Below are 50505 nucleotides of genomic sequence, written 5' to 3'. Positions count from 1 at the left end.
CCCGGCTTCCCTTGAAGGCGGTGGTATTCACGTTGGCGATGTTGTTGCCGACGGTGTCGATCCGATACTGGTTGGCATTCAGGCCCGAAAGGCCGGTATACATTGCACTGGTCAATCCCATTGCCCGTCTCCTTTTCTTCTGATCCGGCTCGGCTCTTGCGGCCGAGACAGCCTGTCATGTCGATTACTTGCATCGGCCGTTGCCGTTCGCACAATCGGCCGGACGAAACCCTTGAATCATGCCGCAGCCTCTGATTTTTCTTCCTGCGAGGCCGACTCCGAATCCTCCTCCGTTTCCAGATCCGATCGCGGCTCCGTGACCTCGGTCAAGCTGGTGATGGGCAATCTCAATCCGTTGTCGAGCCGCAGCAGTATCTCGCCTCTGCTGGTGAACTCGATGCCGGTCACAAGACCTTTGAGTTCATACTCGTTTCCGTTCGAATCGGTGACGATGCCCTTGATCTGCTTGCCGATCAGTCCGGAAGCAGAGGCGACTCTCTGCTGATCGGTAAGTTGTTCGAGCCGCTCGGTGAGGCGGGTGTTCATCTCCAGTTCCCGGATGGTGGCCATCTGGGAGATCATTTCCTGGTTGGTCATGGGCTCGAAGGGATCCTGAAGCTGAAGCTGTTTAATCAGGATCTTCATGAAATCCTGGCCGCTGATGCCGGACACATCCCGCTGGGTTGTCGTCTGCGCGGTCGAACCGTCCGTGTACCGTGTTGCTGTTATCTGCATCTTGTTGTCCTCTCAGCCGTCCCGGCGCAGCCGGGACAGGCGGATGGATCCGCCCCGTCCTCCGACGGGGCGGATCTGCACGCGCCTTGTCACACAACCAGGTCGACGCCCGTCTCCGCCAGACGATCGACCCGATCCTGCTCCTCCCCGGATGAAGCGTTCTCCTGGGAGAACGCGAAAGCTTCGTTCGACCATTCTGATTCCGAAGGAGTCTGACTTCCGCCGCCTTCGTGCCCCTGCCATGCGGGCTCATGGGAAGACTGGCCATCCGAGTGTTCCTGTTGCTGGAACGGCCGGTCCTGATGGGCTTCACCAGGATTGGCCTGGGGAACCCGCAGTTCGACCTGGATCTGGTTGAGTTTGAAGCCGTGTTGCTCGAGGGAACTCCGCAGCTCGTTGATGCGGCTCTGGAGGGCATCTCGTCCCAAGAGGGAGTCGGCCTGCAGTCGCAGTGTCAGTTCATCGCCGTGCGTGCGGACGTCGACCCTGAGCCGGCCGAGTTCCGGGGGCTCGAGCTTGAGGACCATAGACGAATGCCTCGCGCCGATATTCGCCCGGACGACGTCGGCGAGCTCGGTCATTGCCCGGGCCTCCTTCAGACTGATGCCCTGGCCGCCCAAATCGCGCCCGAACGAGGCGGGGGCAGGTTGAAGATCAGGCGAGACGATCCGTCCGCGTACACGTCCGGCAAGTTCCAGCAGACCCCTGAACTCGTCATTGGTGTCGGTTTGATGGGCGGAACCGTCCGCGTTCCTGGCCGCATCGCCGGAAGACGCTTGTGAGGCCGCATCATGTTCCGGTGAGCGGTTTTCGTCCTGCCCGAGCAACTGCTTGTTTGTGGAGCTACCGTTTTCCAAGCTGCCGAGCAGCGGCGGTTTCGTCATCGGGTTGGGAGGCGTCTCGCCGGTCGGCCGGGCCGCGACCGTTGGTTCTGAACAACTGGCAGGCTGTTTATTCATCGCCCTGCGATCCCGGGTCTCGATCGCCTGTTCCAGATGGGCGGCGACGCCTCGAAGGAACTGCCAGACGGAGATTGACAGTTCCTGTGCCGGTTGGACGTTCGCGCCGGAAGCAGGCTGCGGAGCCTGCTCGCCGGAAGAGGTTCCGGTTGTCTCGCGGGTTGCCGAGACTTCAGTCGCCTGCGGAGGAGCCCACCCGCCAGGGGCGGCGTCGCCCGCCTGAGCCGTCGCCGGGATATCCGGGATGACTGCCGCAACCGGATCGGCAACCGCCCAGATTACAAGCTGGGGCGAGGTTTGCGTCGTCGGCGAGTCGTCTACCCGGTTCTCTGCCGGGGCGGTGTCCATCGGGAACTCGGTTGCCCCGGGTGTTGGTTTCCACAGCAGGTTTTGCGCAGCTTTTGTCTGCTCCGAGCTCTTTTGGGAGGGCGCCGGCTTCAGCTCAGGCGGGACTTGCGGGACCGGATCGGCGGCGCTCGGCTCCGTTGCGTGTTCGACAACGAGGGGTTCGTTTGCCCGAGGGGATTCCTCGGCAGGGGCGGGTTGCGGAGACTCAGCCTGAGCGGGCTCGATCGGCGTTCCCTTCACCGGCGATTCGGGTTTTGCGGTCTGCTGGTTCTTCTTGGGTTCCTGAGGTCCTTCCGCGCCCTTGCTTTTCGACCGGCCGGAGGTCACGGCCTGGGGATCGCGCGTAGCTGCCGCTTTGTCTTTGTCGGCGGCGCGATGCTGTTGCTCGCGCACGGTCCGGTCGACGCGCGAGCCGACCGAGCGGCGGGCCGAATCGAAGACAACCGCAAACACGTCATCGAGCTGCTCGGGCTTATCGCGGACGGTCTGCGCTGAGTGTGCAACAGTCCGGACTTCCGCCCATTCCACGGTGGGCATGTCATCCTCCGTCGGATGCGGGCTTGCCGGAATCATCCCCACCGGCCGCCGTTGAGCTTCCATATTTGCCAATCTGGTTCAGGATCCTCCCGATCCAGGCCTTATCCTCTTCCGTCTTACAGGCGTTGATAATTCCTTTGACGCGGTTCTCATCCATTTTCATCAGAAGCTGAACCGCGTCGGGTTCCTTGATCTGATTCTTGAGCAACTGCAGCGCGAGTTTAGGTTCCGTCTTGGACAAGAGGTTGAGCTGGCGATCGAATCCCGCCTGCTCGCCCTCCTTCTCGAAGACCTGTTTCTGCTGCTTCAGTTCGTTTTCTTTGCGCTCGAGCTTCTCGAGCAGTTGACGGGTCTCGAGTTGGATGCGCTTGTCGAGCAGATCCCGGTCCCGCAGATCGCGTGCCCGGCGTCTCTCCTGAAGGGCGAGGAGTTCCTTGGTCTGCTGCTGCCGGGCGATCTCGTCGCCGGAGGCTTGGGGGCTCTCATCACGCGGCGTCGGCGTGCCGGCGGCAGCGGCCGGCTGCGACGCAGGGAATTCGCCTCTCAGTACGACGGCGATCTGCCTGGCTCGCTCGGCGTCGAGGCGCCCGCTGGCGAACAGGTAGCCGACGAAACCCGCCACGGCGAAGAGGTTGATCAGCGCCAGCAAGGCCAGAAGATGGTAGAAACGCTTCAACATGGTTCAGATCGATCCTCGTTGAGGCTACGTGCGGACGGCGGCGGTCAGGTCCGCAGCAGTTCGGCATCGGCGTCGCGGCCGAACACGTATCGAACGGCGGCCAACTCGTCGCCTTCCTTCACTTCGAGAACACCTTGCTCGCGGAGGTGCCGTTGCCATTGACGCTCCTTCAGTTTTTCCAGAATCTTCCTCTGCTTGACCGCCTCGGCCAGAACCACGCGTTCCTGTGCCAGCCGGGCCTCCAGGAAGCGCAAGCGGGCGTCGGCTTCCAAGACGCCCTTATGAAGGTGGCTCAGCCAATGGCGGTGCCTCATGACCTGTTGAATATCGATTGCCCCGCCGGTCTGGCTGTGGCGGATGGCGTCGACCTCGTCCTCGATCTGTCGTTGGAGGACCAGACGATGGTCTCGCGTCTGGCGGATCTGGCGTAACCGTTCGGCCACGATGCGTTTCTGCTCATCCTCGCGCTGGCGGCGGATCTTGAGCATGGTCGCGAACCGGAATTTGAATCGTCTGGGCATGTTCTACTCTCTTGCGTTATGCCGCCGTGACCGTTCGGGCACGGCCGCCCTCCCTTGACAGTCTGCGGGTGGTTTCCTCGATCTGCTGAGCCAAGGCGAGCAACTGCTGGCGTGCCTCGGCGAAACTGACCCGCTGGGCCACCCCCTGCTGCAAGAAAGCCAGGACGGCGGGACGGGTCTGGATCACGGCGTCGTATTCGGCGTTCGCGCCGGCGGCGTATGCCCCGATATTCACCAGGTCCTCGATCTCGTTCCAGATCGCGACGGCCTTCATGACGGTTCTGGCCGCGGCCAGATGCTGCGGATCGACGATGGAACTCATCACTCTGCTGATGCTCTCGGAGACGCTGACGGCGGGGTAATGGGACTTGTTGGCCAATGCCCGCGAGAGCCAGACATGGCCGTCGAGAATGCCCCGGACGGCGTCGCCGACCGGATCATTGATGTCATCCGCCTCGACCAGGACGGTATAGAAGCCGGTAATGCTGCCGTTCTCCGTCTGGCCGGCGCGCTCGAGCAACTGCGGGAGCAGCGCGAACGCGCTGGGTGTATATCCCTTGGTCGCGGGCGGTTCTCCGGCGGCCAGGCCGATCTGTCGCTGAGCCATGGCGATGCGGGTGATTGAATCCATGAGCAAGAGTACGTTCTTGCCGCGATCGCGGAAGTACTCGGCAACCGCCGTGGCGACGAATCCCGCGCGTACGCGCAGGACGGGCGACTCGTCGGAGGTGCTGAGTACCAGTACGGTTTTGCGGCGTCCTTCCGGCCCGAGGTCATTCTGCAGGAACTCATTGACCTCGCGGCCGCGTTCTCCGATGAGCGCCAGGACGGTCACATCGGCATCGGTGTAACGGGCGATCATGCCCAACAATACGCTCTTGCCGACGCCGGTTCCGGAGAAGAGTCCAAGACGTTGCCCCCGACCGGCGGTCAAGAGGGCGTCGATTGAGCGGATGCCGGTGGACAACGGATGGGAGATCCGAGGGCGCTCGAGGGCGCGGGGAGCGGGGCGATAGACCGGGTAACAGGTATCGCAATAGAGCGGCGGGCCGTTGTCGATGACACGGCCCAGGCCGTCCATCACGCGTCCGATCATCTCGTCGCAGAGGGGGACTTTCGCCTCGCCGGGCCAGGCGGTCACGTTGTCGCCTCTGGCCACGCCGAGCGTGTCCTGCAGGGGCATGACGATGGTGTGGTCGTTTCTGAAGCCGACGACCTGGGCCTCGATGCGGGTACCGTTCTGCCGTTCGATCGTGCACATCGCTCCGATCGGCGCGGGGAGGCCCGAGACCGTGATGGTCAGACCGGTGACGTCCACGACCCGCCCGACGAGGGACGGAGTGACCATGGAGTCGACCATCTCGATCTCTTTTGCGAACGCGTTCATGCGTTTTCCGGACCCTCCCGGGTCATATTTTCCGCGGCATGCTGAATCGACGGTGTTCCGCGGACCCCCAGTTCCGCGGCGATGCGGTCAAGCTGCGTCTCGATGCGGGCATCGACCGCGCCGCTGCCCCATTGAACCCAGCAACCGCCGGGCGAGATTTCGGGGGCTTCAACGATTTTCACGAGCTTGCAGGAGGCCTGCCGATCGGCCAGGGACTCCGCGAACACACGAACCGCCTGGGCATCGGCCGGGTTGATCTTGATGGTCACGTCGGACCGTTCTCCGGCGAGACGAATGGCCTCCTCGAGGTTCTCGACCACCACGCGGCGATCGTTTTCGCTGACGTGGCGAACGATCCGGCGCGCGACGGCCATGGCCAGATCGACGAGATCCTGGCGGGCGGCGGCCTGCCAGGCGGCCCGGCGTTCCTCGATATCCGCGATGATCTTCTCGCAAGAGGACAGGAGGCTCTTGTGGGTCGCGGCGAACTGGGCTTTGGCTTCAGCAAAGGCTTGGGCATGGCCTTTTTCTCGCCCCTCTTCGAGGCCTTTCGCGAAGCCGGCCTGATAACCGGCCTCGTAACCCGCCCGGCGGATGGCGTCCTCCTGGGCCTTGGCCTGTCTGACGATTCGGGCGGCGTCGGCCTGGGCCTGGATGAGGGCGGCCTTGACTTCACCCATCATGTCGCTGAGGTGAAACGGCTTGAGTACCGCGCCCTGGAAGGGAAGTGCCTCTGCCGCCTTAATAACCGTTGATCTGCGGGCCATGCCGCGACCTCCTCAACGCGCCTCTCACACCACCACGTCGGACTCGCCGCCGCGACCGGAGATGATGATTTCCCCGGCATCTTCCAGACGTCTGACGACGTCGACGATGCGTTGCTGAGCGGCTTCGACGTCGCTCAATCGGACGGGGCCCATGTATTCCATGTCTTCCTTGATCAACTGGGCCGCTCGTTCGGACATATTGCTGAAGATCTTCTCCTTCATCTCGTCGCTGGCCGTCTTGAGTGCCAGGGCCAGCTCGTCGTTGTCGATTTCCTTGAGCAGGGCCTGAATCCCCTTGTCATTGACGAGCAGGATGTCCTCGAACACGAACATGAGCCGCCGGATCTGTTCAACGAGTTCGGGGTCCTCGGCCTCAAGGGTTTCGAGGATGCCTTTTTCAGTCGCCCGATCCGACAGGTTGAGCATTTCGGCCACGGCCTCGACGCCGCCGACCTTCTGGAACTGCTGGGTCATGACGCCCGACAACCGCTGTTCGAGTCCTTTTTCGACCTCGCGAATGACCTCGGGGTTGGTTTGTTCCATGTTGGCCACGCGGGTGACGACCTCAATCTGCTTGGCGGGCGGGAGTCCGGACAGAATCTCGCTGCCCTTGCTGCTGGGCAGGTGGGCAAGGATCAGGGCGATGGTCTGAGGATGCTCATCCTGCATGAAGGTCAGGAGGTGCTCACTCTCGGCCTTCTGGAGGAAGCTGAAGGGCTGCTGATGCACCTGATGCTCGATCTGCTGCATGACACGGGCGGCCTCTTCCTTGGACAAGGCCCGCTCGAGGAGGGCGCGGGCATAAGACAAGCCGCCCTCGTTGGCATACTGTCTGGCCAGAGCGACGTTATAGAACTCTTCAACGATGGCCTTCTGTTGTTCGGGCGGGACGACTCCGAGAGAAGCGACCTCGCGGGTCACGTCCTCGACGATTTCGCGATCCATGCGTCGCAAGAGGCTTCCCGCCGCCTCCGGTCCGATGGCCAGAAGGAAGGCGGCAACCTTTCGGATGCCGGTGAATCCCTTCTCGGCGCCCTGTTCGTTCTCCTTGTTCTTACCCTTCTTCGCCACGGTTACGCGTTCGCCTCCTCAATCCAGCGCTGGAGGATACTTGCGGAGGACACGGGGTCTCCCTTGATCAGTTCGCCCACCTGTTCAACGATCTGCCGGGCACGTAGGGTTTCTTCGTCGACCTCTTTTCCGACCAAGAGCGGCTCGGTTTCCTTTGCCTCGCTAACCGGCACCTCTTCTTCGACCTCGGCCACGGGCAGTTTTCCTTTCCTTCCGGCCTTTGGGGAGTCCTCGCCCGGCAGCACAGGTGCTTCACCCACTTTGCGGACCATCATCAACATCATCAGCAGCCCGAGGACGGCCAGCACGGCCATTCCGGCCTTGTCCCAATGCGTTGAGACCATGCTCATGACGCCCTCGCCGGCTCCGGACGAACCGAGGTGAGCCAACGCCAGGGCCCCGGCATCCGGAAACCAATCGACGGTAACGCGTTCCTCGGCATCGGGCGGAATCGCCAGGGCGGTCATCACCGACTTCTTGATTTTCTCGCGCAGGCTGGTGCTTGCCGTGTCCAACTCCTGGTCGGACGTCTCCTTGGGAAGATTGAAAACGTTGAGCAGATAGCTCTTGGGGATGGTAACGGACGCCGAGATGCTTTTGATGGTATCTCGAGGCCGCTTGGTCTGGGTGACCGTTTTGTCGGCCTCGGACTTATAAGTCATATCGCTGGTTGTCTTCTCATGGTTGTTGACGGGTGCGCCACCGGCGACGGAGACGGTGGTATTCGGAACCACACCCGGCTCACCCGCCATGGTTGAGGTCGTGTCGGTCTCCGACGTCGTGGACTCGGTCGCAATGACCGGCTTGCCGTAGACCTCCTTGATCTCCTGTCGCGACTCGGGTTCGAGCTCGCAATAGACCTTCACAGACACGGGGATATCGCTGAGCAGTTCGCGAATCTTGTTAGCAAAGTACTCCTCCTTCGCCTTCCGCCGATCGATGTCATCGGCATCCATTCCGTCCTCGGGTCTTGGCACGCCGGCTGCGCGGCCGGTGGTGGCGTCGGCCACGGTGACGTTGTATATGCTGAGGTTGGACACGGCCGAGCTGACGAAGCCGGCGATCGCCCGGACGAGTTCCTTGTCCAGAGTCGCGCCGTCGGCCAACTTGACGGACACGCTGGCGGTTGGTTGGGCGTTGGGTTGTCCGACATGGCGTCTGGTGGCCGTCTCGACGAACACGCGGGCATCGCGGATGCCGTTGAATTCCCTGAGCACGCGGGCCAGCTCGTTACAGCGGGCCACGTTCCAGCGCCGGTCCTGCTCCTGCATGGGCAGCCAGGGATTGCTGGCCTCGCCGATCAGCTTGGCGAATCCGAGGCTGATGTCATCGGGGAGCAGCTTCTGCTGGGTAAGCTGGGCCAGGAGCCTGGGGCGTTGATCGATGGGCACGCGGACAACGTCGCCGGCCAGTTCGTATTTGACGCCGGCGGCATCGAGGAACTGCTGGATACGAGCGGACGCCTCCGGGGTCAGGGGCTGATCGAGGAGGATCACCATCGCCGGTTCGGCCGCCCAACGAACGAGGGCCAAGACAGCCACTGCGATCAGGATGACCGATAAGACGATCGCCAGCTTCTGTGAGGTCGTCAGTCCCTGAAGATGGACCTTGGTCTGGAGCGCGATCTTTCTAAGGAATTCCATTCCTGTCAGCCTCCCTCATTGCGGCCGGGCCCCGAGGCCTCCTTGCCGTTCCGGCCCGCAACAACCGATTTCGACCGGCGCGGCGGGGATCACTCACCCCGCGTTACACGCGCATCTGCTGGATCTCGCGATATGCGTCGATCAACTTGTTTCGCATCTCCATGAGCATGCTGAAAGCCACCTCGGACTTTCGCACGGCACTGAACACGGCGGCCAGGTTGTCGGTCTGGCCGGTCATGATTTTCTCGACGCCCTCGTTGGCCTCTTGCTGAAGGCGGTTGACTTGTTCGAGGCTATTGAGCAGGACCTCGCGGAACGAGGGCCCGCCGGTCTCGCGGCCCGCACCGGTTGAGAGCGTCCTGCCAAGGGGGCCGGGCGGTTGACCCGCGCCAATTCCATGGATACTGAGTGGGTCGGGCATGTGTCTGCCTTTCTACCGAAACGGCGACCTGTGCTGTCGCATCCTCTCATGCGAGAATCCGCAAGCTGGCGGATATCATGTTTTTTGTGGCCTCCATGGCGGTGATGTTGGCTTCATACGCGCGAGTGGCCAGAATCGCATTGACCATCTCGGTGGGTAGATCGACGTTGGGATACTCGACGTAGCCCTGGTACGGCCCGGACTTGATCGCGTGCGGGTGTTCGGGCTCATAGACGCGCTGTCCCACCGTCGGATCCTCGACGATTTTGCTGACATGCACTCCAGGCCGGCCGGCGCCATCACCGGTCTGAAAAACCGCGATTCGCCGCTTGTAGGGGCCCGGCCGGCCGTCGGCGCGTTGTGTCGCCTGGGCGTTGGCGATGTTGCCGTGGATCGTATCCATTCGGATCCTCTGGGCGACCAACGCCGACGTGCTGACATCGAGCGAGCCAAACATTCCATCACCTCATCTTCCGCCGTTGTGGCGATGCACACCGGCCTTCGTGCCGGAGGCGCCTGCCGCGCGCCGGGCCTGGATCATGCCACTGTTCCCCGGATCGCGGTCATGAGTTGATCAAACCGGCCCTTGAGCCGATCCGAGGCAATCTGGTGCATGAGCGTGTTCTCGGCCAACATCGCCATCTGCCTCTCGATCCTCATGTTCGTTCGGTCATGAAAGAGGACGTTCTCCGCCGGTTCCTCGGTCGGAGTCACCACCAGGCAACCTGAGGCGTCTTCCCGGAACTCGCGGGCTCCTCGGAGGCTCAGGGGGCCTCGCTCACTGGGCCGCCTGGCAATCGCCTCTTTCAGGGCGTTCTGAAAGGCCCGCACGTTGAGCTGCCGGGCCTTGTACCCGGGGGTGTCGATGTTGGCGATGTTCTCGGTCAACATCCGGTGTCTGGCATGGGTATAGGCCAGCACCTTCTCAAGCACCGGGACTGTCCCGCTATTGACCGCACCGTGAAAGAGCATCACGTCTTCCTGTCCAGAGCGCGGAATCGGGCGCGTCGGCGCGAACTTGCCGCGCTGCGGGGTATTGAATCAGCAAAATCGATACCAGACGGGTCAAGGCGGTTTGCGAATGTGAAAACAGGCAATTTGGCGGCTCTGAAGCGCAATTTCTGCGCCTGACGCGCGGTTCTTGCCGCCTTGCCGTGCAGTTGTTTTCGCGATCGCATCACGTCTGGACCTCGGTCTTTCCTCACTTGGATCCGACGAGCATTGCACCGCTGCTCTGGGCCGCCAGCAGAGATCGTCTGGCCTCGTCCTGTTCCCGCCACTGTTTGAGTTTGAGGGTCAGCGTTCGCACGCCGATTCCGAGGGCCTCGGCGGTCCTGGCCCGATGGCCGGCGCATTCCCGCAAGGTTTTCTCGATCAACAGCCGCTCCATGTCCTCAATGATGTGGCCGTGGCGAAGTTTTTCGGGGAACGACTCGGCGCGCTGAATTCCGTTGAGCCACGGAACGATGATCTGCTCGGTGAGCACTCCGTCGAGTACCAGCACCGATGCCCGCTCGCACAGGTTTTCGAGTTCTCGAACGTTACCCGGCCAGTCATAATCGGTCAGGAGGCGCATCGCCCCGTCGGATACCCGCAACACCGGGTGCCCCGCCCGGGAAGCGGCCCGCGTGAGAAAGTAATTGACCAGCATGGGAATGTCGTCACGTCGTTCGCGCAGCGGCGGAATCGTCAGCGGAAGGACGCTGAGGCGGAAGTAAAGGTCCTCGCGGAAGCGTTTCCGGGCCACCCAATCGGGAAGATTGCGATTGGTTGTGGCGATCACGCGAACATCCACGGTTCGGGTGGTGCTGCTGCCGACGCGCTCGAACTGTCGTTCCTGGAGCACGCGGAGCAGCTTGGCTTGGAGGGGAAGGGGAATCTCGCTGACCTCATCAAGGAGCAGCGTGCCGCCATCGGCCAGTTCAAATCGTCCCTTGCGGGCCCGGTCGGCGCCGGTGAAGGCCCCCCGTTCGTGTCCGAACAATTCGCTTTCCAGCAGGTTGCTTGACAAGGCCGCGCAATTCAGGCACAGCATGGGGCGGCCGGCCCGTCCGGAGGCGCCGTGCAATCGCCGGGCGACCAGTTCCTTGCCGGTTCCCGATTCGCCCTGGATAAGCACGGTGTTGTTGCTCGGTGCGATCCGGGCGATGGTTTCGCGTACCACCCGCATTGCCGGCGAGTCGCCAATCATTTCCCGGGTTTCGCCGTCAGTCATGGACCGCTTGAGGGCTTCGTTTTCGGATCGCAGGCGTGCATGCTGAATGGCGCGGTCCACCAGAAGCGAAAGCTGCTCGGCCTCGAAAGGCTTCTGGATGTAATCCAGGGCTCCCAGTTTCATCGCCTCGACGGCGGACTCGATCGTGCCGAAGGCGGTCATGACGATGACCGAGGCGTCGCATTCGGCGGCCCGCATCTCGCGGAGGAGCGTCACGCCGTCCATGCCCGGCATTTTGAGGTCGGTAATGACGCAATCGAACGACCCGCTTTTGATTGCTTCCAGGGCCTCGATCGGATCGCCGAAGGTTGTCACGACATGGTCGTCCCGCGACAACGTTTCGGCGATCGACTCTCGCAATACTTCCTTGTCGTCCACAACGCAGACTCGACCCATTAGAGAACCTCCTCGCGGGGTTGACCGAAAGCGAACTCTTCCGGGAGGGGCGACTCCTCGTATCGCACTGGAATGAGGAGGGTGAACACGGCTCCGCCTTCGGGCCGGTTGGCGGCCCGGACGCTGCCTCCCAGGGTCTCGGCGATCTGATGCACGATAGCCAGTCCCAGGCCCGTTCCGTTGTGCTTGGTGGTGAAAAACGGATTGAAGATTCGATCCATGAGCTCCGGGGGGATGCCGGGGCCATTGTCTTCGATTCGAACGGCGAGACGATCGGTCGTGTTGCGATCCGCGCGCACCCGGACGTGCGGTTCTCGGGCGGGGAGGCCGGCCGACGCCTCGGCGGCGTTGATCAAGAGGTTTGTCAAGGCCCGCTGGAGCAATGCGGCGTCGGTGACCAGTTCAAAGCCGTCGACTTCGTCGTCCACCTCGAAAGCTATTGCCGCCTCCCGCATCCGGCTGGCGGCCAGTTCGACGGCCTGCCGCACCACGATTCCGAGTCTGACCGGAGCGGGGTTGGGGGTCGTCGGCCGGCCGAAATGGAGAATATCCGAAACGATCTCCTCCAAGGCGCCGACGCACTTACTGATCTTTTCGACGGTGCGCAGCTCCGCAGGCCGGTCCCGGAGATCGCGGCACAGCAGCGAGGCATACAAGCGGATGCCGCTGAGAGGATTGCGGATTTCGTGGGCAACGCCGGCGGCCATCTCGCCGAGCGCGGCAAGCCGCTCACGGCGGCGCAACTCGGCGTTCTTACGGGCCAGTTCCCGGCGCAGGTGACGCACCTCCTGCCCGAGCTTGTCGTGCGCCCGCTTGAGCTGGTCGGTCACGTCGTTGTAGGCGGCGATGATGGCGGCCAGCTCTTTTTCGCGGTCCGTGATCTGTGGCGTTACGACACTCATTGGTCCGTCCACTCCACTTGCGAGACTTGCGGCCCTTCCTGGCTGGCGGCGTAGGCCGCTCCCGCCATTCGCGTGGCTTTCAGGCGACCGAGGTCGGATGCGGTCTCCCGGCGTCGGCCGGCGAGGATCTCGGCGTCGGCCTTGTCGCCCTGCAGGATGCCGGCCAGAGCGGCGTTGAGCTCTGAGATCATCTCATCGGCCCGCCGGGCGTCGTCATCGGCCATACGTGAGCGGACCTCGGTCCAACATTGCTGATAAGGCCGCATCCGGTTGGCCAGCGCTGCCAGCCGGTCGATGATCTGCCGGCGCCGGCCGAGCACTTCGAGAAGCATCTCCGCCTGATCCGAAGCGATCAGCATTCGCTGACGGTCGGCCAACCCCTTGAGTTGCCGACAGAGCGCGCACTGCTCGGTCAGGATTTCGAGCACGTCGTCCCGCTCATCGCTTTTCGCCTCGGGTGTTGAGCCGGTCACGTTCATCGACGTTTCCTTTCCGGGAAGGTTTCCCGTCATTCGCATCACGGAGTCCCCGCGAGGACGACCGAAAAGGTCGGCGTTTTCTCAAGCCAGTCGAGGTATGCCGTCCAGTATTCGCGGTCCTCATCCGGGGAGTACTTGGTGAACGCCTCATCTGAGATACCCTTGAGCGCCCAGCGGGCCCGTTGCAGCGTCATTCTCGCCTTGTCGATCTTTCCCAACCGGATGTAGCAGTTGATCATCTGGATATAGGCGGACATGGCCAACGGATCGTCCTGATACAACCACGCCGCGCGGTCATACAATTCGAGGGACTCGACAAAGGGCCTCAGGTCCGACGGATCGGAGACGCGGGCAAGATCGTGAACCACATCGGCCCTGTAGAAGTGGCTCAGTTTGACGTAGGCCCGGTCGAGCAGGCCGACCGTCGAGGCATCGCGGGCGCGGAATCGCTCAATCAGGCCGTCGTAGAGCCGGCGTGCCTTGTTGAGCCGCTCGACGTACGTGGCCCGCAGGCGGTCCTTGTGCGGCGCGTTTCTGGGATCGCCGTAGTCGTCGTAGAGCCGGTCGGCGCTGATGCGATGGGACTCGGCGAGCATGAACATCGCCCGGCCGCTCCGGGGATCATTCGGGTAGCGATCGAGGGCCTCCTGGAAGCGAGCGATAGCCTCCTCGTACTTTCCGGCGCGGATGTAGAGATCGCCCAGGCGGAACAGGGCCTCACGATACTCGCGGGCCTCGGGCATCACCGAGCGGAGGGATTCCTCGGACTTGTGGCCCACGAGTCTCAAGAGGGCCTGCTCGGCTTTCTCGAGGTCCCCCTTTTCGATGAAGCAATCCGCCAAGGGGACGAGTGAAGAGACCGCGGCAGGCGTTCCAGAGTATTTGACCATATTTTCCTGGTATCGGGCAATAGCCCGGTCGTAGTCGCCGACGGACTGGTACATCTGCCCAAGCCGCCGCAGGGCCTCCGGCACCCGTGGGTTGGTGGGTCGGTCGGTGACGAAGCGGTCCAGGACCTCCGCGGCCTGGCGAGGGTCGCCGGCCCGGTCGAGGGCCTCGGCGGCGCGCCAGATCGCATGGGACGACCGAACCTCATTGAGCGAGGCGAGTCGGGCAAGCCTGAGATACTCGCGGGCAGCCTCTTGGAGGTATTCGCGGGCCCTGGCGACGCGGCCGGCGGCGGTGGCGGAAGCCTCTTCCTCGACCAGCAGAGATTCTCCGAGTTTCATGGCCAGGTCGGCCAGCCATTCCGCGTAGCCGGCCTGTCGTTCGGTATCCGCGGGGGGCACGAGCCGGGCCGCCTGGCGGAGATAAAGCATGGCCTCGGCCGGGCGCCCGCGGGACAGGAGGTTCTGATACCAGCCGGTGGCCGATTCGCGTATCTGTTGGATATTGACGAGCGATCCGTAGGGGCTGTCCATGGTCTTCTGAACCGCGTCGGAATACGATTCGATAGACTCATCGAATCGTTCGAGGGCAGCCAGCGTTTCGGCGCGGCCGAGGATGGCCGCCGTGCGATACGGACCCGGCGGAGCCTTGTCGAGCACGTCTTCGTAAAACGAGAGCGCAAACTCGGGCGACTCCTGTTCCTGGAGGATTCTGCCAAGCAACCAGCCGGCGCAGATATAAGTGGGATCGGAAGCGGCCAGGCGGTTGCGAACCGAGCGGAGCAGCCGCTCTGCGTCATCCTTGCGGCCGAGGTGATACCATGAGAGGGCCTGAAGATAGTCGAATTGACCGGCAAACACCGAGTCGCGGAACCGAGCGACATGGTCCGAGAGGAAGCGCTCGGCAGCCGCGTGGTTTCCTTCGCGTCCGAAGAGCTCGACCTTTTGAAGCGCCGCCCAGAATTGAAGTTCCTGACTCACTCCATCGCCGACCATGAACTGGTCGAACAGGTCATGCAATTCCTGGGCGCTCATGCCCTGGGTGGCTCGGCGGATCTCGATAATGCGTTTGCGGATCTCCCAAGCGTCGGGGACGCCTTTCTCGACTGCTTGCTGGTACTCGGCCAAGGCGGCGGCCGGCTTCTGGAGCCACTCGAGGGCCATGGCGCGCATTCGATGCGTCGGTCCGTCGAACGATTCTCCCTCGCCGAGGGACATGTTTGTATTGATGATGATCCGCTCGCAATTGCCCGTACCGTGAACGGCATTGCCCTGTTCGTGGAGAAAGATGATCCTGGCAAGCTCGGCGTATAACCGGCGTCTCTCGGCGGCCGTGCGGTCGGGAGCAGCCAGCAGCTCAGAGGCATACCGGCTGGCCTCGGGATAGAGGCCTGAGTCGGCCAAAGCTCTCACATCGCTCAGCAGTTGTTCGAAGGTAGGAGGAACCGGTCCGGGACGGAGGCGCCAGACTCCGACCGCCAACAGCGCGAGCGACACGATCAGCAACGGAACCTGCCATCGCGTCGCCAACTGCTTCGCCAGGCTGCTGTGCCGAATGACTTCGCTCATCCTGAGCCTTCCAACCAACAGGGGTCTTCCTGACCGCCCCTTTCAACGACCGATGCTCGGGTCAAGATTGAGACCTGAGATCGAGTTTGATCTTAGTCGGCAGTTCTGGGGCGTTTAGAACAGCGGCGAACCGGCTGGTGAAGACATTTTTTGCCGATCCGCGCGCAAGATCAGCGAGGGTCGAACCGCGTTAGCAGCCTTACCGGACGATGACATCCCACGTGGCAGTATTGACAACACAGACGCGCAAGGTGGCTGGGAAGGAAGAAAGATTTTGCCGAGATCATCAACAAAATGTCCGATAACTTGCGCTGCTCAGTCCGGTGAACTATTCGGCGGCAACGGAACTCGGATTGATCGAAGGCGGAGCGCCTTTTTGCGGGCCACCACCCAAGCGCTCTGCGATCCAAAAACATGCGCGCAAGCCGCACACATATCTGGCCATAGGGTTCTAAGGCGGAGCGCCTTTTTGCGGGCCACCACCCAAGCGCTCTGCGATCCACAAACATGCGCGCAAGTCGCACACATATCTGGCCGTGAGGTTCTAAAAGGGACATGTGCTTTTCAGCGTCGCTTGGAGGTAAGCTGCCTCCGCAACAACAGCGACGATCGTGTTGCGTGTTCGAGTCGCAGAGGTTCAGAGAGTCGTGTGGTTGCCGAGGCCTTCACTCATGGGTGGGGTAACTCTGTTCGGGGATGTGTCGAAGAAAGCGTCCAGGCGACGGTCATCAGCCTGGTCACCGTGGTCACGGTACTCATCAGGCTGCTGCCACACTTCGGAAGGCTGTCCCCACAGCCACAACAGGCCACCGGCTACTGCATCAACCGCCGTCCGTATGCCTGTCCGAAAGGGAGCAGGCAGTCTCTGAGGCGATGTGAGAAGCACGGTTGAGAGCACGCAGCCCAAACCCACAACCAAGCACTGCAAGCCTGTCGGCGATGCCTTCATTTCTGCCTTCCGCACGTCGAACCGGTTGCGGGGCGGCCCGGCGAGCAACGGCAACACCCCGGTTTGCCATTGCATTCATTCGGACCAACCCCGCATCCAGCAGGCACAAGACTGCCTCCCAAGCACCCATGCCTCAACCGAAGGCGGACCGCCTTTTTGCGGGCCGCAACCCAAGCGCACTGGCATCCGGAAACATGCGCGCAAGCCGCACCGCTGTCTCGCCGTAGGGTTCTATTACCCAGATTGCCCAAGCACCGCACTCGTCTGCCACACCATGCCGGCCACAACCTCGCGACGCACCGTAGCACGCATGCTCCCAAAGGGACGCTGCCATATGATTAGAAACATGCCCGCGATTTGCGTTGCAGGCAATTACAACTATCGCGGTTGTTTATAGTCGCGCGAGAGACGGGTTTTCGTCTCGGCATATTCCCGCAGCGCCCCGGCCACCGAGGTGGCAAGGCAGACAGAGAATCGCTATCTTCTGTGCTGCCTGCTGATTGCGGCGGTTTTTCGACAGGCGATGTCGGAGGCGTGCTCGGCGGTAGATGGGCATGCGGCGAGAACAGGACAGACGCAAGATACGTCAACAGAGGCACTTATGGCAGCACTGAGAGACGACCCGTTCGGGGTTGAGTCGACGCTGGTCACTCAGGCGGGGGCTGTGCGTTTCTACAGCCTGTCCAAGCTGGCGGCCTGCGGAACTGGTAAGCTCGATCAGCTCCCGTTTTCGATCCGGGTTCTTCTTGAGAACGTCCTGCGCAACGTGGATGGTTTCCAGGTGACAGCGGAGGATGTGACCCGATTGGCAGCATGGAGTCCCAAGCCGGCCGAGGCTGAAGTACCCTTCAAGCCGGGCAGGGTGATTCTCCAGGACTTCACCGGCGTACCCGCCTTAGTCGACTTGGCGGCGATGCGGGCGGCCTTGAAGCGCCTGGGCGGGGATCCTCGAAGGATCAATCCGGAGGTTCCCTGTGACCTGATCATCGATCATTCGGTTCAGGTGGACGCGTTCGGCAGGGTCGAGGCCCTGCGCATCAACCAGGAAATCGAGTTTGAGCGGAACCGCGAGCGGTATGCCTTTCTGAAATGGGGGCAACAGGCCTTCGACAACTTCCGCGTGGTGCCGCCGGCGACCGGCATCATCCATCAGGTGAATCTTGAGTACCTAGCCAAAGTTGTCCTCACGCGCCCCGCAGGGGGACACACTCTGGCGTTTCCGGACAGCGTTGTCGGGACAGACAGCCACACCACCATGATCAACGGGCTGGGGGTGGTGGGCTGGGGTGTTGGGGGAATCGAGGCCGAGGCGGTCATGCTCGGGCAGCCGATCTATATGCTCAGCCCTGAGGTGATCGGATTCAGACTGTCCGGCCAGCTCCCGGAGGGGGCGACGGCCACGGATCTTGTGCTGACGGTCACTGAGATGCTGAGAGCCAAGGGAGTGGTCGGCAAGTTCGTCGAGTTTTTCGGCCCCGGCTTGGCGGAGATGTCGCCGGCAGACCGTGCCACATTGGCCAACATGAGTCCGGAATATGGCGCGACGATGGGGTTCTTTCCGGTTGACGAGCAGACACTGTGGTATCTGGCCATGACGGGTCGACCGGTGGAGTTGATTGACCTGGTCGAGCGTTACTGCAAGGAACAGGGGCTGTTCAGGGGGCCGAACACACCCGATCCGGTTTATAGCGATACGCTTGAACTCGACATGAGCACGGTGGAACCGTGTCTGGCGGGTCCGCGGCGGCCCCAGGACCGGGTTCCGCTGAAGGTGATGAAGAAGCAATGGCGCAAAGACTTGACTGCGTCCTACAAGATCCCCGATGTCGCGACGGAGAAGGGCGTCGACACTGAGTGGAGCGGCTGGCGCTTCAAGCTCAACCACGGGGCGGTCGTGATCGCTTCAATTACCAGTTGCACCAACACGTCTAATCCGTCGGTGATGCTCGGGGCCGGTCTGCTGGCCAGGAGAGCGGTTGAGAAGGGACTGGCTTGCAAGCCGTGGGTCAAGACCAGCCTGGCGCCCGGCTCACGGGTGGTCACTGATTACCTGATCAAAGCCGGCCTGATGCCGTCACTGGAGAGACTCGGGTTCCACGTCGTGGGTTATGGCTGTACCACCTGCATCGGCAACAGCGGGCCGCTGCCGGAGCCAATCGCTGATGCGATAACTAAAGGCGATCTGGTGGTGGCTTCGGTTCTGAGCGGCAACCGCAATTTCGAGGGGCGGGTCAATCCGCTGACCAAGGCCAACTATCTGGCCAGCCCGTTGCTGGTGGTGGCGTATGCTCTGGCCGGAACGACGGACATCGATTTGACCTGCGAGCCGATCGGGAAGGGCTCCGACGGACGTGACGTGTATCTCAAGGACATCTGGCCGGGCGAGAAGGAGATCAGGGAGGCCGTCGAGCGATGCGTGAGCCCGGAGCAGTTCAGCCTCTGTTACGCCAGGGTGTTCGAAGGCGATGAGTTGTGGCGATCGGTGCCTTGCGGCGGGAGCGAGCTATACGATTGGGACGTCAACAGCACTTACATCCAAGAAGTGCCGTTCTTCACGGAGATGGCCACGGAAGCGGGGTCGGTTCAACCGATTACCGGTGCCCGCTGTCTGGTGATGGTGGGCGATTCGGTAACCACGGATCACATTTCTCCGGCCGGTTCCATCAAGCCGACAAGTCCAGCCGGGCTTTATTTGCAGTCGCTTGGGGTCAAACCGGCCGATTTCAACAGTTATGGTGCCCGGCGAGGGAATGACCGGGTGATGGTCCGCGGCACGTTCGCCAACATTCGCCTGCGGAACCTGCTGGCGCCCGGCACGGAAGGCTGCACAACCGTCTACCTGCCAACGGGCGAGCAGATGAGCATCTATGATGCGGCCTTGAAGTACAGAGAGACCGGGACGCCACTGATCGTTCTGGCCGGCAAGGAATACGGTACCGGCTCATCGCGGGACTGGGCGGCCAAGGGGCCGATGTTGCTGGGCATCCGGGCGGTGATCGCCGAGAGTTTCGAGCGGATTCACCGCAGCAACCTGGTGGGAATGGGCATCCTGCCACTGCAATACAAGCCGGGCCGAAACCGCGAATCACTCGGCCTGATGGGCACGGAGACGTTCGACATTCTTGGGCTGAGCAATGACCTTAAACCGCGACAGGATGTGAAGGTGGTTGCCCGCCGCAGCGACGGCGCGGTCGTAGAGTTCACGACCATTTGTCGGATCGACACGCCGCCGGAGATCGAATACTACCGCAACGGCGGGATCTTACAGACGGTGATTCGCAGGATGCTGCGGGGTTGAGTCATTTCAACCGGCGATCATCGTTCCCCGCCGGGCGGGTAACCTATTGGCAACAGATAGAGGACGCGGGCGTCCTTGGGAAGTTGAAGGACTTGGGCCACCCGCTCATCCTCGAACGCCCCGACTGGTACGCCGCTCAGGCCGAGGGCGGTCGCCTGGAGGAGGATATTCTGGGCCACATGTCCGGCCTCGATGAAGCAGTAGCGTTCGGCCCGGCCTCGGTACTTGCGGGCCGAGCGATCAACGACGGCGGCGATAACGATCGTCAAGGGGGCATCGCCCACACAGTCCTGATCGATGCTGGCCCGTTGGAGTTCACGGCGAACGTCGCCGGCCTGGTGCGGCATGAGTGCATGGTCGCGAGGCAGGTAATGGTCAATGCCTTCGCGGGTCACCAGGTAGAGCTCGACGGGATACAGGGCCCCGGCCGACGGAGCGGCGCGGTAGCCGGAGGAGCGGTCGGTGATGCCTTGACCGGCCCAGCAGAGTTGGCCGATCTGCTCGGGCGTCAGGGGCCTGGGGGCAAACTCTCGAATGGAACGTCGCGTTGCGATGGTCTGTTCGAGGGGCATCTTGCCGGACAGATCCGCGGGGGGCAATGGTTTGCGGTCTTGCGGCCTTGTGGTGGACACGCCTGGTCCTCCCAGAACTGACACACCGATAGCCATCGCGCAGTAGCAAGCATGAGCTTGTGTTCTGATCATTGTATCCTCCGCGTAACAGGACGGGAGCGTTTTCCGGACATCCTACGGTCCCGGGCGCCGCATTGTAACCGGGCCGTGCGTCGAGCTGGTCGATGAATGGCAGAAGCTATTCGATCCCGTCGCGTTTGCCGATGCCCGCCTTCGACATCGGGCAACACGTCGGGGCGGTAACGGCCCTCGTCGGCCGGGAAGAGTTCATGATACCAGCTTGGGGCGATGGCCGCACGGGGGAAAGCGTTCAGCGGTTCGGGAAACACAACGGCCGGCCCCTCGGGGCCGGCCGTCGATCGTTAAGTGGAAGTGTTGAGGAGCATACGGAGGAGCGTTTTGCGCTCGCCGCTAGAGTCCCATGCCCTCCTTCGTGAACACCGAATCCGGCAGATTCACATTGAGTTTGATGTTGGTGGTCATGTACTTGCCGAGGAGAACCTGCTGCTCGTCGTCCGCGTAGCACAGGCACAGGGTTGGGACGAGCATCTCCTTGTCCAAATGGATGAGCAGGAGGCGATCGGGCCACTCACCGCCTTCGCCGGTATAGGGCAGTCGCCGCTCGAAGAGCAACGTTTCCCGGCCGTCGACCTGGCTCTTGCCCCTGTACTTGAAATCCAGCGTCCCATGTTCCCTGGAAAGCTTGGCGTACTTGAGTGCCAGGCAGAGCGTGTTTCGCAATCCAAACTGGTCAATCGTCCGGCGGGATGACCTCATCGCATCCTTGCCATGGATGGGGCGCATCACATGGCTGACGAAGAGCCTGGCGACCGCCCCCGGCTCAACGACGGCCATCTGCTGATTGTTCTCGACCCAGCGGTCGGCGACGTAGAGGACGCGATCGCACTTGTCGGCGTTCCTGGTCCACTCCAGCCGCACGCTGAAGGGTTTCTCGCGGAACATGGCGTTGGTTACCTGCTCCGGGCCGAGCTTGCCGCCGATCCTCTCCTGTTTGGTGAAGACGCAGGTGTAATCGCGAACGGCACTATCGTAGTACTCGACGGCATCTTCGAAGAAATGAATCGGGTCTCGAGCGGCTCGCTCCTCGATGGACTCGCCCAAGTGGGCATGCAAGGGAACGAGGGCCGCGAAGGCCGCGTTGCGCTGAGAGGATGTTGCCGACTCGGACGCGTCGGCGGCCGGCTGCGTCTTGCGAGCCCAAGGCTCGCGCACATGGACAAGCACTCCGGCGAGCACGATGAGACCGATGATGATCTTGATGTGACGTCCGCGGCGGCGACGGGGTTGAGTTTCGATCATGGACTGATCCTGAAAGCCTCTCACGTGAACCGACAGGGAAGGCTCTTGGCATTCCCGCGGCCGGCGCCGGTCCTGCTGAATCGGCGCCTGTCGAATGGATCTTCATCTCACAGCGTCGCGGGCTCGACCGCGCTCGGTCCATCCACCTCGGATATCGGCTGCCTGATCGGGGGGGCTTTACAATCAATACTCATACGGCCGAGTTTTGCAGCCCCTGGGACCCGCCCGCCATCGCGCCTGCGGAGCATCGGATTCAGGGGGACGACCTCCAACCCGGCAAGCGGGTCCACGACCCGGGTGTGCCGAATGAACCTTATGGTAACGGCCGGACCGGTCCTCAACAAGCGCGGTGATCCAAGCGAACAATAAGAGCGGCTCGCAGACCAGCAGACCGTTTTCACTATCCCCTTATACAGGGGGGACTAATGCGAGGATGCGGCATTGCCTGGAACCGGCAAACCGGGGGAGATGGCGAGGGGACACCGGATCGCCGGCGGGGCAGTGTCTCAGAAACGCGTCAACCGGAGGCTTCCAGGTGAACAGGCAGGCAGACCGTACACACCGTGCCTTTCGGATCGCCGGGCTCCAGAGTAATTGTGCCGCCCATGCCTTTCACCAATCCATAGGCAACGGCCAGGCCCAGGCCGATATGCTCCGGGTCTTCCGGATTGACAGCCCTCTTGGTCGTGAAGAAGGGTTCGAAGACGTGGCGGATTTGCTCCTCGGGCACACCCGCTCCGGTATCACGGACGCGAAGAACCACAGTCATGCCGGGTCCTTTGCTGAGCTCGATACGGAGCGTCCCTCCGCCGACCATGGCCTCGCAGGCATTGGTCGTGAGGATTCGCAAGAGAGTCATCAGGCGTTTCGCTGGAAGCTTCGCCCTGAGAGGTCGCAGTTCGGTCTCGACGGAAATGCGGTTTCGGGCCCATTCCTTGCGTCGGCCGGCCACAAACTGCCGGACGGTGTCGACGACGTCGTCCGTCGGGCTGTCGGTGCGGTCTCCCTCGGCAAAGGTAAGGAGGGCAAGAGTTATTTCGCTGACGCGGCTGAGCGCCGTCAAGGCGGTGCGAAGACCGCGGCGAAGCGTCTCCACCTCAAAGGAATCCTGAACGAAGTCGAGGGCGGTCAGGGCGCCGCCGAGAAGGTTGTTGAAATGGTGAGCGATCGCTCCGGACATCGACCCGAGGGCCGACATCCTCTGGGTCTCGGCCACGTCGCGCATGAGGTCCATGCCCTTGGTAACATCGCGGACACAGATCGAGACGCCGACCACGTGATGGTGCTCGTCAGGCACAGGGGAGATGGTCACGGCCAAGTAGTGCTTGCGGCCGTCGGGGCCCGTCCGCCGCAGTTCCACTTCGCTGGTTTCTCCGCGTGTCACCGCCCGTTCGAGCATGCGTTGGGCCAAGCCGTGACGTTCAGGCGGAATGATCAGCCAGATCGGTTGTCCGATCGCCGCCGATGCCGGTTGTCCGAACATCCGCTCCGCGGCGCTGTTCCAGAACCGGATCACGAACTGCTCATCCGTGGCGATGATGGTAATGCCCGCGTGTTGGCACAGGCTGGAGATAAAAGATGTCATCGGGTTGTCGGACATCCGGTTGCCCATGCTCTGACGATCGCGCTGCAAGATAGCGCCTCAAAACCCCACTCGCCGGCCGGTGTTCAACACCTGGGGCGTGATGAAGTACATGGATTCCATTTTCTCCCCCTCTCTTTCATCACACAACAGGAGGGAGCCGACCAGGTGGGCATTCTCAATCAGCCGGCTGGGGCCGATGGCGACGAATTGCCCTGGGGCTACGGTGACCGTGAAGGCCAATTCCCGAAACACACGCGTGGGAGGGACCACGGGCTGGTCGATGTAGCCCGGGACATTGTGAGTGAGGCGGGGAGCCTGCATCGGCAAACGGACCTGAGGCGTGACGGAAATGCGCAGATCCTCCGCCGCCGCGCCGGCGAGCTGGTATTCGATCAGCAATCCGTTCACACTTTGCGGAAAGCTGGCTCCACCCAGCGTTCCGTCGGGGCGAAACATGAACAAGGTCTGATTGCGCGTCCGCTGATCCGGCTCGACCACCAGGGGCAGTCCGTTGTGGAGAATCATTCTGTTCTGGGAGGTTTCCACGGGCCCCTGTTGTTCGAGCAGGGCGCGGATCGGCGGCCACGAGTCGGTGCCACCCACGGCTGCTCGCAATCCGTTTCGCTGGAGCAACACGGCAACGTCTTGAGGGACAACGGCCTCGTTGACGTGATTCCAGATTTTCTCGGATTGGCTGAAGAACCCTCGCGGTACACGAGCCCGCAACACCTCGAAACTGATCTGAAGGATCATCGTCGGGCGGCGCGGCCCGTTGTCAGTGAGCTGCTCGCCGATACCGGCGATGGAAGGGGTGCGGGGTTGTCCGAGATCGGCCGAGGGTGTCGTGGTTGGTGAGGGCGGGGCCTGGTTTGGCCAAGTCGGCCAGTCGCTGCAACCTGAGGCAATGAGGATCGCGCCGATAAGCAGCGGCCTGGTCCGCATAGATTTCGAACCCCGAGCCTGAATCATGAGTGGGTGACGTGGAATAGTGACAGCGTTTCTCCCAGCTTGCAGGTCATGACGACGGGGGGGATGACAAGTTGACGAAATCGGCAGCATGGCATGGTCTAACCATACGTGAAATATGGGCTTAGGTCAATCGACCAGCCGGATTGGTCACGGTTGGCCGGCGGTCTCGGCCATTGCTTCGTCTTTGGGGGCCTCCGGCAGGTGCTGCTGTGACCACAGCGCGCAACCGGTGCCGATCGCCAGAACCGATCCGGCCACCCACAATCCCGCTGTGAACCGCTCTCCCAGCCAAATCGACGAGCCGACGATTGACACGAACGGCGTGGCCGTCAGGGTCATCGAGGTGACCACCACTCCGAGCCGTTGCACGGCGATGTAGTAGAGGCCGTGCGCCACGGCCACGCCCAGCAGCCCGGAGACGATGAGAACGATCATCGGCACCGCTTTCAGGCCGAGAACCGAGGCCGGATTGCCCAGCGGGGCCATCGCCAGCAGCGGGATGGAGGTGTACGCGCAGATCACCGCGAACACGACCAACGGATCGAGCTTCCCCATCACATAGCGGACCGCAACGCCATAGGCGCCGTAGCAGAGCGAGCACAAGAATATGATCACGATTCCGGCCGGGCGGATTGCCGTGCCGCCGGTCAGAATCAGCGCGGACATGGTGCCGAATCCGATCGTCGCCAGGATGGCCCCGACCCAGAAGAGAGGGCTGCGAGCCAGCCGTCGCTCATCCCGAAACAGCCAGAAGGCCCCAAGAACGCCGAACAGGGCCGAAAGGCGAAAGAGAAAGGCGAACTGGCCCGGAGGCAGGTAATACGGTGCCAGCCCCCAGAGCGTCTGACCGGCAACGTTGACCGCGCTGGGAATCAGAGCGGTCAGCCAGAAGCGTCCGAGTCCGCCCCTGCGAATGGCCACCACCAGCCACGGCAGGTACGCCAGCGCGGAGATCGGATACCGAACGGCGTTGGCGGTGTAGCCGTCCGGAACGAGGTTCGGATCAGCCAAATAGCCAAGCATGACCGGGACGCTGCCCCAGCAGAGCGTTGCACCGGCCAGGCAAGCCAATGCAGGGATGTCGAGTTTGCGAGTTATGGCCGTGACTCCTGGGAGCATGCCGCCGAGAAACACGAAGAGCATGCCACATGGCGTGGCAAACAGCCGTGCCGCACGACGGGCAAAGCCGGGGAGGTTACCCTCAACGTTGGGTGCCCGCAACGTTGAGGGTTGCAAATTTCAGATCAAAGACGGCGGGGGTGCATCCGCCGGACTGTGGCAGCCCATCGGCAGGGCAAACGCCGCGGTGTGCCGCCGCCGCGTCGTCCAAAACCCCAGCACTGCTCACAAAGCGGCCGCTGGACCGAGATTCCCATCTCGGTCCCCTCTGGTGCGGATTCCCATCCGCATGGGTGCCGAATGCGGAATGGATTCCGCGAACCAAGCGACCGAGAAGGGATTCTCGGTCGAGCGGTCGAGAGCGGACTCTCGGTCGAGCGGAATTCAATAAGGGCGGACGAGTGCGTCGGCCCCACTGTGTGTTGAACGGAGATTCGCCGGGGGGGGGCTTCGGCGGTACAATGGGCATCCGCTGCAAACACGAAGGGTCGGTTTCATGTCGTCGTCAGCGGGAGATTTCGTGATCGAGGACTTCACGCCGGCCTACCTGGCTCCGGAGGTGTACCGGGAGCTGTCGGGGCGTGTAGCGGTCGCTATCGAGTCGCTGCGCTGCTGCCAAATGTGCCCGCGCCGGTGCGAGGCGGATCGGCTGAGCGACGGGATCGGGTTCTGCCGCACCGGCCGTCACGCGGCCGTCTGTTCCGCCTTCGCCCATACGGGCGAGGAGCGGTGCCTGGTCGGCCGTCACGGCAGCGGGACGATCTTCTTCGGCCGGTGCAACCTGCGGTGCGTTTTCTGCCAGAACTGGGACATCAGCCAGGAAGAATCGGGCACGCCCTGCAAGGCCGACGATCTGGCCGATATCATGCTCGCCTTGCAGGAGAAAGGCTGCCACAACATTAATCTGGTCACCCCGGAACACGTTGTGCCGCAGGTGGTCGAAGCCTTGGCCATCGCCGCGGAACAGGGTCTGGAACTGCCGGTGGTCTACAACACCAGTGGGTACGACTCGATGGAATCGCTCCGGCTGCTGGACGGTCTGGTGGACATCTACATGCCGGATTTCAAGCTCTGGTCACCGGATCTGTGCGCTGAGTACCTCAATGCGAGGGATTATGCCGAGCACACCCGGCAGGCCATCGTCGAGATGCACCGCCAAGTCGGTGACTTGACTTTCACGCCCGATGGCGTTGCCTGCCGCGGCCTGCTGGTCCGCCACCTGGTGATGCCGGGGCTGCCGGATGAAAGCGGTCGAATCCTGGAATGGCTGGCTGGTGAGGTTTCGCCGAACACCTTCGTGAACATCATGGGCCAGTACCGCCCGGAGCACCTGGTGGGGCGCATGTGCGAGGATCCGAACGCCGCAGGAGGTGTGCGCTATCCGAAGATCAACCGCCGGCCTACTCGCGGGGAGATCGAATGGGCCTATGAAGCCGCGCGCAAGGCGGGCCTGTGGCGATTCGATTGAACTCCGGCGTCGCAGACGGCAGCGCCGGGGCTTACTTGCTCAGCTTCTCCAGCAGTTCGCGCCGGGCGGCCCGGAAGGCGGCAACGTCCGTTTCGTACTTATCGAAGTCGAGGACATGCCTGGCGACGAGGGTTTTGGCGGCCTCGGGGTCTTTTTCGCCGAGTTTGCAGAGCAGTTCGTAATCGGCGATGCCATCGCGCATAGCCTCGAAGCGGATCGAGTCGAGGGGGCCGTTCTTGCCGGGGTAGACGATCCACGCGTCGCCGGCCGGCAAGAAGGGCGGGCCGCCGTGCTCGCGCGTCACTTTTTTGAACGGATCCTCCTCGGTCCACCAGTTGTAGCCCCAGTGCAGGTATCCGGTAATGCCGTAGCGATAGTTGATCCAGTGCAGCAGGCGGGTCTTGATCAGCGGCAGCTCGATGAACCGATTGGCATACTCGCCCTGAGGGAAAACGCAGGTATAGAACCAGACCTCGTCACCGGCTTTCCGGCGATCCTGGTAGTGCTGGTAGTCCTGGTGGAGGAAATTGAGCTGCGGGACCCAAATATCGATCGCCCCGACAAGGTCCTTGGTGTGACAGGCCTCGATGATTTTGATCCCTGGGGCGTACTTGCGAACCAAAGCCGCAATGGCCCGATAGGTGGCGATGTTTTCCTTGATCGGTTCGTCGGCCAGGTGTTGAACATAGATGTTCGACCAGCCTTTTTCCTTCAGGTGGTTCACCAGGGCGGGCAAGAACCGGGCGTAGAACGCGTCCGCCTCGGGGCTGCCGGGGTCGACCGAACTGGGCACGACTTTGCCGTCCTTGACCTGCCGGATCTGAACCACGAACTGCGACTCCCAGCCGCCGGCACGGCCGCCGAGGTGTCCGCCCTCGATCATCCCGATCACACCCTCGTCCATGAAGATCTTCACCCAGCGATCGAATTTCGAGAAATCGATCTGGAGCTTGTTACCTTCGTCGGCCTTGAACTCCGCCAGGGCCAGCGGCGAAATCAAGGCCACGTTCTGGCGATGCTCGGCCATGTTCCGGGCATAACGCGCCAGAAGCTCCCAGTACTCAGGCGAGTCATCCTTCGGGCTGATCTGCATGTGTCTCCAATGCATGCCGAACCAGTTGGTGGTCCACAGGCGCGACTTCCAGATGATCGCCCGGTGAACCTTGAGCACGAGAGGAATCTGTGCGCGAACAAAGGCGTTTTCGATTTGACCGGTCACGTTCAGGGAACCTCGATAGGTGCCGACCGCCGAGTGCACGGGTACCGGCACCGTGATCCAGATCGGCTGGGCCTGGCCGGCGGGAAGATCGATCGAATCCACCTCGAGCAGCGGATCCGGATAATCGGCCGGGGGCTTGCGGAGCTGGTCTTTGGAAGGCGTCTGCATGGGCCGGTCAACCGGTACGTATCCGACAAACCGCGGCTTGTCGGCCTGGCGGTAGACACCCATCGGCGTTTCCAGGGCCAAAGGGGCCACCGATGCCCGCAGGGCGGTCACGGGCTGCTCGCTGCGGACGACGATCTGGAAGGTGGCATGCTCGCCGCAGGCGACCTCCGCCAACGCCTCGGTGCCGGCGGCCGGCGTCGCGTCGCGGAACACCTTGACCAGCGGGTCGACCGCCCAGATTTCAAGGCGGAGCGGCTGTTGACCTATGGTGGATTGCGAAAAAACCACAAGGACTGCCGCCGCCAGAGAAACGGATTTGCTGAGCATGGCAACTCCTTTCTGAGATCTCTATGGGCTCTGTGAGGAGATAGTGGTAGCGTAACCGGCTCTTGTACGATTTCAAGCCATACGAGCGGGGCCGAGGTGCACCGAGGATATTATCCGGCCACGTATTGCTAATCCGCGGATTCTGACGCAGGATATGGGGCTGGATTTGTGGGTTTGAGACAAGACGAGCGTCAGAAACCGGGACGCCCCGTACGGCCGGGGGCAAGACTCGCCGCCGAGACGGACTTCCGGGAGCGGGAGGCCCCAATTGACTGTCCCAGACGAAAAACCATTGCCACCTTCGAAGGTCCTTGTGGTGGATGACAACGCCCAGAACCGCGAGTTGCTCTGCGCCTACATGGAAGAACTGCCCAACGTGACCACCATTCCCGCGGCCAACGGGATGGAAGCCCTGGCCCTTGTTGCCCGCGAGCAGCCGGACCTGATCCTTCTGGACATCATGATGCCGAAGATGTCCGGGTTCGAGGTCTGTCGGCACCTCAAGAGCGACCCGCAGACTCGGGATATCCAGATCATGATGGTCACGGCCCTGAACGAGCTTGGTGATCATGAGCGTGCGGCCGAGTGCGGCACGGACGAGTTTCTGAGCAAGCCGGTGAACCGCGTGGAGCTGACGACACGGGTCAAGAGCCTGCTGCGGATCCGTCACCTCAAGCAGGAGCTGCAGCGGACACTGGAATCGATGGGCAATAAGAGTCAGGCGTGACACGAGGAAGCCGTTTCGCGACGGAGCTGATGCCGGCTGTTGGAGCCACCGATGAGCGCTGACAAGGACTATCTATCGCTGCCGTTGCGGACGTTCGTGGCGGACCTGGCCGCGAAGAGGCCGACGCCGGGCGGGGGGAGTGTTGCGGCGATGGCAGGCCTGCTTGCGGCCGCACAGGCACGAATGGTGGTCGAGTATACCGTTGGCAAACCCAAGTTCGCCGCCTATGAGAAGAAGCTTCGGGAGGCGCTGGGGGAACTGGAGCGGGCCGAGGCGGCATTCGCGGAACTGATGAGCGAGGACATGGCCGCATACGAACGGTTGGCGGCGTCGTGCAAAGCCGGCGACCCGGCCGAGCAGCAACAGGCAGTGGCCACGGCAACGGCCGTGCCGATGGAAATCACGGCGATGGCCGGGGCGGTGCTCGCGCTGCTGGATGGTCTCAAGGAATGCGTCAACCCCTACCTGCTCGGCGATCTGAAGGTGGCGGCGATTATGAGCCTGGCGGCGGCGCAGTCAGCGGCCGTCAATGTGGAGGTCAACCTCCGCGACCTGGCGGATGGGTCTGAGGTGGAGCGAGTGAACAAGGAGATGACTCGGATCCTCGAGAAAGCCTACGATCATCGCAATTCAGTGCTGAATCAGCGGGCCTCGTAGGAAATTCGCCTGGATGATGAGAAGCCTTTGGGTTTTCGCAGTCTTGGTCGGTGTGGCGTGGGCGGTTGCCCTGTGGTTCAATCGTCGCGGTGTGTGTCGCTTTGACGGAAGCGGCGATCCCAACCGTGGCATCGTGGTGTTCGTTGAGCCGGTCCGCTGGCTGTTCATTGTCTGGTGCTTCAACGCACTGTGCCGGGCGCTTCGGCGTGCGGGGCGAACAGATGCCGTGTACTTGTATCGCTGGAGTCGCGCGGCCGGAAGTGTACTGGTTCTTCCCGATCTGATGCGACGGCATCGACTCGATGCAAAGGCCGTTCGACTGGCGCAATTCATCGAACAACTGCGCCGTGAGCATCCGGCATCACCGATCCATCTTGTTGGATATTCCACAGGTGTCTACATCGCGTTCGAATCGCTCAGACAGATGTCGCCGGCCACGACAATTGGACAAGTCGTCGCGCTACACGGCACCGTGTCACCGGACTACGACATGACCGAGGTGACCCGGCGGGCAAAAGGTGTGCTGACCGTACACGGACGACCAGATTGGCTCATCAACGGCCTTGGACCGCTCCTGTTCGGGACCAACGATCGCGTGCACACGGCCGCCTGCGGCATGGTCGGCCTGCGAAGCGCGCCGGCCAAGGTCGAGCAGCGTGGCTGGCAAATCAGCGACGCCCGAGCAGGCTACCTGGGCGACCATTTCACGGTCATGTCCAGGGGCTGGCTTCGGGTGAACATCATTTCGCGACTCACATGACGCACAAGCCAACTTCCCAACGGGACATGGCTTACCCTTCAGCAGCAACATGGCTGCCTGCAAGCCGCTTCGTGGCCCCGTGAAGCCATGTCACCCTCGACGGCAACTGTGGTCAAGCCGCGGGATTGGAGTGGGGCCTGTCTTCCGGCCGATGAGAAAGGCGATGGCCACCGAACCGCCCTATTACCTGGACATCAAAGGAATCGAAGGCGAGCCGCCTGAGCCGGAAGGTCCGCAGCGGGAGCCGCGGCGGTGGATCGGGGTGGAATTCGAGTGCTGCGGGGTCTACACGCGGATCTACAAGAACAGGGAAGGTACGGCCTACGAAGGCAAGTGCCCGAAGTGCCTGCGGCCGGTGCGGGTCCGCGTCGGACCGGGGGGCACATCTCATCGGATGTTCAGGGCGAGGTAGGAAGAGAAGTCCTCAGTTCTCAGTTTTGAGTTGTCAGTCGGAAAAAGCACGCAGGGGCGCGGGGCTGCATCATCGCCCGGGACACACGTACGAAGCAGGCTTTCCGCCATCAACCTGCCCGCGCAGAACGGCCGGTACGATACATGATCTATGCGCTGTCCTGCGAAGCGTTCACCGCGAAGCAGGGTCGGCCCGCTCGGCGGAATCCCTTCCGCATTCGACGGCAATGAGGATAGGAATCCTCCACGTCAAAGGCCCCAGAAAGGATTCTGGGGCCAGCGAGCAGCTGAATTCTGGGGCCAGCGAGCAGCTAGATTCTGGGGCCAGCGAGCAGCTAGATTCTGGGGCCAGCGAGCCAAAGGCCCCAGAAAGGATTCTGGGGCCAGCGAGCAGCTAGATTCTGGGGCCAGCGAAGACGGCGAATGGTGCAACGCTCATATCTTGAAAGATTGGGCCGTCAGGTGGTCCAGCCACGCGGTGGTCACTCTTCGTCGGTTTTGAGTTCTTCGACCTCGGGAAGGTCTTCGAGGCTGGAGAGGCCGAAGACTTCGAGAAATCGCTTGGTGGTTCCGTAGAGCATGGGACGGCCGACGTCCTCGGCCCGGCCGACGATCTTGACCAGGCCCAGTTCGCGCAGGCGGTTGAGCATTTCGCCCGACTGCACGCCGCGGATGGCTTCGATTTCGGCCCGGACCACGGGCTGTTTGTAGGCGATGACCGCCAACGTTTCCATGGCCGCCTGGGAGAGCCGCGAATCCTGCTTGTTCTGGCGCAGCCGCCGAAGCCAGGTGTTGTACTCGGCACGTGTGAGCATCTGGTATCCGCCGGCGATCATTTCGATGCGGAAGGCCGAGCCCTGCTGATCGTAGCGCTTGTTGAGAGCATTGATGTGCTTTCGGACATCGCGGGCCGAGCCGACGCCCAGAATAGACACGATCCTGGCCAGCGTCAGAGGCGTGTCGGTGGCAAACAGAATTGCCTCGATCACGCGTTCGGTGGTCAGTTCCTGTTCGCCTGCCCGGGGTGCGGCGTCGGCGTCATCTGACGGCCCCGCCTCTTTGGACTCGTCGGCATCGGCAGTCTCGGCCGTCTCCTGTGACAACGCGGCCAAGGCCTCGGCCAGTCGGCCGGCCGTCGGGTCCGTGGCAGGCTCCTCGGAGTCACCGACCAGCCGGCCACCGGCGATTGTCATCAGCCTTCCGCCCTGCTCAGCCGGCTCGGCTTGCAGATCAGGGGCTATCTCGGTGAGCCCCGACTCGGGCCAGACGGGATCGGAATCGGCCGGCAAAGCATCGGCGATCGCCTCGGAGGCCGCGACATCGGCGGGGAGGCCGTCTTCAACGGGCTGCTGGTCTGGAGTCGGTTCACGGTCTGCACTCATAAACACACAATATACCGTTGCCGAACGAGATTCACCAGTCCGCACTGAGCACAAAACGAACCGGCGACAGGTAGCCTGGAACCAGCACCCGAGGGTGGCCCCCTGCCGGCTGCGAAGTGTCACGAACGGGCTGGTGGGCGATCGCGAATACCGGCTGATGGAGCAAGGAGACAGGGAGTAGTATGAGCATGTGTCGGACGCCGGCTTGGTCGTCCGGCATTCGGCAGGAAAAAACCATGGTTTGGGCAGCCAAAGGCAAGAGTCCCTTTTACCCCGGCCAGCCCGTTCCGGTTGAGTTCTTCGTCGGCAGGACCGAACAGATCGCCCACATCATGCAGCGCGGAGCCGGCCAGGTGGCCGCGGGAAAACCCGTGGCCATGTTCGTTCAAGGTGAGTACGGGATCGGGAAGAGCTCAATTGCCGGCTTCGTTCAACGACTGGCCGAGCGGGAGTACGGTCTGCACGCGGTTTATGCGCCCCTGGGATCGGCGAACTTCCTCGACGACGTCGGAGCAAGCATTCTCGAATCCATGTTGCGTTCCGGAGCCTTCGATCGCAGCCGGTCTGAGCGGATTCGAAACTGGCTCGCCAAGTATGTCGGTCAACAGGAGCTTTTTGGCCTGACGATTCACACCGAAGCCTTACGGCGCGATGCGCCTACCGTGGCCAAGCCGAGCGGCGTCCTCGCCTTCCTGGGCGAGGCTCTGCGGCGATTGGGCGAGACCGGCGTGCGCGGCTTGTTTCTGGTTCTTGACGAAATCAACGGAATCAGTGCCGCTCCCAAGTTTGCTCACTTCATCAAGGAAAATGTGGATGCCAATGCCATGGCACGCGAGCCGCTGCCGCTTCTGCTGATGCTCTGCGGTGTGGAGGAGCGGCGCCGTGACATGATCAAATCGCATCAACCCATCGACCGGATTTTTGATGTGGTTGAGGTTGAACGCATGACTGTGCCGGAGATGGAAGGTTTCTTTAGAAAGGCCTTCGACAGTGTCCAGATCGCAGTTGAGCCTGAGGCGATGAAGCTGCTCACGGAGTACTCGGCCGGTTTTCCCAAGATCATGCACATCGTGGGCGATGCCGCGTTCTGGCTTGATCAGGACGGCGTGATCACTGAACAGGAGGCGTGGCGAGCCGTGCCGAATGCTGCCGATGAAGTCGGCAGGAAATACGTCGACCAGCAGGTCTACAGCGTGCTGCGCAGCAGAGACTACCGCTCAATCCTCGGCACGATTGCCCGCACCGGGCTCGACATGGGCTTCCGTCGAGCCGACGTAGCCAGAGGCCTTACCGACACCGAGAAGCGCAAGTTCGACAACTTTCTTCAGAAGATGAAGAGGCTCAACGTCATCCGCTCAGGAGACCTTCCAGGGGAGTACGTTTTCAACGTCCGAATGGTCCGGCTCTACATCTGGCTGGACAGCCTACGGAAGAACCATGCCGCACGTTGACCTCGCGTCGCCATGCCCCTGATTCAGTCGCTCCGCTGGCAGGTATTCCCCGGTCCGGCGCAGCCCAAGATCCGGTTTTTTGAGAAACCTTCCGTCTATTGCCGCTGCGGAGGTGCCTGCTATTCGGCCAGAGCTTGCGTCACTCGAACATCTTGAGCTGGTACCGTTCGAGGGCGAATTTGCCGATCTGCTGGTCGACCGGCATGGGATAACGGCCGCTGAAGCAAGCCGTGCAATAGTAGCGACCGGGGTGTTTCACGCATTTCAACATGCCTTCGAGGGAGAGGTAGTGCAATGAATCGACACCGAGGTAATCGCGGATCTCGGCGACGGACCTCTGATGGGCAATCAACTCCTGCTGGGTAGGGAAGTCGATTCCGAAGTGGCAGGGATGTCGAATGGGCGGGCTGGCCACGCGGAGATGAATCTCCTTGGCCCCCGCCTGGCGCAGGGTACCGATCTTTCCGCGCGTCGTCGTGCCGCGAACGACCGAATCCTCAACGACGATCAAGCGGCGTCCGCGGACGTTCTCCTTGATGACGTTCAGCTTCATCCTCACCACGAGGTCGCGCTGCACCTGCTCGGGCATGATGAACGAGCGGCCGACATAGTGGTTGGTGGTGTAGCCGCGTTCGTAAGGAATGCCGCTGGCTCGGGCGTAGCCCATGGCCGCACAGCGGGCGCAGTTGGGCACGGGGATAACGGCGTCGGCCTCGACCGGTGCCTCGCGGGCTAATTCGGCCCCCATTGCCTGGCGCACCTTGTGGACGTTTTCGCCAAAGACATCGCTGGCGGGGTCGGCGAAGTAGATCTGCTCGAAGATGCAGTACGCCGGTCGAAAAGCGTCCTCCGGCACGATCCGGGAACTCTCCATCCCCTTTTCCGAGATGGTCACGACTTCGCCGGGTTCGACCTCGCGCAGGAACCTGGCGTTGATGATGTCGAAGGCGCAGGTCTCGCTGGCGACGGCGATGGCGCCGTTTTCCAGTGTGCCCAAGACCAATGGCCGGAAGCCAAAGGGATCGCGGGCGGCCACCATGCGGTCGGGGAACAGGAACAGGAGCGAATATGCCCCTTGGAGGTGTCCAAGGATGTGCGGAATGACGTTGGCCTTATCCAGATGGGCCGGTCGGGCCAGGAGGTGGAGAATGACCTCTGAATCACTGGTGGTGTTGAAAATGGCGCCTTGTTCCTCGAATTCTTTGCGAAGCAGGCCGGCGTTGATGAGGTTGCCGTTGTGAGCAACCGCAACCTGTCCTCGTGCGTAATTGACTAAGATCGGCTGGCAGTTGATGTTATGGCACGAGCCGGTAGTCGAATAGCGCACATGTCCGATGGCGTGGGGGTTACGCAGTTCGTCGAGGATTCGCTTGTTGTGGAAAACCGTCGTGACCAGCCCGAGGTTGGCGTACCGCTGGATGGGACCCCCGCCGCCGACGCTGCAGATTCCGGCAGCCTCCTGGCCTCGGTGCTGCTGCGCGTAGATGCCGAGGTACGTCAGCAGGACGGCATCGGGGTGACCGTAGACACCGAACAGCCCACAGTTGTGTTTCAATGAAGGGGATGACACGCCGAGCGAGGTTCCTTCTTTTTCAGGCTAATCAGCGTCAAAAGCGCAGGATATTGAATGCCGGTGGACAAGTCAAGCGACCGACCGTCCAATAATGCCTGCGCATACGGTTTGTCGCAAAGGCAAGGCGTTTCCCGGCCGATGGTGCGTTGGCCCGGAAGGAGATGACAAATGATGGCCTCAAGTCCGGTCGTCATCATCGGAAGCATCACCATGGATCTGGTTGTTCGGACACCGTACATTCCCGTGGGAGGGCAGACGGTTTCCGGCCGGGGTTTTACGGCCATTGCGGGAGGCAAGGGTGCCAACCAGGCAGTCGCGGTTGCCAGGCTGGGCGAACCGGCCGTGATGATCGGCCGGGTTGGCGACGATGCGTTTGGGGCAACGCTGCTCTGCGACCTGAAGAGCAATGGGGTGGATTGCACCTGGGTCCAATCGACGCCGGGAGTCGCCAGCGGCATTACCGTGATCTCGGTGTCCGACAGCGGCGAGAAGGCCGTCACAGTGGTGGGAGGGGCCAATCTCCTGGTCACACCCACCGATGTGGACGCTGCGCAAGAGGTCATCAAGAAGGCCAGGATCTGCCTCTTGCAGTTGGAAATCCCTCTTGAGACTGTGAAGCATGCGATTGAGGTGTGCAGGCGGCACGGCGTCGAGACCGTTCTGGAAACCGCCCCGGTGCCCAGAGACGGCTTGCCGGATTCTCTACTTCAGGCCGACGTGGTTTCTCTGAACGATCAAGAAGCAGCGCAACTGACCGGTCTCTCGGCGATCAAGAGTCCCGCAGCAATCGCTGCCGCCTTGTCCAAGAGGGGCTGCCGATCGGTAGTGCTCAAACTGGGGCAGCACGGGGCCTATGTGTTCTCGCCCGAGGGGGAATCTGCGGTACCGGGTTTTGCGGTCCGTGTTGTGGACACAACCGCAGCGGGCGAGGCTTTCACTGCCGCACTGGCGGTGGCGCGAAGCTGGGGCTGGAAGCTGATCGAAGCCATTCGGTTTGCCAACGCGGCCGGGGCCCTGGCCTGCACGCGGACGGGAGCCCAACGGTCCATGCCTGCGTTGTCGGAAGTGGAAGCTTTGCTGGCAGGCCAGCCGTGACGCCAGAGGCGGTCATCATTGTTTTCGGACCTTGAGGCGGCGAGACTTCGACCTGTCTGCCGGTCGAATCCGGGTCGCGTGCGCCCCGTCGTATCGTTTTTGTGGGGCTTGCGGTCTGCACCTTCCGCATGGGTTTTGCCGATTCGGCGAAACCTGAGGTCTGTAGCGACCGACATATCCTCTTAGGAGACGGCTGCGATTCGAAGACCTGTCGGGGATTCGACCATGGGCAAACTCAAAGACGTGCTCACGACCGGCGATGTCGCCAGGATCTGCAATGTTGCCCCTCGGACAGTATCCAAGTGGTTCGACACCGGGCAGCTTCGCGGCTACCGGATTCCGGGCAGCAAGGACCGCCGCATTCCACTGGCCCAGCTCATCCGTTTCATGAAAGCCCACGGCATACCTCTCGACCACCTGGAGACCGGCCGCCCGCGCATACTGATTGTTGACGCCGACGTGGATCTGGCCCGGTTGCTGGAGAAGGCTCTGGAAGAACGCTTCGACTATGAAGTGATGGTAGCCTCATCCGCCTTTGAGGCCGGCGCGCTGATGGAGCAATGCAAGCCGGCCGTGGTGTTGGTGGATATCGACGTGCCGGGCATCGAGGGGAGGGTCCTGTTTCGGTTCATCGCGGCCCGCGGTGAGCTTCAGGGAACCCAGGTGGTGGCTATGGGGGCCGCCATTACGGATGCGGACCGCCAAAGCCTGCTGCAACAGGGTTACCACAACACCATCGCCAAGCCGTTCAACGTTCAGCAACTCGCTGCTTTGGTCGAGGAATCGCTGGCGGTCGGAATCTGAGATCCGTGCTTGGCTCTAAGGACGGTCTTGCACATGTACTCACATAAGATACAATCGTTCCCAAGATGAGTACATCCTCTGCACCGGATCCGCTGTCCTCGGCATTGTTCGGCAAGACCCGCCGGGCGGTGCTCGCCTTACTGCTGAGCCATCCAGACCGGTCGTTCTATCTTCGCGAGATTGCCCGGCAGGTGGGAACGGGCTTGGGGGCTGCTCAAAGGGAACTGACACGCCTGGCAGCGGCCGGCGTCATCAGAAGGATCTCGCAGGGTCACCAGACTCACTTCCGCGCCAATCCGGAGTGTCCGGTCTTCGCCGAGTTGCGGGGCATCGTTCTCAAGACCTCAGGCGCCGCCGAAGTCCTCCGCGAAATGCTGTGGCCGCTAAGGGACCGGATCCGCCTTGCGTTCATCTACGGATCAATTGCCCGGGGAGAGCCCCGAGAGGGCAGCGACGTTGATCTCTGTGTCATCGGGGACACGACGTTCTCGGCAGTGGTGGCCGCCTTGGGCGGGGCTCACGACTTGCTGGGCCGGGAAGTGAATCCTACCGTCTATCCGCCCGACGAGTTTCGTCGCAGGTTGGCTCGCAAGGACCACTTCCTCTATGCTCTAAGCCGTGGCCCGCGAATCGTGATTCTCGGAGACGAGCGTGAGCTTGCAGGAATGGCAGAACAACGGCTGGCTGGTCCCTCATCAGACGAGCCCGCAAGAGATAGCAGACCTGCTCGCAGTGGTCGACCGCGACCTCGCCGACGCACAAACGCCGCGGCTCAGCGCTGATTGGCGGCTGAACATCGCCTACAACGCCGCCTTGCAGGCTGCCACGGCGGCCCTCGCTGCCGCCGGGTGCCGGGCGTCACGAGAGGCCCATCATTTCCGTGTCCTACAGTCGCTCCGATTCACGATTCGCCTGGAGGAAAACGCGATTCGGGAGCTGGAGCAGTTCCGCAAGAAGAGGAACATCGGCGGGTATGAGCGGGCGGGGGCCGTGTCCGACCAGGAAGCTGCGGAAATGCTCCTGCTGGCGCAGAAGCTGAGGAGAGCCGTCGTCAATTGGCTGAAATCGGCATATCCACAGTTGGTGCCCTCCGGCGATTGATCCCGGCAGGTCCGCGTCCTGACTGATCGCACGCAAGCAGGGGCTCACTTTTTTTCTGCTCGCAGGTCGTATTTTCCGTCCAGCCCGAGGTCCTGGGGGGCGACGTTGACCGGCCAGTCGCCGGGTTCGGCAAAGGTGCGGCGAACGGCCTCCAGATCCCTGAAACCGAATTCGGCGTTGGGCTCGATGTATGAGCCTTCGCCCCACTCGTTCCAAGCTTCCAGCAGGGCCATCCGCTCGCGATTCATGTCGAGGTCGACCTTCAGCCGGCCGAGGGCTTCCGCGAAATCCCGGGTTCGACGGGCAAACCTGCTGTTGGTGCGCGGGCCGTGCCAGGGACGAGGATCCCAACCCACGGTCAGGAGCGGCACGTAGGGCGGGTTCCCGGCCTGCCGCATGGCTTTCCAGATCGACTCGTGGCCCAGGAGGAATGATCGATAGCTGGATTGAGGCATCGTGGCCCCGGCACCGGAGTAGTTGTAGGCGGTCATCGAGTCGAAGCCGGCCTTCCGAACCATCTCTATGCTATGCGAATCGTTCCCGGTGCAGGCGGCAATATGCAGTCCTGCCAAACCGGCATCGCGAACGCGCCGACGCATCGCGTCGAAAGCCGCCTTGGTTTTCTCCGGTCCACCAAGGTCGGTCAGCAACTCATGGACGCTGAAGAAGCTCACGTAGGGCTTTCCGTCGCGGGTCAGGTAATTCGGTCGGCGGAAGTAGTGTTTGAGCCAGTACTCGGTGACGGCCAGCAACTGGTCGGGCGTGTGGCCGGCGAACGGCGGGTGATTGGCCCACATGACCGCGAACTTCATGTAATCGCGATAGCGGGCGTTGAGGAAGCCGTCATTGAGGGCCCGGCCCAATTCCTCCTTGCCGTCGCGCCAGTACCAGTCGAAGACAAAGAATGAGATGCCGTTTTCGACGGCCCATTTGACGTGCCAGTCGGCGACTTCCGGGAGGCCTTCTTTGTACCATCCGAGCACCGGGTCGCGTTCGGGAAAATCGGCCTGTTTCTGCCAGCGGCTGATTTGATCCGGGGACCAACCGGGGAAGTAATAAACGCCGATCTGGTAGCGTGTCTTCACCGGCCTCGGCTTGGGAACGTCATAGTTGTCGGACCCGCGATCCAGAAGCGTCGGATCTGTGATCGGCTCGTCGACATGCAGGATGCGAGTGAACGTCTGGCCATTGGCGTGCAAGGTAACGCTGGTCGATCCGGGCTTCGACGGGATAATCTCAGTGGCGACCTCGGCGCGCTTGCCGGGTTCGACGGCCGGCATGCTCACAGAAGGCTTCTCACAGCGGACGTTCTCATCGACCGCGAACGACGCCACGCCGGCAGGGACCGCCGGGCCGCCCACGTGTTCCAGCACGGCTTGAACGCCGGCGGCCTTGCCCGGTCTACTAACCGGACGTTCGAAACCCATGTGGCGCAGCCGAAGGAATGGACGTGTCGCATCGTTCTCGTCGATACTCATCGATCGCAACGTAAGGGTCTCGCTTCCGTGCGTGCCGAAAGCCAGAGCGAGATGAGTCACCGTCCCCTTCCACTCCGGGAAGCAGCGGAGATCCAGTTCGATTGAACGAGCATGGCCTTCACCAGCGATGGGGATGGGGCGGCCGATCAGGCCGGGCTGGTCATCGGTCGCCCAGTAAAAGCCCAGCACGTCCTCGCCGGGGCATCGGGCGTCCAACCGAAGGATGAATCGCCGTTCCGCGGCAAAAGGCGCGACTACGACCGCAATGCTCGCCTGCGGAGCGGTCGCCCGCACAACGAGGCCCTCACCGGTCCGCTCAGCCGTGGAGGCGCACATGGGCCGCCACGGGTCGTTCGCGTCGCGAAATGACCATGCCGGGGGGCCTCCGGACTGCGATGCATCCACGATCCGAATGGACGACAAGCGGCATCGGACGCCTGAGGGGGGATCGAAGCGGATCCGGATCACCTTTTGCAGGACGCCCCAGAAGGGCCAGATGGTCAAGCTCTGTCGTCCCCCGGACGGCACGAACGCCAAGTTGACCCATTTGGGCTCGAACCCGCCGTAGGGGCCGGTTGTCTTGTTTGTGAAGAAGAGTTCAGCCCGGCCTGCGGCCGAACAGTCCAGATCGATCGTCACGTACTGCCGGTTGGTGGCCGGCGACAACTCGAACTCGGGACTCACGATGATGGGGTCGGGACCAAGGGCATCGAAGGCTACGCCGTCGGGCCCGAATTCAACGTTCTTGATAGTGCCCCCGGGCAACCAACCGTTCCATCCTGATCGGGAGTCGAAATCCCAACGGGCCAGGACTCTTTCCGTCGCCCCGCGAGCGGGGAAGACGACTACCAGAAAGAACACGCCCAGCAGACCGGCAGCGGAAGATCGCCTATGTTTGCCCATGACGCCAGCTCCCGTGAATTCGTCCCATGAACCGCATTGTGCCCGCATCTCATGCGAGGTCGGAATGGGTTACCCGGATCAGTGGTCCCATTGTACAACGGAGACCGAGAGGAAAGGATGGGAAGAAGAAAGGCAGTCCGGCATTGACGGACGACCCGCGCCGGTTGTTTGAAGGGGTTACAGAAATACCATACCGGCCCGCCAGCGAGGGCCGGACTCCGTTGCCACGTGAACGATGCGGCCGACGCGACGCACGGGCGGACGTCCCTTGGCAGGCACTTCGAGCTCGAGCACTTCGTCGACTTCGATCGGCAACGCCATTGAGATCCTGGCTCCGCCCTGGCTGATGTCCAGGACAATCACCTCCGCCCACATGTCTCCCTTGCCCGGGTGTTCGGTACGTTTGTCCAGCCATCGAGCGCGGGCATTCAGGCAGCATTCGAATCGTGGATGGCGCCTTCGATTGATGGGCTCGGCGCGCGTACCACCCGACGGCGACTGCTGAACAAATGAGTCCAACGAAAGGGACTCATTTGCGGCGCCCTGAGGGGGTACTCGCTGCGGGTCGGCCTCCAGAAGGCCGCGAACGATGGCGTCCCAGGCATCGACCATCTCCGGATCGAAGCAGGTGCTCTTGCCTTCCGCAAGTACCTTGAGCGTCTGTTCGGGGGGGAGCGGCCCGCGATAGGGCCTCGCCGCGCAAATGGCATCGAAGACGTCGATGACCGAACAGATTCGAGCCTCTTCGCTGATCTGTTCGCCGGCCAGACCGATCGGGTACCCCGCCCCGTCAAAACGCTCGTGATGGGAGTGTACCATGTCCATAACGATCTGGGACATGGCAGGGTTTGTCTTGATGAGGTCAAAGCCCGTACCGGGGTGAGACTTGACCAGTTCCCACTCTTCGGGTGAGAGCTTTCCCTCCTTGTTAAGTATCTCCGTGGGGATTCTGCGTTTGCCTACGTGGTGCAGGAGTCCGCCTTCGATCAACGCCGCGTGCCACTGCGAATCGTCCGGTTTGAGCTGCTTGGCGAGCAAGCCGCAGCCCACGCCAACGTTAACCATGTGGGTGACGGTATAGTAATCGTGCGTCGCCATGTCCATCAGGTAGGAGAAGCCCACCTGATCTTCGTCGACCCACTCGGCGAACTGGCGGCTGACGTCTTTTACGGTTTCGAGGGACTCCGGCCGCTCCGGAAAGAGCAGCACGTCGTCAATCATTTTGGTGCATGCCTCCCGGACGATGCGGATTCGCTCGGATCGTTCCCTATGGGGATCGGTGTAGGTCTTCTCGAGGTAGCGGGCGAGAGCTTTGCGATACTCTTTGTGCTGCGACATCGGAACGTACAGGAACCGGACGTTCCGCGGGATCAGCTTCTCTCGCAGCTTGCTGGTAAAGGCGGCACCCTTCGCGCAGTAGAGCACATAGCTGCTACCATCTCCGGCCGAGTCGAGGTATACGTCCATCTCGAGGGTGCCGTCCTCGATGGTGGCAACCTCGACCGGAAAAAACCTCATGGCCTCGCTGCCGACGGCGAGGTCGGATTGGTCGAAGGCAGTCGTTGTCATCTGACCCCCACAAGTTCTCCCTGGTGCAGGGCAAACGTGGCCGTATACGTGTAGATCGGGCTATAATGGGGGTCTCATGATATGTAAATGCTTCCAGCCGATGTGTTAAAACGCGCAACCGCGTCCACGGACATGGCACCAACGCAAGACGCCGCACTCAAGGGAATACCTACCGCGCTTACAGCCGCAAGCTAAGAGAAAGACTGCCCCCGCGGAACCGATAACCGGCCCTGCCGAGTCCGGTAACAGAAAGGTCCGCGGAGGACCTATACTGGTAGGTGTGCAACCCGCATTTTGCCAGTGTCCGGTTGGAAGGCTGTCCCACATAGCTTCCTGAGACAGGCGGTAATACCTTCCGGGCATGCGCGGAGGTTTGGCACTCGACCGGGCCAGAACGCGATCCGCACTTGGCCGGGTGCTGATCAATGCGAGCATACGGCTGATGCTTGAACAATCGCGGCCGGCAGTCATCCGTCCGGACGCGGGCATCCTGGCCCCGGCCTGAGGGGAAGGAAAAGTGACTTGGCGGTTTCCGGAACAGCAAGCCCCAAGGGAAGTCGGCCGGCTTGCGGGGCGCCAGGGCGCAGGGGTTGTGCAAAGGCGGAACCCGTGCTCGCCGGTGAGTTTTGAACGAATCGTCTACCGCCGCTCCGGGAGGGGCAGCCCAAGTCGTGCCATGACCATCTGGAGGTCGCTCCAGGCTTGCGGCTTCTTTCCTGGATCTCGCAAAAGATAGGCGGGGTGAAAGGTGGGCATCAACGGCGTGGCCGGCCCGATCATAGGTGATCCGGACAAGAAGAACTCATGCCAATGGCCTCGGAGCCGGCCAATTCCCTCGGTGGTTCCCAGCAGGGTCTGCGTCGCGGGCTTGCCGAGAGCTACAATGACCTCCGGCGTGATAATGCGAAGCTGCTCTTCGAGGTAGGGCCAACAGGCGGATATCTCGTCAGGAGCAGGCGTGCGGTTCTCCGGCGGACGGCACTTGACGATGTTGCAGATAAACACCTGGTCTCGGGTGAGTCCCATCGCCTCAATCATTCTCGTGAGCAACTGGCCTGCCCGGCCAACAAAGGCGAGCCCCTGCGCATCTTCATCGGCCCCCGGGCCTTCGCCCACGAAGACGAGGCGCGCAGCCGGATTCCCCTGTCCGAAAACGGTCTGCGTTCGCGTCCGCGATAACCGGCACTTCATACAGCCTTTGACTTGCCCTGCGTCCAGGGTCTTGAGGGCCTCCTGCCGACGGAGCAATTCCTCCGGGGAAAGGGCTTGAAGGGCCACAACCGGCTTGTCCCGTCCTGGGGAAGCCGCGGCAGGAGGGTGTTTACCTGAAAGCTGTGCGTGCCGTGGCGGACGTGGGGACAGGGGTGCGGAATCGATCCCCAGAAGCCGATCAATCTCCAGATATCGTTCCAAGGAACCACGAATCTGATCGGGAGGAAGCCCCATGTCGCCCTCGTGTCGGATTGCCCGCGCGACCGCCTCTTTGCCAGGATACCGCTCAGGCAGGCGTTCTTTCTCCGGCGAAGACGGCCATACGTGACAAGTGGACGGTGTTTTAAGCCCCCGCAAAGGCGTCGTCAATCGGCAGGCAGGTGTCAACCGAAAGAGTGTCCGAGGAGGTCGACGATTAAAGGCAAAAATGCGGAAAAACGGCTTGTTCAGGCGGCGCAGATATGCTAGCATGCTGTGCAGCAGGCGGTTGTGGCGGTGCCGAGCATGCAACTCTGGGCTGCCACCATGCACGCCCCGCTCAGGGGCGAGCCGGATGCCTGTTTCCAGTCCGCCGGTTACCGGCCGGCATGATTAAGGAGTATTGCCCGTGTCAACGTCAGGGCGGCGTGGACGGCTCTGATTGCTGACGGCAATCGTGGAGACTGTGGGATGGCGTTCGATTCGAACAGGTACCTTGCGGTAGGTTCCAAGGTCAGAGTAGCCGAACCGATGGAAGTACCCGACTGGTCGACGTGGGATGATGACCACGGCCGCATTTCATCACAGATCAAGAAGCGCCTTCAGACGCTGTTTTTCAAAGGCAATGACAAGATCACGGCGGAAGTGGTGTACATCGCCAAGGAGTCAGAGCGAGAGAAGCTGCGCCGGCTGGGGCGTATCAAACTGCGGCTGCGAGACCAGAGCGGTTGCGCACTGGTGATCACGGCCGATCCCAAGCATCTTGAAAGCGCGTGACTTGCTCCGGTCCGCCCGGCGGTTACCATCACCTGGTTATGAGCGACGCCGGCGTAGTACTCATTCCTCACAGTCTCACCGAAGCACGGCTGTACGTAAAGACGCGGCGGTGCGCGTCGTGCGGAGAGGGGCCGCTGCTGATTTCTCGTGAAGCGCCGGTCTATGATGCCGCCGCACACGGGTTGACGGTGACCGTGGTGTGTGACGAATGCGGCCAACCGGCAAGCATCAGGTTCTGCGTGGCAGAGCTTGAGCGCCGCGGCCCGGTCCTGAGCATGCTCGACGAACTGCGGGACGTTTCGCAACAACCGGCCGCCCAGGTCATCAATCCGACACGCCGCCCGTCGCGTCTGATCGACGTTGCCGGCTGGGTGATGCTGTACACCATGCTGACCGAGGCTGCGCGAACGGAAAGCGTCAAATCGACAAGCATTGAAAGACGGGCGGCCGTACGGCGGATGCGAATCGAGGCCGCCCTGTGTCTCGACGAGGCACTCAAGTTCTTCGACGAGGATAGTGATCTGCCGCCCCGGGAGGCTTTCTTCACGAAGGAGAGCTATGGGCGTTTTCTCGATCGACCCGAGTTATACACCCGGCAGCGGCTTATCGAGATGCGTGGTCAGTCGCCGCGATGAGCCATCCGGCCTCGAAGCACGGCAAGCTGCCGGGCTGGTATCTGCTCGACTGCGGCACGAGCAAGCCCGTGCCGCTGATCCGGTTCCGGCTCGGTTTGCCGAAGGCGACGGGCCCCATGCTGCTACGATAAGGGGATTCGCAGCCGCGTTACGGAGGCCGGAGGCAAGGTGACGACCAGTGAGCCGTCGGGTTTCGGGCGGTCGAGAGGCAGATCTCGCGGGATAACCTCCGCCGGGCTCTCGAACGTGTTGGCGGCGTTGAGCTTGCTGTGAGTGAGCACGGTGCCGGCAAGCTCGGCCGGCCTGGCGCTACCCACCAGCTTGATCGCGACTTCGATCGGCTCGGATGCGTGTGTGTGCGTGAGCGTCAGAGTCAGTTGCCTGTCCCGCACGGACGCGGAGCCCGCTACGCGAAAGATCTTGCGATCCTTTCCATCGAGCGAGAAGGTGACGGGGTCGGCGGCGACGCGAAGCGGGACGGCGGTGCCGTTTTGATGGTCGAGGTACATGCTGAACACGTGGTAGTTGGTCGTCTCGATGAACTTGTCATCGGTGGCCAAGTAGAGCGACTGAAGGCAGTTGACGAGTTGAGCAACGGCACATAGCGAGAGCTTCTCGGCGTGGCGGTGGAAAATGTCGAGCGTCAGACCGGCGACGAGCGCATCGCGGAGCGTGCTGATCTGGCAGAAGTCAAACTCCTTCTTGATCTCGGTCCCCGACGGGTGCCAGCAGCCCCACTCGTCGACAATGAACTTGATCTCGTGCTTGGGGTCGAACTCGCCCATGGCCTTCCAGTGCTCGTTGATGAACGTCTCCATGTAGTTGGCCTTGTCGAGCAGGTCGTACCACTGGGCGGCGTTGAACTGAGTGGCGGTGCCCGAACTTCCGCAGTAGTAGTGACCGGCGAATCCGCTGATCGGGGCGGTTGCGGCGTCGCGCCACTTCTTGAGGAATCGCCGGGTCCACGAGACGTCGCCGCCGTTGGGTCCGCAGGCGACCAAGTAGAGCGGCACGCCGTACTTCGGCACCCAGGTGGTGAACTTGCGGTACTCGGTGCAGTAGTCCTCGGGCGTGTAGGTTCCGCCGCAGCCCCAGTTCTCGTTGCCCACGCCCCAGAAGCGGACCTTGAACGGTTCGTGGTCGCCGTTGGCGTTCCGCTCATCGGCCAGCGTGGTGCTGCCGGCCGGAGCGTTACAGTACTCGACCCATTGTTGGAACTCCTCGGCCGTCCCCGTACCGACATTGGCGGCCAGGTAGGGTTCGGCTCCGACCAGCCGGCAGAACTTGATGAATTCGTGTGTGCCGAAGGCGTTGGGCTCGCCGCGCTCCCCCCAGCGATTGAAGCGCCGCGGGCGACCGGCGGCCGGGCCGATGCCGTCGCGCCAATGATATCGGTCGGCAAAGCAGCCGCCGGGCCAGCGGATCACCGGCGGAGCGATCTTCTTGAAGCTCTCGACCAGAGCCTTGCGGATGCCGTCCACGTTGGGCACTCTGGAGTCGGGCCCGACCCAGATGCCGTCGTAGATAACCCCGCCGATGTGCTCGGTGAAATGGCCGTGGAGCAGCGGACTGATCACGGCCGGCTTGCCATCGGGCTCCCGAATCTGTTCGTCGAGCAGAATATCGAGCGTCGCCCGCGAATCCTTGCTCTCTGCCGCGAACAGGCGAGCCCGCGAACCGGCGCCCAATGCGGCCGCTGCGCCGCAGGCCAGGCTCTTCAGGTAGATCCTCCGGCTGATTCGCGCCTTCATGATGTGACCCTCAATGCTACCGGTGCTCGCCCGATGCGATCCAAGACGCCAGTGGTTTAAGGCTCGCGCTCCCTTCTCACCATGGCACCCGTCAAGGCGGCAGCAGGTTAGTCGGCAATCGTGTAATGCCCGCCGGCGAAGTAGACTCCGGCAGCAACCAGCCGCTTAAGTTGCGGCGAGTTCTGCTGAAAGGCGCTCTTACCGCTGGCGATCCACACGATCTTCCGTCTGTAGTTGCGGAGTCTGTTTCCCTCGCCATCAAGCCACCCCTTGAGCCAAGTCAGCTTATCTAAGATTTCACGAACCGCACCCGCCCCGCTGGCCGAATGGACCTCGATCCAGTACAGGAATTCGGATTTCTCCTTGGTCGCCCACCCGACAACGTAGTCCCATCGGTTCTCATTTGGGCGCAGATTCTCAAGAGCTGCATCGATATCCGCGCTCCCGGCCAGTCTCCTTGTCGCTATTGCATCGACCTTGTTCTGATCGGCAGGACGGAGCGCCTGCTTGCCCGGTCGGTAAGCGTGTTCGAGTCCCGCAGTCTGTTCAACATCGTTTTGGAAGCTCATAACGGAAAGAGCGTCCCCGTATTCGCCATGGCGGTCGCGACCGCCTCGTTCGCCCGACCGCTGAAGTCGAGCATCCCACCCCAACTCGACTCGGTCTTGTCCAGCGAGGCAGGGTCCAAGCCGGTGATATCGTGGACTTGACCACTGTCACCATCGAAGAAATACACTTTGCATTCCTTCCTGAGCGCGTTGGCTGCAACGGTGCGCAGGCCTTGCGTATTCGGCGCCTCGAACACCTGCAGCAGCTTCTCGGGTTTTGCCTGCGTCCTCCCAAGCTTCTGAATCACCCACACGAGATCAAGTACCTGCGGGACATGAGTGGAGATGCAGACTCGATAGCCGCGGTCCAGCAACTCGAGCACGAGCAGCAATACCGCTGTGATGGCCCGCGGATGCATGCCCATCTCCGGCTCCTCGATGATCACCCATTGAACATCGTTGCGGCGGGACACTTTTGCCGGGGGCATAAGCCAATACAGACCCAGCAACAAGGGCACAAACTCTCTCTGCCCCGCCGACCAAACCATGTAAGGCAGGGGGGCGGTCCCCGCCGTCTGGCCAAGAACGAGCCGTTTTTGCGACCTGAGTGCGTCCACCTTGAGACGAAACTGCTGGAAGATCGTCTTCTCCAGCAGCTTGCGGTACTCGCTTTTCAGCCGGTTGCTCTTTGGAAAGACCGCGTCTCCGGCACCAAGTTCTTGTTCCATGAGAAGTCGAAGCTTCTCGCTGAACGATCGCACCGCGAAGGGATCGCCAGCAGAGAAATCACTGAAAGGACGAGGCCAGCCGTCACGAAGCGTCAGCACGCGCTGCGCCGGAACCAGAAAGACGGACTCCTTCTTGCTGACCGCCTTTCGACTGATCTTCTTGTTCGCATCCCATGGTTGATGGTCCCAGAGCACTTCACTTAGACCTTCCTGCCAGACCGTGTGCATGCCCTCGCCGAAATAGAGATCAAGGAACTTCGAGACACTCTTTCCCCAATCCAAGCCGTATTGGGACAGTTGAGCCTGAACGAGGCCTGTGTCCAGAACCAGTTTCAGCCATTGCAAGGCGATGCTCTTGCCGCTGGCCTGTGGGCCGACAAGGACCGTCAGATCGCCGAAAGAGAGATTCGCCTCTTGAATCTGACCGATGTTTCGCAATTCTAACGACGGAGGCATGTGCTGATCCTCTCAGACTGTCGTGAAGTTGATGCGAGCAACAATAAGCCGAACATCATGATGGACTGCAACAAGACCCTGTGCGGGACCGGCATCCGTCTTGCCGGTCCAGTCGACCGGCTGGAAGCCGGCCTGACAAGCTCCGTCAGAGTGCCTTGGTCCCATTCTCGTGATCGGCCTCGTACTGGAACCTAGAAACGCTGCAACCGCCGCCCGTCCAGTATTGTACCGCTGATCGGCAAAGTCACCAAGGATGTTTGAATGGTTTGCATGGACACAGGACGGTTCGTCATTCCTTTTGTTGTTCGATAGAATCGGAGTAATGACAGAACCACGACGGACGCGAGTCGCACAATGAACCGTGCGCTATCGAAGTGAGCAGCGGGCCAGAACTGATTTCGACTCACACAACAATGACGACGAGGATCACTGATGAAAGAAAAGCTGTTTGTGGGCTCCTGGCTGTTGGCACAAGTCCTTGTCACAGGCATGGCTCTGGGCGCAGAAAGCTGGACGGCGCCGACGGTGCGGCTTCCGGCTGCCGAGCGGCACCCCGTGATTGCCTGCGCACCCGAGGAGTTGGCCCGGCTCCGCGCCGCCTACCAGGCGGGCGGGCCCGCACATGTTGTCGCCGCCAACATCGTCAAGGCGACCGACAAGTTTCTGGACGACCCGGTCACATTTCCGCCGCGGGGCGGGCAGCACAACCAGTGGTATCAGTGCGACAAGTGCGAACTGGGCCTCAAGACGCTCAGCGACACGCAGCATCAATGCCCCAAGTGCGGCAAGATCTATACCGGAGAGCCCTACGATGACGTGGTCTTCAAGCGGCATCACAGCCGAAACCTCAGCCAGATGCGTCAGGCGGCTTGGGCCTATGCCATCACCGGCGATCGCAAGTACGCGGACTATGTCGTGAAGATCCTGCTCGGCTATGCCGACCGCTATCTCAAGTACCCCTATCACACCAATAGCGCAACGAAGCAACCCAAGGGGCTCTCGGGCGGACACATCGACGAACAGACGCTTGGCGAGGCGACCGCCCTGTCCCGGCAGATCGCTCCGGCCTATGACTTGATTCACGATTCTCCGGCCTTATCCGACGCCGATCGCAAAGCCGTCGAGGAGCAACTCATCCTGCCGATGCTGAAGAACATCGACAAGCACAAGGCCGGCAAGAGCAACTGGCAGACGTGGCACAACGCGGCCATGCTCTGGGGCGGCGCGGTGATCGGCGACGAAGCCTGGATCCGCAAAGCCATCGAGCAGCCGGGTCAGGGCTTCGCCTTTCAGATGAGCCACTGCCTGTCCGAGGAAGGCATGTGGTACGAGAACAGTTGGGGCTATCACTTCTACACGCTGGATGCGCTGGTGGAAACCTGCGAGGGTGCCCGTCGGCTGGGAATCGATCTGTGGAGCCATCCGAATCTCAAGAAGATGTTCCTGCTGCCGATCCGCTACGCCATGGCCAACGGTTCGCTCCCGCGATTCGGGGACGATGTCAACGCCTCCACACAAAGGATCGGCTCACTCGGTGAACCAGCTTACCTGGTCTATCGCGAGCCGCTGCTGGTCCCCTATCTGTCAAAGACACCCACGCCTGAGAACATCATGCTGGGCCGCAAGATCGAGAGGCAGGCGCTTGAGCACAAACCGTCTCCTATTAGTCCCTGATCAAGCATACTCCGGCGAGGTTTTCTCGCTTTGTTCGTAAAAAAG

General features: G+C 62.0%; 45 protein-coding genes. 15 read left to right on the top strand and 30 right to left on the bottom strand.

Features of this window, described 5'->3' with window-relative positions:
* From PLL20_08620 to PLL20_08545, 16 genes are all read right to left on the bottom strand, one after another.
* On the bottom strand, positions 1–103 hold a 103-nt coding region (locus tag PLL20_08620; protein ID HPD30042.1), incomplete at its 3' end, for a flagellar basal body protein.
* 134 nt (positions 104–237) lie between these two features.
* The gene (locus PLL20_08615; GenBank protein ID HPD30041.1) at positions 238–735 is read right to left on the bottom strand and encodes a flagellar hook capping FlgD N-terminal domain-containing protein; all 498 of its coding nucleotides are present in this window, start codon (positions 733–735) and stop codon (positions 238–240) included.
* An 89-nt stretch (positions 736–824) separates the two neighbouring features.
* Positions 825–2579, bottom strand: a complete 1755-nt coding sequence (locus PLL20_08610; protein ID HPD30040.1) for a flagellar hook-length control protein FliK — start codon at positions 2577–2579, stop codon at positions 825–827.
* A gap of 1 nt (position 2580) precedes the next feature.
* Positions 2581–3258, bottom strand: a complete 678-nt coding sequence (locus tag PLL20_08605) for a hypothetical protein (protein ID HPD30039.1) — start codon at positions 3256–3258, stop codon at positions 2581–2583.
* Positions 3259–3302: 44 nt separating this feature from the next.
* On the bottom strand, positions 3303–3779 hold the full coding sequence (locus tag PLL20_08600; protein ID HPD30038.1) for a flagellar FliJ family protein: 477 nt from the start codon (positions 3777–3779) through the stop codon (positions 3303–3305).
* A 16-nt stretch (positions 3780–3795) separates the two neighbouring features.
* Entirely contained in the window at positions 3796–5166 is a 1371-nt protein-coding gene (locus tag PLL20_08595; protein HPD30037.1) for a FliI/YscN family ATPase, read from the bottom strand.
* Positions 5163–5933, bottom strand: coding sequence for a FliH/SctL family protein (locus PLL20_08590; protein HPD30036.1), 771 nt, complete (start codon positions 5931–5933; stop codon positions 5163–5165). Before PLL20_08590 ends, PLL20_08595 begins: the two co-directional genes overlap by 4 nt.
* A 24-nt stretch (positions 5934–5957) precedes the next feature.
* Positions 5958–7004 carry a flagellar motor switch protein FliG gene (fliG, locus tag PLL20_08585; protein HPD30035.1) on the bottom strand — a complete coding sequence of 349 codons (1047 nt, stop codon included), beginning with the start codon at positions 7002–7004 and terminating at the stop codon, positions 5958–5960.
* Positions 7005–7006: 2 nt separating this feature from the next.
* Positions 7007–8647: a flagellar M-ring protein FliF C-terminal domain-containing protein gene (locus tag PLL20_08580; GenBank protein HPD30034.1), complete on the bottom strand. Its 1641-nt coding sequence runs from the start codon at positions 8645–8647 to the stop codon at positions 7007–7009.
* A gap of 103 nt (positions 8648–8750) precedes the next feature.
* Positions 8751–9068 (bottom strand): flagellar hook-basal body complex protein FliE, encoded by a 318-nt coding sequence (fliE, locus tag PLL20_08575; GenBank protein HPD30033.1) that lies wholly within the window; start codon positions 9066–9068, stop codon positions 8751–8753.
* Positions 9069–9114: 46 nt separating this feature from the next.
* Positions 9115–9525: a flagellar basal body rod protein FlgC gene (gene flgC, locus PLL20_08570; GenBank protein HPD30032.1), complete on the bottom strand. Its 411-nt coding sequence runs from the start codon at positions 9523–9525 to the stop codon at positions 9115–9117.
* Positions 9526–9605: 80 nt separating this feature from the next.
* Entirely contained in the window at positions 9606–10040 is a 435-nt protein-coding gene (flgB, locus tag PLL20_08565) for a flagellar basal body rod protein FlgB (GenBank protein HPD30031.1), read from the bottom strand.
* A gap of 229 nt (positions 10041–10269) precedes the next feature.
* Entirely contained in the window at positions 10270–11679 is a 1410-nt protein-coding gene (locus PLL20_08560) for a sigma-54 dependent transcriptional regulator (protein ID HPD30030.1), read from the bottom strand.
* Positions 11679–12581 carry an ATP-binding protein gene (locus PLL20_08555; GenBank protein ID HPD30029.1) on the bottom strand — a complete coding sequence of 301 codons (903 nt, stop codon included), beginning with the start codon at positions 12579–12581 and terminating at the stop codon, positions 11679–11681. Before PLL20_08555 ends, PLL20_08560 begins: the two co-directional genes overlap by 1 nt.
* Entirely contained in the window at positions 12578–13099 is a 522-nt protein-coding gene (locus tag PLL20_08550; protein ID HPD30028.1) for a hypothetical protein, read from the bottom strand. The genes PLL20_08555 and PLL20_08550 overlap by 4 nt, the downstream gene beginning before the upstream one ends.
* The gene (locus tag PLL20_08545; GenBank protein ID HPD30027.1) at positions 13099–15516 is read right to left on the bottom strand and encodes a tetratricopeptide repeat protein; all 2418 of its coding nucleotides are present in this window, start codon (positions 15514–15516) and stop codon (positions 13099–13101) included. Before PLL20_08545 ends, PLL20_08550 begins: the two co-directional genes overlap by 1 nt.
* Before the next feature lie 1550 nt (positions 15517–17066).
* Here PLL20_08545 and acnA point away from each other — a divergent pair.
* Positions 17067–19763, top strand: coding sequence for an aconitate hydratase AcnA (gene acnA, locus PLL20_08540; protein HPD30026.1), 2697 nt, complete (start codon positions 17067–17069; stop codon positions 19761–19763).
* Positions 19764–19780: 17 nt separating this feature from the next.
* Here the strand turns inward: acnA and PLL20_08535 are convergent, their stop codons facing one another.
* The 5 genes from PLL20_08535 to PLL20_08515 form a co-directional block, all read right to left on the bottom strand.
* Positions 19781–20467: a SagB/ThcOx family dehydrogenase gene (locus PLL20_08535; GenBank protein HPD30025.1), complete on the bottom strand. Its 687-nt coding sequence runs from the start codon at positions 20465–20467 to the stop codon at positions 19781–19783.
* Between the two features lie 339 nt (positions 20468–20806).
* A complete protein-coding gene (locus PLL20_08530) occupies positions 20807–21715 on the bottom strand; it encodes a DUF1571 domain-containing protein (GenBank protein HPD30024.1) in 909 nt (302 codons plus the stop codon).
* A 517-nt stretch (positions 21716–22232) separates the two neighbouring features.
* The gene (locus PLL20_08525; GenBank protein ID HPD30023.1) at positions 22233–23348 is read right to left on the bottom strand and encodes an ATP-binding protein; all 1116 of its coding nucleotides are present in this window, start codon (positions 23346–23348) and stop codon (positions 22233–22235) included.
* A gap of 9 nt (positions 23349–23357) precedes the next feature.
* Positions 23358–24242: a hypothetical protein gene (locus PLL20_08520; protein HPD30022.1), complete on the bottom strand. Its 885-nt coding sequence runs from the start codon at positions 24240–24242 to the stop codon at positions 23358–23360.
* Between the two features lie 174 nt (positions 24243–24416).
* Positions 24417–25505, bottom strand: a complete 1089-nt coding sequence (locus tag PLL20_08515; protein HPD30021.1) for a DMT family transporter — start codon at positions 25503–25505, stop codon at positions 24417–24419.
* A 379-nt stretch (positions 25506–25884) separates the two neighbouring features.
* Here PLL20_08515 and PLL20_08510 point away from each other — a divergent pair, with 379 nt between their 5' ends.
* The gene (locus PLL20_08510; protein ID HPD30020.1) at positions 25885–26856 is read left to right on the top strand and encodes a radical SAM protein; all 972 of its coding nucleotides are present in this window, start codon (positions 25885–25887) and stop codon (positions 26854–26856) included.
* Positions 26857–26887: 31 nt separating this feature from the next.
* On the opposite strand, the gene PLL20_08505 is transcribed toward PLL20_08510, so the two are convergent.
* Positions 26888–28570 carry a DUF4091 domain-containing protein gene (locus tag PLL20_08505; protein HPD30019.1) on the bottom strand — a complete coding sequence of 561 codons (1683 nt, stop codon included), beginning with the start codon at positions 28568–28570 and terminating at the stop codon, positions 26888–26890.
* Between the two features lie 358 nt (positions 28571–28928).
* Between PLL20_08505 and PLL20_08500 the strand changes: the two genes are divergently transcribed.
* The 4 genes from PLL20_08500 to PLL20_08485 all read left to right on the top strand — a co-directional run bounded on the left by PLL20_08500 (position 28929) and on the right by PLL20_08485 (position 31126).
* Complete coding sequence (locus PLL20_08500) at positions 28929–29297, top strand: response regulator (GenBank protein ID HPD30018.1); 369 nt, start codon at positions 28929–28931, stop codon at positions 29295–29297.
* Positions 29298–29348: 51 nt separating this feature from the next.
* On the top strand, positions 29349–29954 hold the full coding sequence (locus PLL20_08495) for a cyclodeaminase/cyclohydrolase family protein (GenBank protein ID HPD30017.1): 606 nt from the start codon (positions 29349–29351) through the stop codon (positions 29952–29954).
* A 13-nt stretch (positions 29955–29967) separates the two neighbouring features.
* The gene (locus PLL20_08490) at positions 29968–30714 is read left to right on the top strand and encodes an alpha/beta hydrolase (protein HPD30016.1); all 747 of its coding nucleotides are present in this window, start codon (positions 29968–29970) and stop codon (positions 30712–30714) included.
* Between the two features lie 163 nt (positions 30715–30877).
* Complete coding sequence (locus tag PLL20_08485; protein ID HPD30015.1) at positions 30878–31126, top strand: hypothetical protein; 249 nt, start codon at positions 30878–30880, stop codon at positions 31124–31126.
* A gap of 481 nt (positions 31127–31607) precedes the next feature.
* Here PLL20_08485 and scpB read toward each other — a convergent pair whose 3' ends face one another.
* Positions 31608–32507: an SMC-Scp complex subunit ScpB gene (gene scpB / locus PLL20_08480; protein ID HPD30014.1), complete on the bottom strand. Its 900-nt coding sequence runs from the start codon at positions 32505–32507 to the stop codon at positions 31608–31610.
* A 182-nt stretch (positions 32508–32689) separates the two neighbouring features.
* Between scpB and PLL20_08475 the strand changes: the two genes are divergently transcribed.
* Entirely contained in the window at positions 32690–33958 is a 1269-nt protein-coding gene (locus tag PLL20_08475; GenBank protein ID HPD30013.1) for an ATP-binding protein, read from the top strand.
* Positions 33959–34097: 139 nt separating this feature from the next.
* Here the strand turns inward: PLL20_08475 and purF are convergent, their stop codons facing one another.
* Positions 34098–35528 carry an amidophosphoribosyltransferase gene (gene purF / locus PLL20_08470; GenBank protein HPD30012.1) on the bottom strand — a complete coding sequence of 477 codons (1431 nt, stop codon included), beginning with the start codon at positions 35526–35528 and terminating at the stop codon, positions 34098–34100.
* Positions 35529–35699: 171 nt separating this feature from the next.
* On the opposite strand from purF, the gene rbsK reads away from it, so the two are divergent.
* From rbsK to PLL20_08450, 4 genes are all read left to right on the top strand, one after another.
* Complete coding sequence (rbsK, locus tag PLL20_08465) at positions 35700–36626, top strand: ribokinase (GenBank protein ID HPD30011.1); 927 nt, start codon at positions 35700–35702, stop codon at positions 36624–36626.
* Positions 36627–36851: 225 nt separating this feature from the next.
* Positions 36852–37430, top strand: coding sequence for a response regulator (locus PLL20_08460; protein ID HPD30010.1), 579 nt, complete (start codon positions 36852–36854; stop codon positions 37428–37430).
* Positions 37431–37495: 65 nt separating this feature from the next.
* Positions 37496–38212, top strand: a complete 717-nt coding sequence (locus tag PLL20_08455) for a nucleotidyltransferase domain-containing protein (GenBank protein HPD30009.1) — start codon at positions 37496–37498, stop codon at positions 38210–38212.
* Positions 38163–38531, top strand: a complete 369-nt coding sequence (locus PLL20_08450) for a hypothetical protein (GenBank protein HPD30008.1) — start codon at positions 38163–38165, stop codon at positions 38529–38531. Before PLL20_08455 ends, PLL20_08450 begins: the two co-directional genes overlap by 50 nt.
* A gap of 44 nt (positions 38532–38575) precedes the next feature.
* Here PLL20_08450 and PLL20_08445 read toward each other — a convergent pair whose 3' ends face one another.
* The 3 genes from PLL20_08445 to PLL20_08435 form a co-directional block, all read right to left on the bottom strand.
* Positions 38576–40912 carry a glycoside hydrolase family 99-like domain-containing protein gene (locus PLL20_08445; GenBank protein HPD30007.1) on the bottom strand — a complete coding sequence of 779 codons (2337 nt, stop codon included), beginning with the start codon at positions 40910–40912 and terminating at the stop codon, positions 38576–38578.
* A 177-nt stretch (positions 40913–41089) separates the two neighbouring features.
* Positions 41090–42481 (bottom strand): HD domain-containing phosphohydrolase, encoded by a 1392-nt coding sequence (locus PLL20_08440; protein ID HPD30006.1) that lies wholly within the window; start codon positions 42479–42481, stop codon positions 41090–41092.
* 639 nt (positions 42482–43120) lie between these two features.
* The gene (locus PLL20_08435) at positions 43121–43927 is read right to left on the bottom strand and encodes a uracil-DNA glycosylase (GenBank protein ID HPD30005.1); all 807 of its coding nucleotides are present in this window, start codon (positions 43925–43927) and stop codon (positions 43121–43123) included.
* A 435-nt stretch (positions 43928–44362) separates the two neighbouring features.
* Here PLL20_08435 and PLL20_08430 point away from each other — a divergent pair, with 435 nt between their 5' ends.
* Genes PLL20_08430 through PLL20_08420 form a run of 3 tightly spaced genes read left to right on the top strand, consistent with a single transcriptional unit; the run spans position 44363 to position 45434 of the window.
* Entirely contained in the window at positions 44363–44668 is a 306-nt protein-coding gene (locus PLL20_08430) for a hypothetical protein (GenBank protein HPD30004.1), read from the top strand.
* Positions 44665–45303: a hypothetical protein gene (locus tag PLL20_08425; protein HPD30003.1), complete on the top strand. Its 639-nt coding sequence runs from the start codon at positions 44665–44667 to the stop codon at positions 45301–45303. Before PLL20_08430 ends, PLL20_08425 begins: the two co-directional genes overlap by 4 nt.
* Positions 45300–45434 carry a hypothetical protein gene (locus PLL20_08420; GenBank protein ID HPD30002.1) on the top strand — a complete coding sequence of 45 codons (135 nt, stop codon included), beginning with the start codon at positions 45300–45302 and terminating at the stop codon, positions 45432–45434. The genes PLL20_08425 and PLL20_08420 overlap by 4 nt, the downstream gene beginning before the upstream one ends.
* Here PLL20_08420 and PLL20_08415 read toward each other — a convergent pair.
* From PLL20_08415 to PLL20_08405, 3 genes are all read right to left on the bottom strand, one after another.
* Positions 45426–47054 carry an alpha-L-arabinofuranosidase C-terminal domain-containing protein gene (locus PLL20_08415; GenBank protein ID HPD30001.1) on the bottom strand — a complete coding sequence of 543 codons (1629 nt, stop codon included), beginning with the start codon at positions 47052–47054 and terminating at the stop codon, positions 45426–45428. The two genes, PLL20_08420 and PLL20_08415, sit on opposite strands and share 9 nt — an antisense overlap.
* Before the next feature lie 107 nt (positions 47055–47161).
* Positions 47162–47623: a hypothetical protein gene (locus tag PLL20_08410; protein ID HPD30000.1), complete on the bottom strand. Its 462-nt coding sequence runs from the start codon at positions 47621–47623 to the stop codon at positions 47162–47164.
* Positions 47620–48786 (bottom strand): AAA family ATPase, encoded by a 1167-nt coding sequence (locus tag PLL20_08405; GenBank protein ID HPD29999.1) that lies wholly within the window; start codon positions 48784–48786, stop codon positions 47620–47622. Before PLL20_08405 ends, PLL20_08410 begins: the two co-directional genes overlap by 4 nt.
* Positions 48787–49218: 432 nt before the next feature.
* Here PLL20_08405 and PLL20_08400 point away from each other — a divergent pair, with 432 nt between their 5' ends.
* The gene (locus PLL20_08400; GenBank protein ID HPD29998.1) at positions 49219–50460 is read left to right on the top strand and encodes an alginate lyase family protein; all 1242 of its coding nucleotides are present in this window, start codon (positions 49219–49221) and stop codon (positions 50458–50460) included.
* Positions 50461–50505 lie beyond the last annotated feature (45 nt).

It is taken from the genome of Phycisphaerae bacterium (assembly GCA_035384605.1).
Taxonomy (GTDB): domain Bacteria; phylum Planctomycetota; class Phycisphaerae; order UBA1845; family PWPN01; genus JAUCQB01.
This window is presented reverse-complemented; position numbering and strand designations above follow the sequence as displayed.

Excerpts from the sequence above, each read along its gene's own strand:
- PLL20_08615 (HPD30041.1), bottom strand. The coding sequence starts at position 735 with ATGCAGATAACAGCAACACGGTACACGGACGGTTCGACCGCGCAGACG.
- PLL20_08610 (HPD30040.1), bottom strand. The coding sequence starts at position 2,579 with ATGCCCACCGTGGAATGGGCGGAAGTCCGGACTGTTGCACACTCAGCG.
- PLL20_08605 (HPD30039.1), bottom strand. The coding sequence starts at position 3,258 with ATGTTGAAGCGTTTCTACCATCTTCTGGCCTTGCTGGCGCTGATCAAC.
- PLL20_08600 (HPD30038.1), bottom strand. The coding sequence starts at position 3,779 with ATGCCCAGACGATTCAAATTCCGGTTCGCGACCATGCTCAAGATCCGC.
- PLL20_08595 (HPD30037.1), bottom strand. The coding sequence starts at position 5,166 with ATGAACGCGTTCGCAAAAGAGATCGAGATGGTCGACTCCATGGTCACT.
- PLL20_08590 (HPD30036.1), bottom strand. The coding sequence starts at position 5,933 with ATGGCCCGCAGATCAACGGTTATTAAGGCGGCAGAGGCACTTCCCTTC.
- PLL20_08580 (HPD30034.1), bottom strand. The coding sequence starts at position 8,647 with ATGGAATTCCTTAGAAAGATCGCGCTCCAGACCAAGGTCCATCTTCAG.
- fliE (HPD30033.1), bottom strand. The coding sequence starts at position 9,068 with ATGCCCGACCCACTCAGTATCCATGGAATTGGCGCGGGTCAACCGCCC.
- flgC (HPD30032.1), bottom strand. The coding sequence starts at position 9,525 with ATGTTTGGCTCGCTCGATGTCAGCACGTCGGCGTTGGTCGCCCAGAGG.
- flgB (HPD30031.1), bottom strand. The coding sequence starts at position 10,040 with ATGCTCTTTCACGGTGCGGTCAATAGCGGGACAGTCCCGGTGCTTGAG.
- PLL20_08560 (HPD30030.1), bottom strand. The coding sequence starts at position 11,679 with ATGGGTCGAGTCTGCGTTGTGGACGACAAGGAAGTATTGCGAGAGTCG.
- PLL20_08555 (HPD30029.1), bottom strand. The coding sequence starts at position 12,581 with ATGAGTGTCGTAACGCCACAGATCACGGACCGCGAAAAAGAGCTGGCC.
- PLL20_08550 (HPD30028.1), bottom strand. The coding sequence starts at position 13,099 with ATGCGAATGACGGGAAACCTTCCCGGAAAGGAAACGTCGATGAACGTG.
- PLL20_08545 (HPD30027.1), bottom strand. The coding sequence starts at position 15,516 with ATGAGCGAAGTCATTCGGCACAGCAGCCTGGCGAAGCAGTTGGCGACG.
- acnA (HPD30026.1), top strand. The coding sequence starts at position 17,067 with ATGGCAGCACTGAGAGACGACCCGTTCGGGGTTGAGTCGACGCTGGTC.
- PLL20_08535 (HPD30025.1), bottom strand. The coding sequence starts at position 20,467 with ATGATCAGAACACAAGCTCATGCTTGCTACTGCGCGATGGCTATCGGT.
- PLL20_08530 (HPD30024.1), bottom strand. The coding sequence starts at position 21,715 with ATGATCGAAACTCAACCCCGTCGCCGCCGCGGACGTCACATCAAGATC.
- PLL20_08520 (HPD30022.1), bottom strand. The coding sequence starts at position 24,242 with ATGCGGACCAGGCCGCTGCTTATCGGCGCGATCCTCATTGCCTCAGGT.
- PLL20_08510 (HPD30020.1), top strand. The coding sequence starts at position 25,885 with ATGTCGTCGTCAGCGGGAGATTTCGTGATCGAGGACTTCACGCCGGCC.
- PLL20_08505 (HPD30019.1), bottom strand. The coding sequence starts at position 28,570 with ATGCTCAGCAAATCCGTTTCTCTGGCGGCGGCAGTCCTTGTGGTTTTT.
- PLL20_08500 (HPD30018.1), top strand. The coding sequence starts at position 28,929 with ATGGAAGAACTGCCCAACGTGACCACCATTCCCGCGGCCAACGGGATG.
- PLL20_08495 (HPD30017.1), top strand. The coding sequence starts at position 29,349 with ATGAGCGCTGACAAGGACTATCTATCGCTGCCGTTGCGGACGTTCGTG.
- PLL20_08490 (HPD30016.1), top strand. The coding sequence starts at position 29,968 with ATGATGAGAAGCCTTTGGGTTTTCGCAGTCTTGGTCGGTGTGGCGTGG.
- PLL20_08485 (HPD30015.1), top strand. The coding sequence starts at position 30,878 with ATGGCCACCGAACCGCCCTATTACCTGGACATCAAAGGAATCGAAGGC.
- scpB (HPD30014.1), bottom strand. The coding sequence starts at position 32,507 with ATGAGTGCAGACCGTGAACCGACTCCAGACCAGCAGCCCGTTGAAGAC.
- PLL20_08475 (HPD30013.1), top strand. The coding sequence starts at position 32,690 with ATGAGCATGTGTCGGACGCCGGCTTGGTCGTCCGGCATTCGGCAGGAA.
- rbsK (HPD30011.1), top strand. The coding sequence starts at position 35,700 with ATGATGGCCTCAAGTCCGGTCGTCATCATCGGAAGCATCACCATGGAT.
- PLL20_08460 (HPD30010.1), top strand. The coding sequence starts at position 36,852 with ATGGGCAAACTCAAAGACGTGCTCACGACCGGCGATGTCGCCAGGATC.
- PLL20_08455 (HPD30009.1), top strand. The coding sequence starts at position 37,496 with ATGAGTACATCCTCTGCACCGGATCCGCTGTCCTCGGCATTGTTCGGC.
- PLL20_08445 (HPD30007.1), bottom strand. The coding sequence starts at position 40,912 with ATGGGCAAACATAGGCGATCTTCCGCTGCCGGTCTGCTGGGCGTGTTC.
- PLL20_08440 (HPD30006.1), bottom strand. The coding sequence starts at position 42,481 with ATGACAACGACTGCCTTCGACCAATCCGACCTCGCCGTCGGCAGCGAG.
- PLL20_08435 (HPD30005.1), bottom strand. The coding sequence starts at position 43,927 with ATGGGGCTTCCTCCCGATCAGATTCGTGGTTCCTTGGAACGATATCTG.
- PLL20_08430 (HPD30004.1), top strand. The coding sequence starts at position 44,363 with ATGGCGTTCGATTCGAACAGGTACCTTGCGGTAGGTTCCAAGGTCAGA.
- PLL20_08420 (HPD30002.1), top strand. The coding sequence starts at position 45,300 with ATGAGCCATCCGGCCTCGAAGCACGGCAAGCTGCCGGGCTGGTATCTG.
- PLL20_08415 (HPD30001.1), bottom strand. The coding sequence starts at position 47,054 with ATGAAGGCGCGAATCAGCCGGAGGATCTACCTGAAGAGCCTGGCCTGC.
- PLL20_08410 (HPD30000.1), bottom strand. The coding sequence starts at position 47,623 with ATGAGCTTCCAAAACGATGTTGAACAGACTGCGGGACTCGAACACGCT.
- PLL20_08405 (HPD29999.1), bottom strand. The coding sequence starts at position 48,786 with ATGCCTCCGTCGTTAGAATTGCGAAACATCGGTCAGATTCAAGAGGCG.
- PLL20_08400 (HPD29998.1), top strand. The coding sequence starts at position 49,219 with ATGAAAGAAAAGCTGTTTGTGGGCTCCTGGCTGTTGGCACAAGTCCTT.